This window comes from Aquitalea sp. FG25, assembly GCF_057809375.1.
The window spans coordinates 1-56,232 of record NZ_JBMDJV010000004.1; the positions used below are offsets into that span (position 1 = coordinate 1).

Consider the following 56,232-nt stretch of genomic DNA (forward strand, 5'->3'; position numbering starts at 1 on the left):
TGAGAAGCAATATTTCCAACGGCTCAAGAGTGTCTAGAGAAGCCGGGGCGATTCACTCGGTGCCAAGAAAGAGAAGCTTAATTGCATTAAGCAAGCTAGTCTTGCCTGCGCCGTTTCGCCCAGAAATGACAACGATGTTGCGAGACTCTGAGCAAGTATCGAAGTCGACCCTGCTGAGTCCCTGATACGCGAAGATGTCTTGAACTTCCAGGCTGAGAAATCTCATTACTTCGTACCACTCCCTTCCTTCGCCGCCGCTGCATCTAGGATGCTTGAGACGGAGCGAGAGAAGTTCACCTTGGCACCGTAAGCCGACAGGTTTTCAAAGTTTGGGGCCAGCGCCATCAGTTCAGTCATCAAGTCCGGAGATACGGAGTGGCGCAGCGATGCCAGGTGAAGGAGTTCGTCGTCCTGCGAGCTGTCTACCATGAGTCCCTCGTACGTAATGCAGCGGCCTAGATGTAAATAAAAGTTATCTTCGCATTTTGCGCGGCCGACGCAGGTTATAGACTCCACGCGAGCAGCTGATCCAGCACAGGGAAATTTTCACAACTGAGTCAATGAATTTTCACTTTTGCTGTCATCAGATAACTTTCAAAAACAAGCCACTTTGCCATATGTCAAAATCATACATAATCCCGCAAATCTAGAAAAGTGGGAAATATCTAGATATTCGTGGGATCCTACATGCTTACACATCAATATTCCGCGCAATCAACGCATTGCCTTCGATAAAGGCGCGGCGGGGTTCTACGTCGTCGCCCATCAGGGTGGTGAACACGTCGTCGGCTCCCATCACGTCCTCGATGCGTACCTTCAGTAGGCGGCGCACGTTCGGGTCCATGGTGGTTTCCCACAGTTGTTCCGGGTTCATCTCGCCCAGGCCTTTGTAGCGCTGGATGTTCATGCCCTTTTTCACTTCGGCCAGCAGCCAGTCCAGTGCCTGGCCAAATTCGCTGATCGGTTTCACCGTTTCGCCACGGCGGACGGTGGCGCCGTCACGCAGCAGGCCGCTGAGCAGATCGCCGGTTTTGGCCAGTTCGGCGTAGTCGCCGGTTTCCAGGAAGTCCTGGTCCAGTACCGTTACCAGCACGTTGCCGTGCAGTTTGCGGGTGATTTTGATCAGGTGGCCGTCGTTCTTTTCGTCGTGCAGCAGGTCCAGCGTGATGGCTTCCGCCGGTACCAGTGCGCGCAGGCGGGCGATGGTGTCGTTGGAGGCGTGTTCGCTTTCCAGTGACAGGCGGCCAGACTTGAGCATGGCTTCCAGCACCAGCGGGTCGATAACGCGGCTTTCGCGTTCGATGACGGCGCGGGCCAGCAGGAACTGGCGGGCTACTTCGGCCAGGGTGTCTCCGGCCAGGGCCGGGGCGTCGGCGCCGGGGATGAGTTCGGCTTTTTCCAGTGCCAGTTGCAGCAGGTACTGGTTAAGTTCGTAGTCGTCCTTCAGGTAGCGCTCTTGTTTGCCGTGCTTGGCCTTGTACAGCGGCGGCTGGGCAATGTAGATGTGGCCGCGTTCTACCAGTTCGTGCATTTGGCGGTAGAAGAAGGTCAGCAGCAGGGTGCGGATGTGCGCGCCGTCGACGTCGGCATCGGTCATGATGATGATGCGGTGGTAGCGCAGTTTGTCCGGGTTGTATTCGTCCTTGCCAATGCCGCAGCCCATGGCGGTAATCAGGGTGGCTACTTCCTGGCTTTGCAGCATTTTGTCGAAGCGGGCGCGTTCCACGTTGAGGATCTTGCCCTTCAGCGGCAGGATGGCCTGGAATTTGCGGTCGCGGCCTTGCTTGGCGGAGCCGCCGGCGGAGTCACCTTCGACTAGGTACAGTTCGCACAGCTTGGGGTCTTTTTCCTGGCAGTCGGCCAGTTTGCCGGGCAGGCCCAAGCCGTCCATGATGCCTTTGCGGCGGGTGATTTCGCGGGCTTTGCGCGCGGCTTCACGGGCGCGGGCGGCGTCTACAATCTTGCCGCAGATGGTTTTGGCGTCGTTGGGGTTTTCCAGCAAATAGCTTTTCAGCGCTTCGCTGATCACTTCGTTGACCACCGGGCCGATTTCGCCGGAAACCAGTTTGTCCTTGGTCTGGCTGGAGAACTTGGGGTCCGGCAGCTTGACGGACAGTACGCAGGTGAGGCCTTCGCGCATGTCGTCGCCGGTGGTGTCCACCTTGGCCTTTTTGGCTACTTCGTGTTCTTCGATGTACTGGTTGAGGGTACGGGTCATCACTTGACGCAGGGCGGTCATGTGGGTGCCGCCGTCACGCTGCGGGATGTTGTTGGTGAAGCACTGGACGCTTTCCTGGTAGGAGTCGTTCCATTGCATGGCCACTTCCACCGTCATGCCGTCTTTTTCGCCAATACCGTGAAACACCTTGGGGTGCAGCACGTTCTTGTTGCGGTTCATGTATTCGACGAAACCGGCCACACCGCCGGAGAAGGCGAAGTTTTCTTCCTTGCCGCTGCGCTTGTCCAGCAGGTTGATGCCCACGCCCTGGTTGAGGAAGGACAGTTCGCGGATGCGCTTGGCCAGGATGTCGAAGTGAAATTCCACCAGGCCGAAGGTTTCTTCGCTGGCACGGAAGGTTACTTCGGTACCACGGTGGTTGCTGTGGCCGGTAACGGTGAGCGGGGCCACGGCGTCGCCACGGCGGAATTCCATTTCGTGCACCTTGCCGTCACGCCAGATTTTCAGCTTCAGCCAGTCGGACAGCGCATTCACTACCGATACGCCCACGCCGTGCAGGCCGCCGGAGATCTTGTAGCTGTTGCTGTCGAATTTGCCGCCGGCGTGCAGGATGGTCATGATCACTTCGGCCGCCGAACGTCCTTCTTCCGGGTGGATGTCGGTGGGGATGCCCCGGCCATTGTCCGATACGGTGATGGAGTTGTCGGGGTTGATGATGACCTTGATGGTGTCGGCATGTCCGGCCAGGGCTTCGTCAATGGCGTTGTCCAGCACTTCAAACACCATGTGGTGCAGACCGGTGCCGTCCGAGGTATCGCCAATGTACATGCCGGGGCGTTTGCGTACTGCATCCAGACCCTTGAGGACTTTAATGCTATCCGCGCCGTATTCCTGTTCGCTCATCCGCTTCTTTCCTGCGCTGGGGGAGGGGGCGGCGGGGAAAACCCCCGTCCGCGCTGTACCTCCCTTTGCTGCTCATGCTCAAAATCTCGAAAACTGCTGCCGGTGGCAGCGGCTACTTCCGACTGTGTTGCTGTATCAGATGCGCATTGGCATCACGATGTACTTGAAGTTGCTGTAGTCGGGAATGGTGACCAGCGTGCTGCGGTTGGAGTCGCCAAACGCCATTTGCAGGGTGTCCGCCGGCAGGTTGGTCAGCACGTCCAGCAGGTAGTTGATGTTGAAGCCGATTTCCAGCTCGCCACCCTGGTAGGCGATTTCCAGTTCTTCTTCCGCTTCTTCCTGCTCGCTATTGGTACACAGGATGGACATCTTGCCCGGTGCCAGTACCAGCCGCACGCCACGGAATTTTTCGTTGGCCAGAATGGCGGCACGTTGCAGCGCATGCAGGAAGGTAAGGCGTTCGATCAGGAAGATCTTGTCGTTATCCAGCGGAATCACGCGGTTGTAGTCGGGGAACTTGCCGTCCACTACCTTGCTGATGATCACGGTGGAGCCAAAGCTGAAACGCACCTGGTTGGCCAGCACTTCGATATTGATTTCGTCGTCGCTGTCCTGCAGCAGCTTGTACAGCTCCAGGATGGTTTTGCGCGGCAGGATGACTTCGGCCTTGGGCAGGGTGGCTTCCACGTCGGCGCTGGCAAAGGCCAGGCGGTGGCCGTCGGTGGCAATCAGCTTTACCTGGTTGCCATCGGTTTGCATCAGCAGGCCGTTGAGGTAGTAACGGATGTCCTGCACGGCCATGGCAAATTGCACCTGGGAGATCAGGCGCTTGAGTTCGCGCTGGCTCAGGCTAAAGCTGGATTCGCTGGCGCTGCCTACCGACAGCAGCGGGAAGTCTTCTGCTGGCAGGGTTTGCAGGTTGAAGCGGCTTTTGCCGGCTTTCAGGGTCAGGCGGCCGTCCAGTTGTTCCAGCGTAACGGTGGTTTTGTCCGGGATGGCACGCAGGATGTCCTGCAGCTTCTTGGCCGAGGTGGTCAGGCGGAAGTCTTCGCCCGGCAGTTCGTCGGCGCTGGCGGTGGTGATCTGGATTTCCAGATCGGTGGCCAGGAAGCCTACCTGTCCGCCCTTCTTTTCAATCAGGACATTGGAAAGAATCGGCAGGGTGTGGCGGCGTTCAACAATACCAGTCACAGCCAGCAGGGGCTTGAGAAGGGCATCGCGTTCGGCTTGCAGGATCAGCATGTTTCGGGCTCCCGAATGTGTCCAGAGTCAGTTATCGGTTGAATCAACATATCAGTTACGCAGCATGGATAGCAGCGTATCGTAATCGTGCGCCATATCGGCGTCATTACTGCGCATTTCGGCAATGGTTTTGCAGGCATGCAGCACGGTGGTGTGGTCGCGGCCACCAAAGGCATCGCCGATATTGGGCAGGGAAAGCTGGGTTAGCTCCTTGGCCAGTGCCATCGCCACCTGGCGCGGCCGGGCAATATCACGGCTGCGCTTTTTGCTGTGCATGTCGGACAGCTTGATCTTGTAGTACTCGGCCACGGTTTTCTGGATGGCATCCACGGTAACCTGGCGGTTGCCAGCGGCCAGAATGTCCTTCAGCGCTTCTTTCACCAGGTCCAGCGAGATGCTTTGGTTGGTGAAGCGGGCGTAGGCCACCACGCGCTTGAGCGCGCCTTCCAGCTCGCGCACGTTGGAGCGCACGTTCTGGGCAATGAAGAAAGCCACCGGGTGATCCAGCTTGATGCTGTCGGCCTCGGCCTTTTTCATCAAAATAGCCACACGCATTTCCAGCTCTGGCGGCTGGATTTCCACCGTCAGGCCCCAGGAGAAGCGCGAGATCAATCGCTCTTCCATGCCTTCTATCTGCTTGGGGTAGGTGTCACAGGTCATGATGACCTGTTTGCCGCCTTCGATCAGCGCGTTGAAGGCGTAGAAGAATTCTTCCTGGGTGCGGTTTTTGCCGGCAAAAAACTGGATGTCGTCAATCAGCAGCAAATCCAGCGAGTGGTAGTAGCGCTTGAATTCGTCAAACGCCTTGTGCTGGTAGGCGCGCATGATGTCGGCCACATAGCGTTCCGCGTGGATGTAGCGGATTTTGGCTTGCGGGTTTTTCTGGAATACATGATTGCCGATGGCCTGAATCAAGTGGGTCTTACCCAGACCAACGCCACCATAGACAAACAGCGGGTTGTAGGCCTGGTCGCCCGGATTCTCGGCAATTTGCATGGCCGCTGCACGCGCCAGCTGGTTACCCTTACCCGTTACCAGGGTGTCAAAGGTAAACGAGGGGTTCAGCCGGGTGCTTTCGTGGCTGCCGCCAATGGCTTTTACTGCGGCCTGCTTGGCCTGGCTGGGAATACTGTTGGCTGCCGGGGCTGGCGCGGGTTTGCGCACGCCATTGCTAACGGCGGTGGGCACGGCCAGCGGCTTGTTGCTGGGGGCACCCAGACGCAGCTCGACCGGGGCTTCGCCCACCAGTTCTACCGCCAGTTCTTCAATGCGGCCAAGGAAACGGTCCTTGATGAACTGCATGATGAAGCGGTTGGGTGCAAACAGCGCAATGCCTTCATCGTTGGCTTCGGCCGCCAGCGGCTTGATCCAGGTATTGAACTGCTGTGAAGACAGTTCGGCCTCAAGGCGTGCGAGGCAGGCAGGCCAGAATTGATCCAGTTCGGTCATTAAGTACACGCAAGTAAAAGCAAAAACCCGCCGTTGACGATATGCGTTGCGGCGGGAGGAGCCATGGTTGTCACCCTGTGGGATGGCCGGACAGGCAGTGTCCGGCGCGGGTGCAGCCCTGGCATGTGTTCATGCATGGCAAGTGGCTTGCACCATCCCCCTGTCGCGCGTGCTGCCCTTGGGCGGGCGGCTTCGTTTAATAATTACGCAGGGGGTGGGGTGCGTTAAGTTTCGACATTCTAACGGTTTTTGGCAAAGTTATCCACAGGTGTACTAAAAATTTGCCATTGACAAACGGCGCATTTTCTTGTGAAATCACGCGTTTATTTCCGTTTCGAAACAGGAATTCTTTATCATGAAGCGTACTTACCAGCCTTCCAATACCCGCCGCAAGCGCACTCACGGCTTTCTCGTTCGCATGAAGTCTCGCGGTGGCCGCGCCGTTATCGCCGCCCGCCGTGCCAAGGGCCGCAAGCGTCTGGCCGTATAAGTCAGTAATGACTTATCGCTTTCGCCGTGTGCACCGGCTATTAAAAACGGATGAATTTTCATCCGTTTTTAGTTTGCGGCAAGCGCGCAGCACGGCTTTGTTTCAGGTATATGCCCGTCCTAACGATCTGGGCCACGCCCGGGTTGGCCTGGTGGTGGGCAAAAAGGTCCACAAGCGGGCCGTACGCCGTAATTACATCAAGCGTACCGTGCGCGAGTGGTTCCGCCTGAATCAGGCTACCTTGCCGGCACAGGACTACATTGTCCGTGCGAAACAGGCTTTTTCACGCGCTGACAGAGCAGAAGCTGTCATCGCCTTGTCTACACTCTTTGCTAAACTGGCACGATGTCGCGCCTCCTCATCCTCCTGATCCGTTTTTACCAACTGGCCATCAGCCCATGGCTGGCACCTCGGTGTCGCTATGTGCCTACCTGTTCCAGTTACGCGATCGAGGCGGTGAGAAAGCATGGCGCCTGCAAGGGCGGCTTTCTGGCGATGAAACGCATCGGGCGCTGTCACCCCTGGGGTGGCAGTGGTTATGACCCGGTTCCCTGAACTTTCCGGTATCGTAGAGATGGATTCCAAGCGACTCATAATCTTCATCGTTCTGTCCATGGGCATCCTCCTGCTGTGGCAGGAGTACTTTGCGCCCAAGCCTGCCCCGCAGCAGGTGGCACAGACACAAACGGCTTCGCAGCCGGACGCACCGGCAAGCCATACCGCCAGCGCCCAGCCTGTTGAGGCAGCCAAGCTCGCCGCCGGTCAGCGCATTCGCGTGACCACCGATGTGCTCAAGGCCGAAATCGATACCGTAGGTGGCGACCTGCGTCAGCTGGATTTGCTGAAGCACGACTCTGCCACGGATGCCAAAAAGCCGTTTGAGCTGCTCACCGACAAGAATGGTCGCGTGTACGTAGCCCAGACCGGCCTGGTAGCTGCCAGCAATCCGGCACTGCCCACCCACAAGGCGGTTTACACTGCCACGCAGTCCAGCTACACCCTGAACGGCGACAGCCTGCAGGTGAAGCTGACCGCCCCGGCCGCCAATGGCGTACAGGTGGTGAAAACCTACACCTTCAAGAAGGGCAGCTACGATATCGCGGTACGCTTCGATATCACCAACGGTGGCAGCACGCCGCTGGCGCCGACTGCCTATTACCGTCTGCTGCGTGATAGCCAGGCTCCGGAAGGTGAAGGCCGCTTTGCCCACACCTTTACCGGCCCGGCTGTTTACACCGCCGACAACAAGTTCCAGAAGGTTTCCTTCGAAGATCTGGCCAAGGGCAAGGGCGATTACACCAAGAATGCCACTGATGGCTGGGTGGGCATGCTGCAGCACTACTTCATGACCGCCTGGATCCTGAAGCCGCTGGATGCTGCCAGCGTGTGCAAGGATGACAAGTCCTGCCACTTCGAGCTGAAGGACAATAATGGCCTGTACTCTGCAGCTGCCACGGTTGACCTGAAAACCATCAATCCGGGCCAGACCGCTTCCATCACCGTGCCGCTGTATGCCGGCCCGGAAGACTACAGCGTGCTGACCAAGATTGCCGATGGTCTGGAATACTCCAAGGACTACGGCTGGGTGCACATTTTTGCCTCCCCGCTGTTCTGGCTGCTGACCAAGCTGCACGGTCTGGTACAGAACTGGGGCTGGGCCATCATTCTGCTGACCCTCACCGTTAAGGCCATCTTCTATCCGCTGACTGCCGCATCCTACCGTTCCATGGCCAAGATGAAGGCCCTGGCACCGCGTCTGGAACGCATGAAGGAACAATACGGCGACGACCGTATGAAGTTCCAGCAAGCCGTGATGGAGATGTACAAGAGCGAGAAGGTGAATCCGCTGGGTGGCTGTCTGCCCATGCTGATCCAGATTCCGGTGTTCATCGGCCTGTACTGGGCGCTGCTGGCTTCGGTTGAGCTGCGTCAGGCACCGTGGATCATGTGGTACACCGACTTGGCCCGTCCGGACCCGTTCTATGTCCTGCCGGTGATCATGGCGGCCACCATGTTCCTGCAAACCTTCCTGAACCCGCCGCCGACTGACCCGATGCAGGCGAAGATGATGAAGATCATGCCGGTAGCCTTCTCGGCCATGTTCTTCTTCTTCCCGGCTGGCCTGGTGCTGTACTACGCAGTCAACAATATCTTGTCGATTGCCCAGCAGTGGTACATCAACAAGAGCATTGAAAACAGCAAGAAAGTGGCACTGCAGTCCTGAAACGGACGGTAGTGTTTCAGAAAGCCCGGCCAGATAAAGGCCGGGCTTTTTTTGATACAGTGAATCACAGAACATGTTGAGCAAAGCAGCTGTTGCCATCCCGCAGCGGCTGTTTTGCCCAGCCTGTCAGCCGCAAGGAAAGCCCACATGCATACCGCCTACGCTCCCGTCACCATCTGTGCCATTGCCACCGCGCCCGGTCGTGGCGGCGTGGGCGTCATCCGCGTGTCCGGCCGCAATTTGTTACCCTTTGCCGCAGCGCTAAGCGGTGGCAAGCAGCCCAAGCCGCGTTACGCCACCTATACCGACTTCTACGCGGCCGATGGCCAGGCCATCGACAATGGCCTGTTGCTGTACTTTCCCGGCCCCAACAGCTTTACCGGCGAAGACGTGCTGGAACTGCAAGGCCACGGCGGGCCGGTAGTGCTCAATATGCTGCTGTCGCGTTGTTTGCAACTGGGCGCACGGCTGGCCGAGCCGGGCGAGTTTTCCAAGCGCGCCTTCCTCAACGACAAGATGGACCTGGCACAGGCCGAAAGCGTGGCCGACCTGATCGATGCTTCCAGCGAAACCGCCGCCCGCAGCGCGCTCAAGTCGCTGAAAGGCGCGTTCTCCAATGAAATCCACGTGCTGGTGGATGAGCTGATCACCCTGCGCATGCTGGTGGAAGCCACGCTGGATTTTCCGGAAGAAGAAATCGACTTTCTCAAGCAGGCCGATGCGCTGGGCAAGTTGCAAACCCTGCGCCAGCGCCTGCAACAGGTGCAGGCCACCGCACGGCAAGGTGCCATCCTGCGTGAAGGCATGCATGTGGTGCTGGTGGGGCAGCCCAATGTGGGCAAATCCAGCCTGATGAATGCACTGGCGGGCGATGATATCGCCATCGTCACTGATATCGCCGGTACCACCCGCGACACGGTGCGCGAGGAAATCGTCATCGACGGCGTGCCGGTGCACATCATCGACACCGCCGGCCTGCGCGATACCGACGACGTGGTGGAGAAAATCGGCATTGAACGCACCTGGCAGGCGGTGGAGCGCGCCGATGTGGCCTTGGTGCTGGTGGACAGCCGCGAAGGGGTGACCGCCGAGGTGGAAGCCATTCTGGAGCGCATTCCGCCGCAACTGCCGCGCCTGTTCATCTACAACAAGGCCGACCTGAGCGGCGAAACCATCGGCATGGCGGAGGAAGATGGCCGCAGCGTGCTGCGCCTGTCCGCCCGCACCCATGCCGGGGTGGAGCTGCTGAAAGCCCGCCTGCTGGAGCTGGTGGGCTACAGCGGAGCCAGCGAAGGCGTGTTCCTGGCGCGCGAGCGCCATCTGGACGCCATTCGCCGTGCCGCCGAGCACATGGAACTGGCGCATACCGACTGGGAAATGGTGGAGATCTTCGCCGAAGAGCTGCGATTGGCGCAGAACGCACTGTCGGAAATTACCGGTCAGTTCACCCCGGACGACCTGCTGGGGGTGATCTTCAGCCGCTTTTGCATTGGCAAGTAAATTCCCTTCCGAAGCAGTCCAGTAGCATCCGAAAAATACTCTGAAAGCCCCGCCAGTCGGGGCTTTTATCATCCAGAATCATCCGAGGAGTTCCGAGCGCAGCCAGGTTGTTTAGGCACACGTTTCGGTACACCGTGGAACTATTGGAAATTTTGTGTACCTAATTTTGCAGCCACTCTCTTTGAAAATGGCCGATATTGGGATACTTTTCCTTGATTGATAATGCATTAAATTAGTGTGTTACTCAGTAATGCTTTGATATTTAAAGATAATAATTTTATTTTTTGTGTACCGTATTGTGTACCTACTGGAGCAAAATGCCACGTCCTGCTACGCCTCTCAATGACACAAAAATCAAATCATTGAAGCCGAAACCCAACCGTTACCGGGTTACTGACTCAGATGGTTTGATGCTGGAAATATTGCCAAGTGGTTCCAAGGTATGGCGCTACCGGTACAGTCTGCATGGCGTGCGTCAGCCGGTACTGACTATTGGTCCTTACCCCGAGATTGGTCTGGCGGGGGCTCGCCGGAAACGGGATGAATGGGCGACGTTGATTGCAAATGGCGAATCACCAAGGCGGGCGCTGCAGGAAGCAAAGAACGAGCGCTTGAATACCGTAGCGGCATTTGCCGAAGAATGGATTGCACAGCAACTAGAGGGAAAGTCTGGCCATTACCAGACAACATTACGGCGAATTCTGGACAAGGACATCTTGCCCTGGCTGGGTGGCATGCCGCTGTCAGCGGTACGGCCTGGTGATGTGCTGGAGCTGTGCGACCGGGTCAAATCGCGTGGCTCTCCAAAGATGGCATTATTGACCCGTGGGGTATTGAAGCGGATGTACGACTTCGCCATTGCCCGACAGATGGTTGAAATCAATCCGGCAGCAGCGCTGGTTGCCCGCTTTATTGCTACCGAGGAGAGCCGGACGCGGGTTTTGTCTGCCAATGAAATTGGCACTGTGCTACAAGCGGTTTATACCTCGGACATTCGACGACCGTTGAAGCTGGCCTTGCATTTGTTGGCCATTACCATGGTACGAAAAACGGAGCTGACAGAGTCCAAATGGGAAGAGATCAATCTTGATGCGGGTGAGTGGGATATACCTGCTGAACGCATGAAGAAAGACCGGCCACACCGTGTGTACCTATCCAGCCAGGCCAAGGCATTGCTGACGGAGCTGCGCATGCATTCCGGTCGGTCCGCGTATTTGTTCCCGACCTCTCGCGGTACAGTTGATAAGCCAATTTCCAGCAGTACATTGAATCAGGCTATCCGTGCGCTCTCACTGGATGTGCAGCATTTTGTTTTACACGACTTCCGCCGCACCGCATCGACGCACTTACATGAGATGGGATACCCATCCGATGCTATCGAAAAGGCGCTGGCACACAAGATTGTCGGCATCCGTGGTGTGTATAACCGCGCAGAGTACGCCGAGCAGCGGCGCACGATCATGCAGGCATGGGGCGACTTTGTGCAGCTGCAGATTGATGGGCCAGGGTAAAACCGATCGGGCCGTTTTTGTTTGTGGAATAGGGCGCTCCGGTGCCCTTTATCATTTCGACCCCCGCTGTATTTGCCCCATAAACGCCCTATGGCGCGATGTCATTTCATTGGCGCTCTCTGCCTCGCCGTCATCCCGATCGCCACGCTCTAGTGGCCATAGTGCCCGCAATCCACCAAATACCCCCCAGCCCCCAGCGCGCGCAATCGAATCCCCGCCTCGCCTCCGGTCTTCATGTGCCTCAAATCATGCACCTGCATGATTCCCTGCAAAGCCCGCCCAGCCGGGCTTTGTCGTGGCCTTTTCCCCTCTGTCGAATCATGCGTTTTCATGCACTTTCATGCAGATTCATGCACCCGTTTCGGGTGATTTCCCGCTTTCCCTGCTGGACGTTCTCGGACACATCGCTTTATTGATCCGCTGCCGTCCTGTTACGTCCAGCTCAGTACGGCCCGATGACTCCACCCGGCTGAGCGGGTGATTTGTGCGTGATTTTCTGCCGCTTTTCGGGGGCTTGTTGTATGGCGCTTCCATACAACGGGCTTCGCGTTTCAAGCCGTTTTGTTTTCGAGATACTGCACCCGTTCCCCGACACATCCGGGTTACGCCGACGCCATCCAACCAACGACAACAGGACACACCATGCCGCCATCCCTCCTCCCAACCACGCCCACCCGTTTCTTGCGCTTGCCGGAAGTCATGGGTCTAACCGGGCTGTCGCGCTCGACGTTGTATGACGCCATCAAGCGCGGCAGTTTTCCGGCCTCTGTGCCGTTGGGCGGCAAGGGGGTGGCTTGGGTATCCACCGAAATCGAAAGCTGGATGGCCAGCCGCATCGCCGCCCGTCAACAATAAAACCAGAAAGTCACACTCATGCACCTTTCCAACTCAGTGATGAATACCACGCTGACCACACAACTGGCCGACGCCGAAGCCGCCATGGCCGACTACCTGCGCCACCGTAAAGACTGGCAAGCCAAAACTGCATTGCTCAATCAGCAAAGTGCGGCGGCAGATGCCGCAGAAACCAGCGCCAAAGGTTTCAAGGAACAGGCCCGCGCCCTGCTGCGCCAGGTGATGGGCAAGAACACCAAAGAACTGCAGGCACTGCGTGCCGAAGAACGGGCCGCTTACAGCCAGGCCGAAGACTTCCGCGACTTTCTGAAAGAACTGGAATTGGCCCGCGATGAAGCCGAAATCAACATGCTCGAAGCCGGAAGCAGCTACATCGGCAAACGTGACGCCGCACTGGCCACGCTGGCCGAAGGACGGATGGAAGAGGCGCTGAATCAGTTGGAGCCGCTGTTGGCCGCCATTGCCATGCAGGAGGAGGTATTGAACCGGGAAGGCCGCTTTGCCGAGTGGAAGCAGCGGGGCCATGAGTTTGCGATTGATGCCATCACGACCAAGTTATCGCTGCAGATCAAGCAGCGGATGAGCAGCTTCAAGCTGGATACCAGCCAGGAACCGGTCATGCACGCGCTGCCCTGGCAAGACGGCTTGCGAGAGGCCGCTGAATTCACCCCGATGGCTGCCCACAAGCGCCGGATTGAGATGGCCAAGCGTAAAGAGGAGCTGGACGCATGAGCAAATGGAATGCAGTAGACCTGGACGGTACCCTGGCCGAAGTGGGCCGTAACAATATGGGCGGTATTGGCAAGCCAGTGGACGCCATGCTGAACCGTGTCAAAGCCTGGCTGAATGAAGGCGATTACGAGGTACGGATTTTTACCGCCCGCGCTGCTGACCCGGCCCAGGTGAGCAAAGTCAAAGACTGGCTGGGCCGCAACGGGCTAGGTGGGCTGGCCGTCACCAACGTCAAGGACGCCGACATGGTGGAACTGTTGGATGACAAAGCGGTGCGGGTGGAGCGCAACACCGGCAAGGTGTGCGAGGGCTGCGCCAATGCCGAGCGCGGTGCTGCCGGTTTCAGCCACCGCCGCTTTACCCTGCGCGATGTTGAACAACACACCGACTGCTAAGGGAGGGCACCATGGCATTTCCTTGCCCGCTGTGTGGTGCATCGTCACGTGTTCGCACCAGCCGCATGCTGTCAGCGACTACCAAAGAGACCTACTACAACTGCACCAACGATGACTGCTGCCACCAGTACAAAACACTGGAAGGCGAGCCGCGCACGCTGGCCAAGCCGGTACACCCGGCAGAAGCCATCCCGGCCAACCAGGTGCGCCGCATGGTGCTGACCGAGAAACCGGCCATCACGGCAGTGACCCACTCGCCCGGCAAGCTGCGCCACACCTTGCTGTAAGCCACAGGCCCGGAGTCATCCGGGCCTTACCCTGGCCATCTGCTGGCCCTGCACATCTGAGTCACATCCCATGTCTACGCATATCCACTGTATTGACAAGCCGGAGCCACGGCCTAACAATGGCAGCGTGCTGTTCAATAGCGGCACCGGGTTTAGCAGCCCGAACACTAAGGCGGACAGCCGCCATTTGCGGCTATTTTTACGTCCGTTGCACACCATTGGTACGTCCTTTTCTATGGCGGGCCGTGGTGGGGAGCCTTCGGGCTGCCGGTTCCTTAGTGCCGGTCTGCTAACCCTGCCATGCGCCCGCCACCCTCGTTTAGCAGCGAGGTCGGGCATTACGCTCACTAAGGAGGCTTCCATGCCTAAGCTTTCCCGCGCCCTGTCGCGCCTGTTCCCTTCTTCTGCCGTACCCGTATCCGTCTTGCCCTCTGAGGCCGAAGCCCGCGCCTTGTCTGCGCTGCTGGTGGCACAAGGCCGTCGCGCTGTGTTTCATCGTACCGCTGCCGGTTTCGCCGTGGAGGTACTGGCATGAACACCCTGCACATTCTCAGCCAGGCCGTTCCCGCCACCCATCTGGCGCTGTCCACCATTCAAGGCGAACTCAGCCGCCTGCACACCCTGGCCAGCCAGCCTGAGCATGCCCCGCTGCGTGACTCCCTCAGCCAGCTGTCCAGCCTGTGCCAGACCATCGAACACACCATTGCCGAGGGCGTCCACACCCTGGCCCGCTCCGGTGACGGCCTGCAAGGGCTGCTCGATCTGCTGCACCACGCCGAGGACAAGCCATTGCCAGCCAATCAGCTGGCAGGGCTATTGACCCCGTTGCAGCAGCAAATCAGCCACGCCCGCGCCGACATCGGCCAACTCCTCTAAGGGGCAGATCATGAAACAGAAACCCACTCTCCCGAAATCCGGGCGAGCCGCCCCCGGCTTGTCTGCTGCCCGCACCCTGCACGACTGGGCCTTTCAATCCGGCCATCTGCGCGCCCTGGAACTGCTGGACACGGTCCTGACCTTCCGCGACCGCCAGGACCTCAGCAGCTACCAGCAAGTGCAGGCCGACGCCGCCGTGCTGGATGGCTTCTTTGCCACCCTGCGCCCGGCACTGGACGATGCCCTGCCCATGCTCACCCCGGAAGAACGTACCGCGCTGCTGGCCAACATCACCGAGCGCCTGCGCATCCGTGCCGCCGTGCTGATGCAGTACCGGCCACTGGCCAAGGGGACGCCATGAAACCGGCCAGTAACGGAGCATTGGGCGACTGGTTCGCCCGCCTCAAGACCGAGATTGATTTGCATGACCTGGCCGAGCGGCTGGGCCTGCGTCGCCAGGGTGGCAAGGGGAACTATCACAGCCCGCACCACCCGGACAGCAGCGCTTCGCTGTCGATCTTTGACGGTGGCCGTGGCTGGAAGGACTGGAGCGGCGACGCTGGCGGCAGCTGCATCGACCTGCTGCAGTATTGCCGCCCGGAACTAGACTCCCCGCTGGCGGCTGCCCGGCTGCTGGGGGACTGGTATGGACTGCCACAACCCGCCATGAAAAAGGAGAGTGCCGGCAGTGCTGGCCAGTCGGCCCCGGCGCGTAAATCCACGCTCGATTACATTGCCGAGCGTTGCCTGGCCAAGCCCGAGCCTGTCATTGATTACCTGCTGAATAGAGGGCTAGCGGAAACCGTTATCCGCCGCGCCATCCAGTGCCGGACACTGGGCTGGAATGACTGGATCAGCGCCAAAGTACCACCGGGCGAAGTCGGCCACGGTGGAGCAGCTGCCGCCTTTGTTGTGCGTGGCACGCTGTCGGCCAAAGTGGTGGCCGTGGATCTGCGTTATGTCGATCCGGCCCTCAATGGTGGGGTAAAGACGCAATGCCAGGGAGAGCGCGAGGGCCACGGTTGGACGGCTGACCCGGCGCGGCTGAAACGGGCCAGTACCGTGGTGATTGTAGAAAGCCCGGTCAATGCGCTGTCGGTGGATTCTGTGACCCACCACAGCGTGGCCAGTCTGGCGCTACGTGGCACCGGCAACGTGGACAGCATCGACTGGACGTTTCTGCGCGGCAAGCGGGTGCTGGTGGCGCTGGACCATACCGACGCGGTGAACCCGCACACCGGCCAGCGCCCTGGACTGGCTGCCGCCTGGCAGTTGTCGGAGAAACTGACCGCTGCCGACATTGGCCACCTGCTGGTGGACATGCAGGATTGGGAGGAAGGCGAAGACATTAACGATGTGCTGCACAAGCACGGCCCCCAGGAACTGACCGCCCGCCTGCGCAAGCTGGAGCCGTGGCTGGTTCCTGGCATGCCCGGTGGTGGCGAACGGCTGGAGGGCACCCGCCGCATCCAGCTGCCCGGCCATGACTTTGCGGTGTACTGGCGCTTCCGGGTGAAAGAGGATTTCACCCAGTACGTGGACGAGTTCAAAACCGATGATGACGGCAACCGTTCGGAAACGCTGGGCGACCTGTGTTCCTTCCGCGTGGCCGGGCTGTCACGCCTCAGAATACAGAGCCATCTGGCCACCATCAGCGGTACACCCGACCACCAGCCGGAAACCGTGTTTGGCGTCAGCGCCCAGCTGGCCCGGCATGGTGTGGTGTTGCACCGCGAAGTGGCCACCGATGACAAGCTGTATAACCTGGAGTGGTGGAAAAGCCGTTTCGGTGCCATCTGGAAACCGGCGCAATTCCAGCGCCTGGTGAACCTGATGGAGCGGGCTGCCGATCTGGGGGCGCGGGATGTGGTCAACTTTGTCGGGCTGGCGTGGAGGGCCGGAGAACTGGCCGCGCAGGAAGGACAGGACTGCTACTTTGTCGAACCACAGAAACAGTGCCTGTATTACAACCTGACCTTTCCACGCGGCAACCGCCATCAGGCCCGGTCGGTGATTCTGGCCTACCAAGACACCTTCAAATGCAATGCCGCCACCATCGCCCTGGTGTGGGGCTTGGGTAGCCACCTTAAAACTGTGCTGGGCTTCTATCCACACCTGCAGATGCAGGCCGAGAAAGGTTCGGGCAAATCGCGACTACTGGAAAGCCTGCAGAATACCCTGGCGTTTCAGGTGCTGTCCGGTCAGATGCTCAAGACCGACCACCGCCGCCGTGCTTCCGTGTCCTTCACTTCGCAGCCGGTGGGCTGGGACGAATTCAGCAAGCTGCCCAAGAACATCCTGGCCGACATCGACGCGCTGCTGCAGTCCACCTACCGCTTTGAATTCACTCGCGTGGGCGCATCCCTGACGCCTTATTTGATGTGCGCGCCGGTGCTGCTGGCCGGTGAAGAAGTGGATGTGCAAAGCCTGCAGTCAAAGCTGTGCCGCAGCAGCCTGTCGGTGGCCCGGCAGGGCAACATCATCCCGCACGATCTGGCGCAATTCCCGCTCTGGCCATGGCTGCAGTTTCTGGGGGAAACCCCACCGGCCCGGCTGCGTGACCTGCATCAGCACTATGTTGGCTACTGCCGTCAGCACTGCCGTGCCCCGGAAGGGGACGCCACCGCCAAGCGGATGATGGAGAACTATGCGGCCATTCTCACCAGTTGGGCGCTACTGTGCGAGTTTGCCGAAATTGACTTGCAGCAGGGCAATTTCATTGACGATCTGCTGGCCGAAATGAACAGCCACATTGTGGACACCGACGGCACCCGCCTGCCCTGGGTATGGATCATGGAAATCCTGCTGTCCGAGCTGGACGCGCACCGCTATGAACACCCCTACTGCTGGGACATCTTCAAAACCGCCGATGGCCACAGCGAAATGGCACTGTTCATCCGGCCCAACCATGTGATGGATCATCTATCCACCGCCACCCACCTGCGCGCCAAGTTCGACGCGCTGCCGGTCAAGACGGGCCGCATCTTCAAAAGCCAGCTGCTGCAAAGTAGTGCCGTGCTGGCGGATGACATCGAAAAAACCATTCATGGCCGCAGGCATGGCCACCTGACCGCCATCAGCCTGGCCAGCCTGGAAACGCTGGGCTTGTATGCCAGCCCGGATATGCAGCGCATCGGCTAAAGCGCCGATACCGGCACACACCCCCCCATCACGCACGACCCAACAGCCCGCCCAGCGCGGGCTGTGTGCTGTCTGGCCAGCGCCATCTAGCACAGCGCCAGCATGCTGCCTATCGGCGCTTTAGCCGATGCCCTGCATAAATCCACCGGCAGCCTGGCCAACACTGGGCGCTGTCCGATTTATGCCAACACGTCACCAAATTGTTGCCTGCTTTTGATCTGGAATATGACATAAGCACGCCACTTGTGAAAAACTGGAGGCCGGAAGGGAGGCTTTTGGCTGATCAGGGTCGGGAGTAAGTGAAAAAAACCCGTGGATTTGAGGTGTGACCGTTGCTAAGTGCTTGATTCTTTAGAAAACCATGCCCACGGTTTGCCCTCAAAATTCCACGGTTTCGGCTCAAAATCCACGGTTTGCCCACGGTTTGCCAAATTCGCTCTTTCGGCCTTTGCCTGTTCTTTCTTCTTCTTTCTTTATAAAAAACAAAGAGATAGAGATAGAAAGCAGTGAAAAAAGGCAGAAAGGGCAATCCACGGAATCGCAGCGGGCTGGAAAAAGTGATCCACGGTTTGCGGTGGGAAAAGCGTGGAAACCGTGGATGACACCATCCCTTCAAAGCATTGATTTTATTGAGTATTCAGAGATATCCACGGAATGGCAGAAAAACCCGTGGGCGAAACCGTGGGACTAAAACCCTTGCCTGGTAAGGCTTTGCGGGGGGCATCCACGGTTTGAGGGGATTTTTTGATGTGTGTGTCTGGCTGTAAGAAAGCCGATCAGGGGTGAGGGACTGCTTCCTGCCAGGAGTGGCCTCTCATCTGTCCACTCGGATTGCGGACATTGATTAGCCGTGCAATCGCTTTGGCATAATACAAGTTCGATGCATGCTTGCTCACCGGTGCCCTTTTTCGTAAATGAACTGTCGCACTATATACATAGACGGACCCATGAGCCCGTCTCTTAACTGTTAGAACCCACCACCGAGAGGAGTTGACGTGAGAACTGAGGCTTACCATTCTTTTGAATCAAAGCTCTTTTACTTTGATGACGACATCGACTTAATAGAAGTCATCCGGCTAGGTATATTGAATGGCGACCTCACCGACAACGCTTCTCAATTTGCCCTAAAAAACATAGATCCGGAAAAGCACCCTCACATAAAAAGACGAAAGAACTCTGATGGAAGTCGGGAGTTACTTGCCAATCACTTACGCCAAACCGTTTACTCTTCTTACGTTAAAGATATTTATGAGGAAGTAACTCAATACTTAAAAACAATATTAGAAAAGTCTGCCGAGAATGGATTTGATTCGGGCAGGCTCATAGGCGAACACTCAACAAAGTTTGATGCGAAAGTGATTCTTTCCGCAGGAACATGGCAGGACGTAGCACGCCTTATCACTGACTCTGTTTTTCAATCGCTGGAAGCAGAAAAAAGCACTCTTAAATTACTGGAAAAAGTATCAACAAAACTGGCTCTTGGCGTAGACGAAAATCTTATCAAAGCTGCTCTCCCATACCTTGAGGTACGCCACTTTCTTGTGCATGTGGATGGAAAAATCCCTGCTCAGTTCAAGAAGGATAATCCGCAAATACCTATCAAATCTGGGCACATTAAATTGAACTACAAGTTTGTCAGCGGGCTGCGGGATGCTGTAAAGAAGCTAGTTAAGGACTTTGACGACAAAGTCATTGCAGCAAATCTGTTAAAGCCTGAAGACATAAGGAACTAGCTCTATCACGGCGCTTAACTTCGCTCCCTTTGGTCGCTGGACGCTGTGCAATAAGGCCGCGAAGCGCCGGTTACTTCTGCATTCCTGAACGTCTGCTTCTCTAAGTCGGCAACTGTCGCTTAGGGTCGTAATCTGTCAGAGTGGCGAATCTGGCCGCTTACGGCCAGAAGCTGTCTTTCGACAGGCGAAGACGTAACTACTGATTTGCAAAGCATTCCGGACTCAGCCTTAGTAAATCGGTGAAGCTGGTCACTTCAAGATAAATAGCAAATTAAATGTCAAATGGATGTTTTATTTACAATGGAGGAAGGTATGGGAAAGTGGGTGGTAATGTTTGTTTTATCTACCGCTGCCATAGTTTTTTATTATGAATACAATTTCAATGATTTCATGCAAGAGATAGGGATCGTAAAAAAGAAATGCGGTGAAAGTTTTGTTGGGATGAATAGTGAATTTATACGGCGAAATCTAAATGCTAAACAAAATATTAATGGGATTATTATTCGAAACATTCCAGAAAATATGAAAAATGACATAGAAAAAAATTCACAGGGCGATATTGTTGAATACTTAAAAAGTAATGACTTCAATTGCAGAAAATATAATAATATTGATGTTAAATGTACCCTTCAAAGGCAAATAGAAATCGTGCCTGCACCTAGCTGCAAAAAAGGCACGAAAGTTATGTACTCAAAAGGGGAGTTTATTGTCGACGTTTTTGTTAAAAGTTTAGACGGCGTTGATGTGAAGTATAACTTCACAACCTCAAAATAGCTGGCGGGATTGCAATTAATACTGTATTTCACTCGTAATCCAAACGTCTGCTTCGGGTCGTTTTGAGACATTGACGGTCGGCTGCTATCGGCCAGAAGCTGCCCGTCTCCGTACCATCCCAATAGAAGTCATTCGCTCTAATGTTTCCTGGAGAGATGCCCAAGGCATCGATTTTCAATAGCCAGAATCTATACAAAGCGTATTGGTTTCATATGAATACATACTGCAGCTGTTTCTAGGTGAACTTATGGATGACCTTATCAAAATCAAACCTGCACATATTCTAGTTCTGCTGACTTCCATGTTTTTTGTGTGCACCGCTAATTCAGCAGATCTACACCGCCCCCCCACAGCTGTACTGAATTCACTAGCTGATCGCATCTACGTTTTGGGAGAAACGACCGCGAATGCTGCGGATATGATCGATGCTGAGGTAAAGGCTGCCGATGAAATCCGCCATTACATTGCAAGCGGTAAAACCGATGGACTTCTTTCAAAGGAAGCAGGCAATCATTCCCCTCTGATGGCTGCTGCCTACATGGGTTACCCTAATGTAGTAGCCGCACTGCTCACATCTGATCTTGTTAAAGCCCATATCAACGATGCCGACGAAATGGGTCTGACACCGTGGATCGCTGCCAATATGTCTATGAGGCAAAGCGCGTGGACATGTAATCCGTCAATATTCGACAATCCTTTCAAATTTATCCCAATGTTTGTAACTCAGCCTTATTACGCATTTAATCCGCTCACACCATATAAAAAGACCCGCGAAATCCTGGAAAAAGCAGGTGCAATTCAGGATTTGGGCAGAGCAAAAGATATTTGGCTCACAAATTGCAAAAGCCAGTCAGCAGACGCGAAATCGAAAGTGAAAGTCGCTACCGATTTACAGGAAACAGTTCAAGAGCTTGGTGTGGCTGACTTGACTGCCCAGTTAATCAAGCTTCAGAAGAAAGATGCTGAGGAGCAGAAAAAACAGTGATGAGCGTTGTTGGATGCGCTCGAATACCTGCTTTTCAGAAGACGTTTTTCTGCTTCGGGTTAATATTGTCCGTCAGATATCAAAAAAACCTAATAGCGCTGCATTGCAGTTGAGACACAATGATAACTGGCCGAAGTCAGCCAGGAACAGCCCTCTTGCGGTATTGGCCCAAAGCAATCTCGGAAAAAAAGGTTATGGTCATCCGCATGCGCGCTGATTCACACGGTCTTTCAGTTGACCGACCCCGCTAAAACAGTTTAGTTATTTCTTTCATTAGAAGTTGCTAGTGACAACAATCCTGTTGAATATTAAGGCGAGCAATGATGACTATGCGTGAGAGTGTTAAGTCCCTGCGGGCTTATTTTGTTTTTGTTGGTGGCGTTACTGCTTTACAAGGACTTGGCATGGCAAAATCTTCTAACTTCAACGTAATTATTTTGGCATTCTGCCTGGTTCAGTTTTCATTGGCGGCGGGCTATTTGTATATAGGATTAAAGCTAGATAAATTGCTGGCAACATCAATTAAACCCATCATTATCGTTCTGTCGGCAAGCGTGGCAGTGCTTGCGCTGATGTTCCTCATTGGCTTGATTGGTGGGTTTAATTTTAAATACGCTTTCCAGCTTGCGCTTGGCTCTGCGATTGCTTGGTATCTTTATAGAAATGCTAAAAGGCTTTGTGTTGAAGAGAAAAGTAGGCTAACTGCCTAGGCGGTTATATTGCATAACTGCTTGTTCCTGCGAACAAACGGTCAAATTTGCTATCTGCTGGTTGCTGAGCTTCGACGTTGAAGGTTGGCTTTCACAAGTCATGGTCGACCCCTTTGGCTCGTAAGCTATCACAGGGTAGACTTTGGCCGCTTACGGCCAGAAGCGGTCAGTTAAAATGCTCCTACAAAGCTGTCGTTAACTGGTAGATGTGCCGTATCAGCGTTATGTCCGTATAACTATTAGGTATTTAAAAAATGGGCCCAATGACTCAAGAGCTAATCAGCGTATTGGATGAACTCGCCTACGTACTCGAAAACGACGGAAATATCCACTGGGGTGGCTGGATACGAAAAGCAAAAGCGCGTCTCCTCAACTCAGATTATTCGGGTATCGAGTATCTGTTGTCTGCATATGGCGGCATGGGTTCATTGAACGATGTCATTCTTGGTCAAAGTTACAAAGATGGTGTCTTTAAACGGAAGCCTGGGTACGTTGAGTTGAATGAAAGGTTCACCGTGCTTAGTAGCAAAGCATGGGAATTAGCCAATGAGATTGAACGGGCGCAGCGTATAAACGGGACCTGACCAAGTTCATATAAACAAGTTAGAGAGCTTTCGTGAAAATGTGGAACAAGCAAGGGTGCGAGCGATGCAGAGAAGGAGTTTTGTCAGGCATGTACTCCCCCGAGGCGGCGGCACGGCAAGAAGTGGAGCTAATGCCGCCCGCCTATGTAACTACATCAACTGAGGCGCGCGCACAGTTACATCACTGTTCGGTTTGCGGCTCTTGGTGGGAGTTTAGAGAACGAGAAGCTCACGTAATCTCTGAAAATGAAGCGCGTGCAACGTTTTTCGATTATTTCAATTAGTGCGTACTCATAACCTGCCACCGAACAGTTCGCTCAAACTGATACTCTAAAATTGCATTCCAGCGGCAATTAGATCTACGTAGGCATTATGGAAACTCGCATCTTCGGAAATTTGCAGCAGAAAGGAATTGAAGTAGTTGAAAGAGATGCTCGTTACTTCATACGCTATGATGCTGGAGCACACCAGATAGCTTGGCGCGAGGACGAGATTTCGGCGAAAGAATACGCGATGCTAAATAGCGGTACGCCCGGTGAATATCAGTGCATCATTGCCTTGCAACGCAGGCTTCTTTTACACGGCATAGACCCATACCAACAAAACTGGGAACCGAGCGGTGCCTAACTCAAAAAGTTAATGGCTGCAATGGGTCGGAAGTTGCCATCCGAGCATCTAATTAATCTGTATTAGTTTTCCGTTTGTGCTTCGGTTGGAACTCTGATTTAAGTCTATGTACTTGACTAAAATGATGCGTAACTAGGGGGTGGGAGTGGTGGTAGGTACACGGATAGGTACACAATAAGATTTATTGAAACAGTAAAGCCTTTATTTATAAGGATTGCAGGGTGTTTCTCTACATTCTGCATCGAAGCCGCCGCCCGTTACCTGCGCAATCAACACCAAACAAGCCCCGCCACGCGGGGCTTGATGCTTTTTGCCGCAGTGTTCGCACAAAACTCCAACAATCGAGTACCGGACTTTGCGTTAGCGTACGGTTTTCTGTTTTGTACCCGTATTGATGGAACAAATCACTGTATATGCCTTCCCGGTATTTCTGCTGCTAATGCTGGTGGAAATTGGCTATGGCCTGGCTATTGGCCGCAATACCTATCGCCTGAGCGATGCACTGGCCAGCCTGAGCCAAGGCCTGCTCAGCCAGTTGGTGGCCAGCGTCAGCATGCTGTTTCAGATTGGACTGTATGCGCTGGCATGGCGACATCTGGCGTTGTTTCCCCATGCCGCGCTGTGGGCCACGCCCTGGGGCTGGCTGCTGGCCATCGTGATGTTCGACTTCTGTGATTACTGGCTGCACCGCGTGGGACATGAAAGTGCGGTGTTCTGGGCGGCGCATGCCGTGCATCACCAGAGCCAGCATTTCAATCTGTCCACCGCCTTGCGCCAGGAAAGCACGGTGGCGTTTCTGGGCTGGCCGTTTTACCTGCCCATGGCGCTGGCCGGGGTGCCACCGGCGCAATTTGCGCTGGCCGGGCTGATCGTGCTGCTGTATCAGTTCTGGATTCATACCGAGCATATCGGCAAGCTGGGCTGGTTCGACAAGGTGTTTTCTTCGCCGTCCAACCACCGGGTGCATCACGCAGTAAACGACCAGTATCTGGACAAGAACTACGGCGGCATGCTGATTATCTGGGACCGGCTGTTTGGCACTTTCATCGAAGAAGAGGAAGCGCCGGTGTACGGCACCCGCACACCGCTTAATAGCTGGAACCCACTGTGGGCCGTGGCCTCCGGTTATGCACCGCTGTGGCAGCTGGCACGGCGTGCACCACGCTGGCAAGACAAGCTGAAAGTATGGTTCAAGGCACCGGGCTGGCTGCCTGCCGGCGTGGTGGACCACAGTCCGGCGTTTGATCTGCAAGCAGCAAGGCAGCGTTATGACCCGCCGCTGACACGTGGTGCCATGCTGGTGGCGCTGGTGCAGTTTGTCTTGCAGACAGTCGCTGCAGCAGCCTTTCTGTGGCAGAGCGATACGCTGCCGCCCCTTTTGCTGTGGAGCTTTGTCTTGTTGCAGCTGGCTGGCCTGGTCGGACTGGGGCGGCTGTTGCAGCGCAAGTGTTCACCCCTGCGGTTGTTGCTATTGGATGCACTACTGCTACTGCTGGGTGTCGTGGTGTATTACGCTTAAATACGCTAGCTGTCGCTTTTATGCGGCAGTTTTGCATCTCGTATTTCCCGCTGACCGGGATGCCGCAGGCGCAATCACGGTCAGCGCGGCCGCCATTTTATCTGCATTGAAATTCATAAAACTCTTATGCAGGGTGCGCTGTGTGGATCCTCAAATCCGCCCATGTCGCCTGCAGAGGCCGTTCTGGCGGCAACTGACAAGCTGCTTTGCGTAATGGTGCGCTGCACGATAAGCGGGCTTCCACCAGTTATCTTCCCTGGCTGGCACAGATAATTCATTTTTGTTTACAGCACCTTGGTGTTAATGGTTAACCCTGCTTTACAAGCTGGCGGGCGAACCGTTAGTGTCATCGCACGAGGTGCTTTCCCATGCTCGGCGCTGCTCTTGCCTGTACTTTTGTCTGTCTGCCATCTGGCTGGCGGATGGTGCAGGGCGGGAGATGGTGATGCCGACGCCCTGCGCGTACCGGCTCTGGTTGAGCAGTGATCCTGCCCGGAGACCCTGCCGTCTTGACCTGATTGTCAGACGGTATATGGTAGGCAAATGTCGCAATTGTGTAAAAGTATTGCGCAAAATCAATAATCGTGTTTTTAATAGAATTCAAACGCTCGTTCGAAATTGCCTCGCACGGGCGTTCACTATCTTTACTTTTTGTTTTTGTCATTTCACTTTGCAGGAGATTCACACCATGCAGATCGCTATTCCGGCTGAAAAGCTGGCTGGTGAAAAACGCGTGGCCGCAACACCGGAAACGGTGAAAAAGCTGGTTGCCATGGGTCACACCGTGGTGGTCGAGCAGGGAGCCGGGCAGTTTGCCGCCGCTCCCGATGCGGCTTACGTTGATGTCGGGGCCAGCATTGCCCCCGACCGTGCTCAGGCGCTGGCCCAGGCCGATATCGTGCTGACCGTGCGTCCGCTGGACGAGGCGGGTATTGCCGAACTCAAAACCGGCGCGGTGCTGATCGGCCAGCTGGCCCCCTATCAGAACAGCACTTTCCCGCAGCTTGCGGCCAAGAAGGTTTCGGCCTTTGCCATGGAGCTGCTGCCGCGTACCACGCGCGCGCAGAGCATGGACGTGCTGTCCAGCCAAAACAACATTGCCGGTTACAAGGCGGTGCTGCTGGCTACCCATTACTACCCGCGCTTCATGCCCATGCTGATGACGGCTGCTGGCACGGTGAAACCGGCCAAGGTGCTGATCATGGGCGTTGGTGTGGCTGGTTTGCAGGCCATTGCCACTGCCAAGCGGCTGGGGGCGGTGGTGGAAGCCACCGACGTGCGTCCGTCTACCAAGGAGCAGGTGGAATCGCTGGGCGGCAAGTTTATCGAAGTGCCGATGACGGCTGAAGAAAAGGCCGCCAGCGACGGTGTGTACGCCAAGGAAATGTCGGACGACTACAAACGTCGTCAGGCCGAACTGGTGAGCAAGCACGCGCGCGCCGCCGACATCATCATCACTACCGCGCTGATTCCGGGCAAGAAGGCGCCGACGCTGATCAGCGCTGACATCGTGGCCGCCATGAAGCCGGGTTCGGTCATCATCGACATCGCCGCCGAAGCCGGTGGCAACTGTGAACGCACCCAGCCGGGTGAAGTGGTGGTGACCGACAACCACGTCACCGTGGTGGGCCAGTTCAACCTGCCGGGCGAACTGGCGGCGGATGCCTCCAGCCTGTATGCCAAGAACCTGCTGACTTTCCTGTCGCTGATGTTGAGCAAGGAAGGTTTCACCCTCAATCTGGAAGACGACCTGCTGGCGGCCACCCTGGTGACCCACGACGGCCAGGTGCGTTTCCCGGCGGCCAACTAAGGAGAACAAAGATGGTCGATCCCTTTATCGCCAGCCTTACCGTTTTCGTGCTGGCCGTGTTTGTCGGCTACCACGTGGTGTGGAACGTCACCCCGGCGCTGCATACCCCGCTGATGGCGGTGACCAATGCCATTTCCGGCATCATCATCGTCGGCGCCATGTTGCAGGTGGTGGATATCAACGGTTCCGAAATCACCCTCACCTCGGTGCTGGGTACCATCGGCATCTTCCTGGCCAGTATCAACATCTTCGGCGGCTTCATGGTCACCCAGCGCATGCTGGACATGTTCAAGAAGAAGAAAAAGTAAGGAAGAACCATGGCTAATATTTCTGCAGTACTTTATCTGGTGGCGGCCGTGCTGTTCATCCTGGCGCTCAAGGGGCTGTCCAGCCCGGTGACAGCGCTGCGCGGCAACAAGTTTGGCATCATCGGCATGGTTATTGCCGTGGGCACCACCTTCATGATCATGGACAAGCCGGTGCTGGGGCTGATTGCCGCTGCCATCGTGGCCGGTGCCGTGATTGGCGGCTGGAAGGCCAAGACGGTTGAAATGACCGGCATGCCGGAACTGGTGGCCGCCATGCACTCGCTGGTGGGCTTGTCTGCGGTGCTGATTGCCGTGGCTGCCATCTTCCATAGCGGTGTGGAACACACCCCGGTGCAAAAGGTGGAGCTGTTCATTGGCGCGTTTATCGGTGCCATCACCTTTACCGCCTCGGTGATTGCCTATGGCAAGCTTTCCGGCCGCTTTGGCTCCAAGGCTGTCAACTTCAGTGGTCAGCACCTGCTGAACCTGGTGCTGGCGCTGGCCATGGTGGGTTTTGGCGTGGCCTACTTCGTGACGGATAGCCATGCCGCCTTCCTGGCGATGGTGGCCATTGCGCTGGTGCTGGGCGTAACGCTGATCATCCCGATTGGCGGTGCCGACATGCCGGTGGTGGTGTCCATGCTCAACTCCTACTCCGGCTGGGCGGCGGCGGGTATCGGCTTTACGCTGAACAACCCGGTGCTGATTATTGCCGGTGCTTGCGTGGGTTCGTCCGGTGCCATTCTGTCTTACATCATGTGTAAGGCGATGAACCGTTCCATCGTGTCCGTGCTGCTGGGTGGCTTTGGTGCCGAGGCGGCTGCTGGTGGTTCTGCGGGTGACAGTGGTCCGAAAAACTACAAGTCCGGTTCGGCGGAAGATGCAGCCTTCCTGATGAGCAATGCTGACAGCGTGGTGATCGTGCCGGGTTATGGCCTGGCGGTATCGCGCGCCCAGCATGCCTTGCAGGAGTTTGCCGAGTTACTGCATGAGAAGGGCGTCACCGTGCGCTACGCCATCCACCCGGTGGCTGGCCGCATGCCGGGCCACATGAACGTGCTGCTGGCCGAAGCCGAAGTGCCGTACGAGCAGGTACTGGAGATGGAGGAGATCAACTCCGACTTCAACAATACCGACGTGGTGCTGGTGATTGGCGCCAATGACGTGGTGAACCCGGCGGCGCAGAAGGACAAGGCCAGCCCCATCTACGGCATGCCGATTCTGGAAGCGCACAAGGCGCGCACCGTGATTGTGGTGAAGCGTTCCATGAGCGTGGGCTATGCCGGCCTCGACAACGAGCTGTTCTACATGGACAAGACCATGATGGTGTTTGGCGATGCCAAGAAAGTGGTGGAAGACCTGGTGAAGGGCGTGGTGCACTAAGCCTGCAAGCGCACTTGTTGAGCAAGCAAACCCTGCCCTGGTGGCAGGGTTTTTTCATGGTGTTGTGCCAGCAGGTCAGCGGCTATAGCTTACCTTATGCATAGTTGACAACAGCCGCAGGGTTGAACTCAGGGCCGGTTCTGGCCTCTTAAATATTAGTATTGTTTAATTTTGGAGATGCTAATGCACTGGAAAACCACCGCCATCATTGTTGCCCTGCTGTCTGCCCCCGTGTTGGCCCAGCCCAATCTGATCGGCACCGACTGGCAGTTGGCGTCACCCAAGGTGGCTGAACCGCTGCCCACGCTGTCGTTTCAGGCCAAGGGCATCAGCGGCTTTGCCGGCTGCAACCGCTTTACCGGCCACAGCAATGCCGAAGGCAAGCTGGTGATTGCCACCACGCGCATGATGTGCCCCCCGGCCATGATGCAAACCGAGCAGGCCTATATCGGTTTTCTGTCGCAACCGTTCCGCATCCAGGCTGATGGCAAGGCACAGCAACTGGCACTGACGGATAAGGCAGGCAACGAATACCGCTTTGTGCGCAAACTGGACAAGGCCGCAGGCCAGAGCGCCGCTGCCACTGCTCCGGCACAGCGGCCGCAGTATCTGTATGTAAGTGCCGTGCGCAAGAACTGCAGTGCCGGCGCGGGGCAGATGCAATGCCTGCAAGTGCGCAGCAGTGAAAACCAGCCCTGGCAGCTGTTCTATGGCGAAATCGAAGGCTTCAAGCCGCAGCCCGATACCGCCTACTACCTGAAGCTGCGTTATGAAACGGTGCCAAACCCTCCGGCGGATGCCTCGGCGGTGCGTACCATTCTGGAGCGCGTGGTGTTCAGTGAAACCATCACCCGTTCGCGGCTGTAAGCGTGAACACGGCCCATGAAAAAAGCCCGCATCTGCGGGCTTTCTTTGTGGGTGGCAATGGCGTTCAATCACCCTTGGCCAGCGCCAGTTCCAGGCTGCGGTGGTAATGCTGCGCGGCCTGTTCTTCCTTGCCGGTGGCTTCAAACAGCCGGGCCAGCTCGGCATTGGCGCACAGTGTGGGCTCGATGGAGTTACTGGCTTCCAGATAGCTTTGCGCCTTGCCCCACAGTTGCTGGTTCATGGCCAGACGGCCCAGGGCCAGCAGCAGCATGTAGTCGCGCGGGCGGGTTTTCAGCCAGCCTTCGGCACTGCGCATCAGCTCCAGGCGTTTTTCCGGCGACAGGCGCTCGGCCAGCTGGCCCAGTTCGCGTGCCAGCTCCGGCGTGGCCTGATCTTCATCTGCCAGTGCTTCTGCCAGCAGGGTGGCGGCATAGTCGAAGTCTTCCAGTGCAATCAGACGGCTGACAATTTCGCTCACCAGCACCGGATTGCGGCGTTCTGCATCAGGAACACGGCGCAGCCAGTCGCGTACTTCGCGGCTGCCGACAAAGCCGGTCAGCTGCTGGCTGTAAGCGGCCAGACGATAACGACGCGCTTGTGAAGGCTCCAGTGCTTCGGCCTTGAGCAGCTTTTCCGTCAGTGCCAGTACAGCATCGGGCTGGCGTTGCAGCAGGCGGACTTTCAGTTCCAGGCGCAGGGCATTGGTGAGGTTGGGCGATAGGGCACGGGCACGCTCGATGGCGGCCAGGGCGCCCAGCGCATCCTTGGCTTCCAGCTTCAGCTCGGCATCCAGCATGTGGCGCGCCAGTTGCAGGCGTTCTGGCAGGGCATCCAGCTGTTGCAGATATTGGTCGCGCTTGTCCAGATCGCCGGTAGCACCGGCGGAGCGGGCGGCCAGCAGCAGGGCCAGCGCACGGTTTTCTGCCGCATACTCGTCCGCCATGGCCTTGAGTGCTTCGCGTTCGGCTTTCTGGAAGCGGCCTTCAAAAAAGGCAATGCCAGCTTCACGCAGGGCGTGGCGGGCGGCTTTCAGCTTTTTCTGACGCTGGAAACGCTTCACCTCGGCAGGCAGCCCGGCGGTGATGCTGATGACGCGCATCACGGCATAAGCCAGCACGATGAGCACCACAATGCCCAGCAGCAGCAGGTTGAACGACACTTCCATGCGCCACGGCGGCAGGAACAGGATGGCGTAGCCGGTATTCAGGGTGGAGGCCAGCCCCACCAGCACGGCCAGGGCAAACAGGCCGGTAATCCAGATGACGAATTTCACCGCTTAGTCTCCCTTGTTGCCCTGAGCGTCACGAACCGCCTTCAGGCTGGCGTTGAGGTCGGGCAGGGTGACGGACAGCGGGGCGGCCTTGAGTTCCTGCAAGGTGGCCAGCCACTGGCGGGTAGCCGGGGCTGCACTATCGAAATAGCGCTGCACGTAGTCCTGAGCGGCGCTGATATCGGCATTGAAGGTGTTGCCGTCGCGTTGCAATAGCGCCAGGCGTGCATCCAGCAGGCGCATTTTCAGGTTTTCACGCAGGAAGAAGGATTGTTCCGGCGACAGCAGCAAGGCTTCCGGTTTGTCCATGCGGCGGATGTGTACCAGCTCGCCCAGGCTCTGGCTGATGTCGGCCACCAGACGCTCCCAGAAGGGGGCGGTGTCCGCCACGCGCTTGGTGGTTTGCTTGTCTTGCAGGTGATGGGCATCCACCGCCAGTGGCATGCCGCTGCTGGACAGCATCAGCCGGTCCAGCTTGACGGTCAGGCCGACGCTGTCCAGAACCGGCAGGGCCTTGAGTTTTTCCAGATCGGTGGCCACTGCCTTTTTCACGGCAATCAGCTGCGGCTGGTCAAACTTGGACAGGCGGGCGTCTACCATTTGCAAGGCAGAGATGGCCGCCGTGACATTGCCGGCCAGTTGCAGCTGCTGGCTGGCAATGGCCAGGGTATGTTCCACCTCGGATAGCAGCCAGTCGGAGCGGTTTTTGGTCAGCTCCTGGTACATGCCGTTCAGGGTGTTGTACTGACCGGCGGATTCATTGACGCGGGTTTCCAGCACCGCCAGCTTGGCATCGGTGGCGCGGGCGGCGCTGAGAGCCTGCTCGGTCAGGCCGCGCAATTCCTTGGAGGCACCATTGCCTTCGGCCATGCGGCCCGCCAGTTCCTGGCGTGCGGCAGCCAGCTCCTGCTGGGTGCTGTACAGCTGATAGCCTGACAGGCCAAGGGCGGCCAGTGCCACCAGCAGGGCCAGGTTCAGCTGTTTTTTGCGGGCGGGACGGGGAGTGTCGACAGTCTGGGTTTCGCTCATGGGTGACGGCAGAACCATTCTCTGAGGCCGGCGACGAGCGCTTCGTCATCGGCCCGGGTTGTCACGATGCGTGTCGCGCCCAGTGCCTGCAATCGTTCGGCAATGCGCGGGTGCGGTACGCAATACAAAAGGCATTGTAACGTCACGGCCCTTGCCGGGCCAGCCAGTCTGAACAATTGCTCCACCATTTCGCTGGAAGTGATCACCATGGCGTCTGGAGGGGTGTTGTCCAGCAAAGTCCAATCCGGCGCGCCATCCACGCGCTGGTAGACCTCGGCCAGTGTCACATCGGCTCCGCGCGCGCGCAGGGTGTCGGCCAGCAAGGCGCGGCCGCCCAGGCCCCGCACGATCAGCCAGTGCTGACTAGTGACATCCGCCAGCTCGGGCTGGGCCAGCAGGGCTTCACTGTCGCTGCCGCTGGTGGGAAACAGAACCGCCTGTCCGCTCAGGCTGGCCAGACGGCGGGCGCTGGACTGGCCGACGCAGGCCAGGCGGGCGGTGAGGGGCGCTGCTTGCAGGTACGGCCAGGCGATGTCGATGGCGCTGGGGCTGACAAAAAACAGCCAGTCGGCGCGGGCAGCCTGCTGTGGTAAGCGTGCCAGCGCATCAGCTTGCGGCTGGATGTCCATCACCGGAAAGGGCTGCCCCTGCCAGCCGGCATCGGCCAGCAGAGTCAGCAAGCGGCCGCTTTGCGCGGCCGGTCTGGCCACCAGAATGCGGCGGCCAGACTGTGTCATGGCTGGTCTTTCAGTACGGCGTCGATCAGCGGCTTGGCACCGTCATCCAGCAGGCGCTTAGCTACGGCACGGCCCAGCGAGTCGGCATACTGGCGCGGTGCATTGGCGGTGGCAGTCAACATGATGGAGCCATCCGGATGGGCAACGAAACCGCCCAGGGTGAGAACGTCGTCAGTCAGGGTGGCAAAGGCACCCAGCGGTACCTGGCAGCTGCCGCCCAATTCACGTGCCAATGCGCGTTCGGCGCTGACACAGGCGTGGGTGTCCGGGTGATTCAAGGGTTGCAGCAGGGCCAGCATGTCGGCGCGGTCGGCGCGGATTTCAATGCCCAGCGCACCTTGCCCGGCGGCTGGCAGGCTTTCGGACGGGGCGAGTTCTGCGCGAATCCGGTCGTGTAGTTCCAAGCGCTTCAGGCCGGCGGCAGCCAGAATGATGGCGTCGTACTCGCCTTCGTCCAGCTTGCGCAGGCGGGTTTGCACATTGCCGCGCAGCGGTTTGATCACCAGTTGCGGGTAGCGGGCGCGCAGTTGTGATTCGCGGCGCAGGCTGGAGGTGCCCACCACGCTACCTGCCGGTAGCTCGGCCAGGCTGGCATAGTTGTTGGAAACAAAGGCATCGCGCGGGTCTTCGCGTTCGCAGATGGCGGCCAGGGCAAAGCCTTCCGGCAGCACCATGGGCACGTCCTTGATGGAGTGCACGGCGAGGTCGGCGCGGCCTTCGGCCAGGGCCACTTCCAGCTCTTTCACGAACAGGCCCTTGCCGCCGATCTTGGACAGGGTCTTGTCCAGAATCTGGTCGCCCTGGGTGGTCATGCCCAGAATTTCGACGGTGAGGTGCGGGTACAGTGCTTGCAGACGGGCCTGAATGTGTTCGGCCTGCCACATGGCCAGGCGACTTTCGCGGCTGGCAATGACGATCTTGTCCATGAATTGCGGTCCTGACGATGAATTTTCGCCCGATTCTAGCATGCAGTCATGGCTATGCCTGGAATGGGATCAAGGAAAAACCATTTGTCGGGGGCCGAAGCAGGCAAGGGTGAACCCGCGTTGCTGTTGTGCACAAAATGTGCGAAAAAAATCAGGAAAATTCGGTAATGAACACACTACAGCTGCAATGCTGCCTATGATGGTTGCTCGGCAGTTTGTTGAAGCCAGGCACTTGCCTGCCTTGAACGGGTTGCATTTCCATCAAAAACAGGTCGTCTGTGCGATTCCGGTACTTCACCCACCGCAAGCGGATAAGTCGGCCAGACGATTCTACAAAGGAAACAGGACATGACGGAACTGGACAAGGATCTTCCCCTACGTGCCGACCTGGCGCGGCTGGACCGCCTCTTGGGCGAAGTGTTGCATGCCCAGGAAGGGCCGCAGGTATATCAAGAGGTAAAGGCCATTGCCGCCCGCACCCCGGAGCAGCGGGCTTTGCCGCTGCCGGATACCTTGTCGCCCAAGGCCACCACCGCGCTGGTACGCGCCTGTGGCCTGTATGCGCAGTTGTTCAATATTGCGGAAGACTTGCACCACACCCGTCGTCGTCGCGCGCACCAGATTGCCGGTTCCCGCCCGCAGCAAGGCAGCCTGAACCGGGCGCTGGCACGGCTGAAAGAGGAGGGCGTCAGCTTTGCCCAGCTGTCTGACACGCTGCAGGACGCCTATGTCGGCGCCATCCTCACCGCCCACCCCACCGAAGTGCAGCGCCAGAGCGTGCTGGACGGCCACCGCGCGGTGCGCAAATTCCTCAGCCAGCTTGGCTCGCCCGATATCACGCCGGAAGAAGAAACCGAACTGGATGGCAAGCTCAAGCGGGTGATTCTGTCCATGTGGCAGACCTCGGAAATCCGCCATTTCAAGCTGTCGGTGGAAGACGAAATCAAGAACGGCGTGGCTTACCACCCGATGACCTTCTTCTCCGCCCTGCCACGGCTTTACGACCGGCTGGGCAAGGAAGTGGAGTCCGCCTGGGGACAAAGCCCGGTACTGCCGCCCTTCATTCGCGTGGGCAGCTGGATTGGTGGCGACCGTGACGGCAACCCCAACGTCAACGCCACCGTGTTGCGCCATGCCTTTACCCTGCAGGCCACCCAGGCATTTGAGCACTATTTGTCCGAGCTGGCGTCGCTGTACCGCGAGCTGTCGCTGTCCGAGCGCCATGTGACGGTCAGCCCGGCTTTGCAAGCCCTGTCCGACCAGACCCCGGACAACAAGGAAAGCCGCGAGCAGGAACCCTATCGCCGTGCACTGGCCACCATTGAGGCCCGTTTGCTGGGCAAGGCCGCCGAGTTGGGCCTGGCGGTGCGTGGCCGCTGGCCCGCCGCAGAGGCGTACCGCGATACCGCCGCCTTCCAGGCCGACCTGGCCACCGTGGCGGACTCGCTGATTGCCCATGGCAGCGACTTGCTGGCCGATGGCCGTCTGGCACGCCTGCGCCGCGCGGTGGAAGTGTTTGGCTTCTTCCTGATGCCGGTGGACCTGCGCCAGTTTGCCGGCATGCACGAAGCCGTGGTGAGCGAGCTGTTTTCCAGTGCCGGACTGGAACATTACCCGGCGCTGGACGAGGCCGCGCGCATTCGCGTCTTGCTGCGCGAACTGGCCACCCCGCGCCTGCTGTACTCACCGTATCAGCAGTACAGCGCCGATACCGAAAAAGAGCTGGCCATCTTCCGCGAAGCCGCGCTGATCCAGCAGCAGTTCGGTACCGAGGCCATCAGCCAGAGCATCATTTCCAACTGCGCCTCGGTCAGCGACATCCTGGCGCTGGCGCTGATCCTGAAAGAAACCGGCCTGATCCGGCTGGAAAACGGCCTGCCGGTGTCCACCATCAATGTGGTGCCGCTGTTCGAAACCATTGCCGACCTGGTGGCCGCCACCGACATCATGGACACGCTGTTTGCCCTGCCGTGGTACCAGTTGCTGCTGAAGAGCCGTGGCATGCTGCAGGAAGTGATGTTGGGTTACTCCGACAGCAACAAGGACGGCGGTTATCTCACCAGCCAGTGGGAGCTGTACAAGGCCGAACAGCGGCTGGTGCAGAGCTTTGACAAGGCCGGGGTCAAGCTGCGTCTGTTCCATGGCCGTGGCGGTTCGGTGGGTCGCGGCGGCGGCCCGTCGTTTGAAGCCATCATGGCGCAGCCGGCGGGCAGCGTGGCCGGGCGTATCCGCATTACCGAGCAGGGCGAGGTGATTGCCTCCAAGTATTCCGACCCCGACATCGGCACCCGCAATCTGGAAGCGCTGGTGGCTGCCACGCTGGAAGCCAGTCTCACCACCCACCCCAGCTGCGAGGCAGATGGCGCGGTGTTCGACGCACTGTCCGAAGCCGCCTTCAAGGCCTATCGCCAACTGGTGGAAACCGAAGGCTTTATGCAGTACTTCCTGGAAGCCACGCCGATCAACGCCATTGCCAAGCTCAACATCGGCAGCCGCCCGGCTTCGCGCAAGAGTCTGGCATCCATCAAGGATTTGCGTGCCATTCCCTGGGTGTTCTCCTGGTCGCAATCGCGGGTGATGCTGCCGGGCTGGTTCGGTTTTGGTTCTGCTGTGGCGGGCTTTATTGCTCACCATGGCGACGAAGGCCTGGCCCGCCTGCAAGGGCTGTACCGCACTTCGCCGTTCTTCCAGGTGATTCTGTCCAATATGGAACAGGTACTGGCCAAGGCCGACCTGGGCATTGCGCGCCGCTTTGCCGCACTGGTGGAAGACCGTGCGCTGGCCGACAAGCTGTTTGGCCAGATTGAAGCGGAATGGCAGAAGACGCACGATGCCTTCTTTGCCATCAGCGGCCAGACCAGCCTGCTGGAGCAGAACCCCACCCTGCATCGCAGCCTGGAAACCCGCCTGCCGTATCTGGATGCGCTCAATCTGCTGCAGGCCGACCTGCTGCAGCGTCTGCGTGCCAACCCGGATGATGCCGAGGCGCTGTACGCCATTCACCTCACCATCAATGGCACCTCGGCTGGTTTGCGTAACAGCGGCTGATTTGCTGTCGCTGCCAGCTTGAGAAAAACCGTCACCTTTGGGTGGCGGTTTTTTGTTGCCTACAGATGGCCAGGCTGGCCGGGCCAGGGCATAGCGATGCAGGAAATTGCGTTCAGTCAGTTGCAATACCTCGCTGCCATGGCCGGACAAGATGGCCTTGGCCGAATACCGGGCGGTGTGCAGCAGGTGTTCCGTGGTGACGGTGGGCGGCATGGCCAGTTCGTACTACTTCACCTTCACAAATCAGCCGCATCCGGTATTGCGGATGAATCAGCCCGTTGTGGCCGGGTTTTTCCCGTGCGGCCCGCCAGCGTAGCGATTTGCGCGGCAGTGTCTGGCACGCCTGCAGGAAGTTGTCATCATGCCGCTCAGATAGGCGCGGCAGCAATTGTTGCAAGGTAGTGCGGATATCGCCCACCGGCCCCAGTTTGACGGGGTGTCGGCCACCAGCCGAAGTTGCTGTTTTGCATCCTTGCCCCTGCCACAGTGCTTGTCCCCGCCTGTTTTCCGGCGTTGTCTGCCGAAGAATTATTTGTTTTGCGTCATTTTTTCCCTTGGGATAGCGAAATTTCCTTTTCCCGCACAGCCCTCCTTCAGCCCCTTGTTTTTGCCCGTTGATGAGAACCATTCTCCATCCAGCCACGCCGGGTCGGACGCCGACCTGATCGGTGGCCCCTTTGCTTTAGACCGCTGCAGGAGTTTGTGATGACCCACTCTGTCGATTCCCCCTCTCCCGATTTGGCCGGCAGTAGCCGCCGGCATTTTCTCAAACAGTTGGCGGCGGCATCGGGCAGCTTGCCATTGGGCCAGGCCCTTGCTGGTGGCACGGCAGCGGCCCTGCTGCTGCAAGCGCCGGAAGCCGCCGCTATGGCAACAGGCCCGGTGATCAATACCGTCTATGGCTATGCAAGCTTTGGCCCGGACGAAGCGGCTTTTGTCGAAACCATGCTCAACATCATGTGTCCGGCCGACAGCCATACGCCAAACGGTGTGGACTGCGGGCTGGCCATTTACATCGACCGTCAGTTGGCCGGCAGTTTCGGCCAGGGTGCACGCCGCTATGTGCAAGGGCCATTTTTGCAAGGTGCTGCCGAGTGCGGCCCGCAGCTGCCCTTGACGCCGGAACAGTATTTCAAGGCGGGTGTAGCAGAGGCTGATCGTGCAGCCCAGCGGCTTTATGGCAAGTTGTTTGATGTCCTGACACCTCAGCAGGGCGATGCCTTCCTGCAGCAGCTGGCAGCAGGCCAGGTAAAGGGCGAGCAGCTTGACCTGGCTGCATGGTTCAACTCCCTGGTGTATCCGCTGTTTTGCGAAGCCTGCTTTGCCGACCCGCTCTATGGCGGCAATGTGGGCATGGTGTTCTGGAAAATGATTGGCTACCCCGGCCTGCCAGCCACCCATGCCCTGGACGTGGTGCAGTATCGCGGCAAGCCCTATCCCGGCGCGGCCACCCCCAAATCCATTGCCGACTTCAGCTAGGGACATGCCATGAAAACACGTGCAAGCAAAACCGTAGTGATTGTGGGCGGTGGACTGACCGCCGGGCTGATTGCCCGTCAGCTGACTGCCAAGGGGGTGGACGTGCTGGTGCTGGAGCGCGGCGGCGATCACAGCAAGGGGCCGGAATCCAGCCTGCCCAACCAGCGGGATGAACTGCGCTGGGCGGTGCGTCAGGGGCTGATTCAGGACTGGTCGCGTGAAACCTACACCCTGCGCCATCAGCATAACCAGACTGCCTTGCCGGTGCGCTGGATGGAGTCCTTCCTGCCCGGGCAGGGGCTGGGTGGGGCCGGTAATCACTGGAACGGCCATCTGTGGCGCTGGGCCGAGTACGACCCGCAACTACGCAGCCACTATGTCCAGCGTTACGGCAAACAGGCGATTCCGGCCGACATGCCCTTGCAGGACTGGGGGGTGACGTATGCCCAGCTGGAGCCTTACCACGATTTGTTCGAAAAACTGTTCGGAGTCTCCGGCCAGGCGGGCAATATCGGCGGCAAGAAGCTGCCGGGCGGCAACCCCTTCGAAGCACCGCGCAGCGGGCCCTATCCGCAGGCGGCCTTGCAGGTGCTGGAGTCCGGGCTGGTGTTCAAACAAGCTTGCGACCACTTGGGTTATCACGCTTTTCCCCAGGCCGCAGCCAACTCATCCGGGGCCTATACCAACCCGGATGGGCAAAAGCTGGGGCAATGTCAGTATTGCGGCCATTGCGAGCGCTTTATCTGCGAGGCCAATGCCAAGGGCTCGCAGCAGGTATTGCTCTACCCCATGCTGCGCCAGCGCAAAAGCTTTGAGGTGCGGCTCAATACCCAGGTACTGGGCCTGCGCTACGATGCCGCCGGCAAGCGTGCCACCGCCGTGCATTGCCTGGATTTGCTGACCGGCGAGGAGTACGAGCAGCCTGCCGAGGTGATCGTGCTGGCGGCCTTCACCATGAGCAATACCCAGCTGTTGCTGCACAGCAAGATCGGCCAGCCTTACGACCCGGTCAGCAATACCGGCGTGGTGGGCAAGAACTTTTGCTATCAGGTGAATGCCGGGGTGGATTTGTTCTTCAAGGACAAATGGTTCAATCCCTTCCTGGCCAGCGGCAGTACCCAGATGGTGATTGACGACTTCAACAATGACAATTTCGACCACAGCGGTCTGGGCTTTCTCGGCGGTGCCACCATTCAGGCCTACCAGTTCAGCGGCCGCCCCATCAAGGGACGACGGGTGCCGGATGGCACGCCGCGCTGGGGTAGCGCGTGGAAGCAGGCCAATGCCGACTGGTATGCCCACTCCATGTCGCTGGGCATCGAGGGCAGCTGCTACCCGCACCGGGGCAACTACCTCAGCCTGGACCCGACCTATCGCGATGCCTATGGCCGGCCGCTGATCCGCATGACCTTCGACTGGCGCGACAACGAGCAGAAAATGGCCCGTTTTGTCAGCGGCAAGATGATGGACATTGCCCAGCATTGCGGTGCCGACAAGGTGGGCAGCCTGCAGGGCCTGGTCACCCCGTTTGACAGCCGCATCTATCAGACCACCCACATCGTGGGCGGCACCATCATGGGTGAAACACCGCATGACAGTGTGGTGTCACCTCATCTGCAACATTGGGATGCCCACAACCTGTTCGTGGTGGGTGCCTCGGTTTATCCGCATAACGCCGGTTACAACCCCACCGGCCCGCTGGGTGCCCTGGCCTTGCGGCTGGGGGATGACCTGCTGCGCTATCTGCAAGCGCCCGGCCGCCTGTAATGCATTCGGGCCGCCCGTATGGTGCGGCCTTGTCCACCCCAAAGGAGATTCCCATGCGTACCCTGCTGTTAGCTGCTGCCGTGCTGCCCTTGTCGGCATTGGCAGCCAACCCTGCCACGCCACCTGCCGTGTTTGCCCAGTGTGCTGCCTGTCACAGCGTCAATGGCAGCAATGGTGTCGGCCCCAGTTTGAAAGGGGTGCTCGGGCGCAAAGTTGGCAGTTATCCGGGCTTCCGTTACAGCCGGGCGATGAAAACCCTGGGCAAGAGCTGGGACAAGTCCCTGCTGTCTGCCTATCTGGCCAATCCGCAGCAAACCATACCGGGTAATGTCATGCCTTTTGCCGGTCTGCCGGATGCGGCTCAGCGCACGGCCATTGTCAATTATCTGGCGACACTGAAATAAACCGGCGGAGCGTCAGGGGTGATCTGTTGCGATCAGCTAACGATCGTGCAGCAAAATTACGCTAAGTGAAGGATTTACCCGCAATCTCCAGTGGTGATGTGCTGCGGTACATAACAGCGGTGGGCGGTGGCGGCAAGGTCGTCACCGTCCAGTCCAAGGGCCAGCAGGCAGCGGTGCTGATTTTCCCAACTATTGGCAGTTTCCCTGGGAAACCCCCTGCACCTGAACGGAGCTGCCATGTCCACCGCCTTTCCTTGTCTGCTCTCCCCTTTGCGCATTGGCAAGCTGAGCTTGCGCAACCGCATTGTTTCCACTGGCCACGATACCGTGTTGCCGGTTGATTGCCAGGTTAGTCCTGCGCTGGTGGCTTACCATGCCGCGCGGGCGCGTGGCGGAGTCGGCCTGATCGTGCTGCAGGTGTCTGGCGTGCATGAGAGCGCGCGTTATACCTCGCATGCCCTGATGGCAACCGACGATAGCTGTATTGCCGGCTATCGTGCGCTGGCTGATGCCGTGCATGCGCAAGGCACGGTGATGTTTGCCCAGCTGTTTCATCCGGGACGGGAAATCATGGAAACCGCCGATGGCATGCAGGCGGTGGCTTATTCGGCATCGGCAGTGCCCAGCGAGCGCTTCCACGTGATGCCCAGAGCACTGGATACGGTGGAAATTGCCGACATCGTGGCCGGATATGCCGCTGCAGCCCGCCGCATTCGTGAAGCAGGGATCGATGGGGTGGAAATTGTGGCCAGCCATGGCTATCTGCCGGCGCAGTTCCTCAATCCTCGACTGAATCTGCGCGAGGATGAATATGGCGGCGATAGTGCTGGCCGCCTGCGCTTTCTGTGCGAAGTCATTGCGGCTATCCGCGCCACAGTGGACAGCGATTGCGTGGTGGGGCTGCGCATATCTGCCGGTGAGCGTGACAGCGAAGGACTACAGGAAGAAGAAGCCCTGGCCGCCTGCGTGGCGGTGCAGGATCAACTTGACTACATCAGCCTGGTTGCCGGTACCTCGGCCAGCCTGGGCGGCGCGGTGCATATTGCCCCGCCCATGGCGTTTCCGGCGGCGTATCTGGCTGAGCAGGCCACCCGCTTCCGGCGCAGCCTGTCCATTCCGCTGATGCTGGCCGGACGCATCAACCAGCCGCAGGAGGCAGAGCAGTTGTTGGCGCAGGGCATTGTTGATGCCTGTGGCATGACCCGTGCCTTGATCTGCGACCCGGAACTGCCTCGCAAGGTGGAACAAAACCAGCCGGACGCCATCCGTGCCTGTATTGCCTGCAATCAGGCCTGTATTGGCCGTTTTCATCGTGGCCTGCCCATTTCCTGTATCCAGAACCCCATATCCGGGAGAGAGTTGCAATTCGGCATTCTGACGCCGACGCAAGCACCACGTCGGGTGATGGTGGTGGGTGGCGGGCCTGCCGGCATGCAGGTGGCCGTGATTGCTGCACGTCGTGGTCATCAGGTGAGCTTGTACGAAGCAGGGCCACACTTGGGCGGGCAGATACAGTTAGCCCAGTTACTGCCGGGCCGGGCCGAATTTGGCGGTCTGCTGACCAACCTGCAGTACGAACTGCGTCAGACCGGGGTAGAGGTGGTGCTGCATGCCGCAGTAGATAGAAAACGGGTTGAACAACAAGAGCCTGATGTACTTATCCTGGCCTGCGGTGCAAGGCCAGCACCGCCTCGGCTGGAAATTGGCGGCGACATGCCGGTACTGGATGGCTGGGATGTGTTGCAGGGGGCGCATGTGGGCAGCCGGGTGTTGGTCAGTGACTGGCGGGCCGACTGGGTGGGGCCGGGGCTGGCCATCCACTTGGCAGAGCGCGGGCACCGGGTAAGCCTGGCCGTCAACGGCTGCCACATGGGGCAGGCCTTGCAAATGTATGTGCGTGACCAGCTTGCAGCCAGGCTGCATCGCCTGCAGGTGGACATCATCCCCTATGCCCGCTTGTATGGTGTGGATGACAGTACGGTGTATCTGCAACATACCGCCAGTGAGGAGGCCATGCTGTGCGAAGACATCGACAGCGTCGTACTCTGCCATCCGCTGCAGCCGGTGGACGGACTGCGCCAGCAGCTGGCAGGCCTGCCGCTGGCGGTGCATGCCATTGGTGACTGTCAGACGTCGCGTACCGCAGAAGAGGCCATTTACGAGGCCACCCGGCTGGGTTGGGAATTGTAGACACGGTGCTTGCCCCGCCGTGTGGCGGTGCCCGCACTGGCTTAGTGTGTCTGGTGGATGGCGTGCTCCATGCGCCGGTCGGGTACCAGCCACCACAGCGCCATCAGTGCATAGACCGTGGCCGCCAGGGTTGTGGAATAAAACGACAGCGCAATGCCGCTTAGATAGAGCAGTGGGGATAAGCGGCCCTTGATATCACGCCCCAAGGCCTGGCTGAGCACCTCGCGATTGCCCGGTACGCACAGCAAGGTGCGCTGCATCAGGTACCAGGCCAGCGCGGCCATCAGCAGCACCACGCCGTACAGTGCCACCGGCAGCGCCGCCATGTGGTTCTCGCCCATCCAGCCGGTGACAAAGGGCAGCAAGGACAGCCAGAACAGCAGGTGCAGATTGGCCCACAGCACGCGGCCGTCCACCTGGCGCACCACATGATAGAAATGGTGGTGGTTGTTCCAGTAAATGCCCACGTAGACAAAGCTGAGCACATAGCTGAGAAACACCGGCCATAGTGCCGCCAGTGCCGTCAGGCTGGTGTCGTGTGGAATTTTTAACTCCAGCACCATCACCGTGATGATGATGGCGATCACGCCGTCACTAAAGGCTTCCAGCCGGTTTTTGCCCATGTCAGGCTCCGTGAGGGGTTAGCGGGGAAAGTGGGCTTGTACCGTCTGGTCTGCGGGCTGGTAAGGCAGGCGGATCATGGTGTGGTACAGGCCATCGGCTTCGGTTACCTGCAAGGAGGCTTCGGCATCAAAAAACAGCGCCAGCCGCTCGCGCAGATTATCCAGCGCCATGCGGTTGCCCTGATGGGGCGCATCCTGGCTGCCTGACAGCGGGTTGCTGACACTTAGCAGCAACTGCCCACCCTTGATCTGCGCCCGCACCCGGATTTCCCCGCCATGACCACAGCGTTCCACGCCGTGGTGCACCGCGTTCTCCACCAGCGGCTGCAGCAGCAGTGGCGGCAGGCTGGCATCCAGCGCGGCTTCAATATTCCAGCTTACGCGCAGGCGTTCTCCCAGCCGTTCATTCTCGATGGCCAGGTACATGCGGGCCAGCTCTATTTCCCGTTCCAGCGTTGAGGTCCGGCTGGGGTCGGCCATCTGCGCCCGAAACAGGTCGGCCAGGTTCTCCAGCACCATTTCCGCTTTCTCCGGCCGCGAGCGGATCAGGGCGATTGCTGCATTCAGGCTGTTGAACAGAAAGTGGGGGCGGATGCGTGCCTGCAGGGCGGCCAGCCGCGCCTCCCCCAGTGCTGGCGACAGCGCCCGCTGGCGCAGGCTGAAATAATGCAGCAGCAGCAAGGCCAGCATCCCGGACAATAGCGGACGGTCCAGCCGGGGTGGCTCCAGCGGATTGAGCAGCCGGTCCTGCACCACCACACACAGCATGCTGATGATGGCGACCAGTATGCTGGCGTAGCGTTGGCCAGCCAGCCAGGGTGACAGCAGCCCCAGCAGCCCAAGGCTGAGCAGCATGGATGGCTCCGCCCAACTGGCGCGGCCCAGAATGCGCAGCAGCAAGCTATCGCCATCGTTCTGGAACAAGGCTGAACACAGCAGCAACAGGTTGAGCGATAGCAGGATGCGCAGCATCACGCCCAGATTGCGGAAATCCGGGATGGCAAAAACGCTGCGTGGCTGACGGTGCTGGTACATGGGCAGGATAATCAGGATGGTGTCCTGCATCATAGCAAGCGGGCTGGCTACCCCGCGAGCATAAGCAGCGTGGATCAGGCCCGCGATAATTGCGGCACGCGACGCGGACGCACCGCCCACAGGCTGGCCGCCACCATCAACCCACCGCCCAGCCAGCTGGCGGGCGGCAGTGATTCCCCCAGCCACAGCACGGCAAAGGCGGCGCCGAATACCGGCTCACTACCGGTCAGCAGGGCAACCCGAGTAGCGCTGCTGTGGCGCAGCGCGTAATTCATGGCAAAGAAGGCAAACAGGGTGCAGAACAGCACCAGATAAAGGACATTGCCCCAGAAACTGGGCTGGCTGGGCAGCGTGGGCAGACCACCTTGCATGGCGGCCAGCAGCAGGCAGCCCAGGCAGATCACCAGGCTTTGCAAGCCGGTCAGCGCCAGCGTGGCGACCGGTTTGGCGTGGGTCAGGCGGCGGGTCAGACTGGTAACCAGGGCGCGCAATACGGCGGCCAGCAACATCAGCAGATCGCCGCCATTCAGTTGTAAATGTGCTGCGCCACTTAGCAGCCAGGCCCCAAACAGCGATAGGGCCGCCGCCAGCAGCGCATCGGTTTCGGGCTTTTTCCCCAGCAGCAGCCATTCGGCAAACGGTGTCAGCACCAGGCACAGGCTGATCAAAAACGCCGCATTGGCCGCGCTGGTGTGGGCCACGCCATAGGTTTCGCACAGAAAGATGCCCAGCAGGCCCAGCCCCAGCGGCAGGGCCGCCAGCACGGTGGCACGCCGGGTGGCGGCATCGGCCAGCGCACGCTGGGCCGGCAGCAGCAGGATGAAGGTCAGGCCAAAGCGCAGCGCCAGCAAGCCTAGCACTGGATAAAACAGCAAAGCCTGCTTGGCCAGGCCATAGCTGCTGCCCCACACCATGGCCACCAGTAACAGGACCAGGTCAGGCAGGAAGGGATAGCGCTGATGCAGAGGGTGTGGTGCGGACATGGCAGACTTTCACGGCAAGGAAATGTCCTGATTATCATTGCGATGTTTCTGATTGATAATCATGGCTTGCAGAACAGGAATTTTGCGCCATGGGAACAAATAAGCTGATTGCCCTGCTGCCAGACATGGCGGCATTCGTACAAGTGGTGGAGCGTGGCAGCTTTTCGGCCGCTGCGCGGCAGCTGGGCATGACGCCATCAGCGCTCAGCCGGCAGGTAGCCCGGCTGGAAGCGGCGCTGGGCGTGCGCCTGCTGGAGCGCACCACCCGCCAGCTGCGGCTGACCGAAGTGGGCCACGCCACGCTGCAGCGCTGCCGCAGCATGCTGGATGCCGCCGATGAAGCGGTACAGTTGGCGCAACAGCAGCACAGCCAGCCACAGGGCCGGGTACGTATCAGCATGCCCAAGGCCTTTGGCCGCTTTGTGGTGGCCCCCTTGCTGCCAGCCTTTCTCGCGGCCTATCCCCAGGTGGACGTGGAACTGTTCATCAGTGACCGTGATGTCGATCCGCTGGCCGATGGGCTGGATCTCACCGTGCGGGTGACTGACAATCCGCCGCCTGGCATGGCCGGACGCCCGCTGATGCCGATACGCCAGTTGCTGTGTGCCTCGCCGCACTACCTGGCGGCACATGGGCAGCCTGCCCATCCGCGTGATCTGGCGCAACATCTGTGCCTGTACCTGGCCGAGCATGAGGGCGACAAGCGCTGGCAGCTGCGCCGTGGCAGTGAACAACTGACGGTGGCGGTCAGTGGCCGCTATGCCACCAATCACAGCGAGTTGCGCCTGCAGGGCGTGCTGGCCCATCTGGGAATTGCGCCGCTGCCGCAATTTACTGCCCAGGCGGCGCTGGATGCCGGGCAGATTGTCACCGTGCTGGACGACTGGGAATTCACCACCGCCTACCGTGGCCTGGCCTGGCTGCTGTATCCATCCAATCGCCATCTGCCGCTCAAGGTGCGGGTGCTGATTGACTATCTGGCCGAACATCTGACCGCAAGCAGGCTGCCATGACACGGTAATGCCACAGCCGGGGCAAACCCGGCTCGCCCTGCGGGGAGGCTTTCCCTATAATTGTCGCTGCTGCCTTGGGGTAGCCCAAAACAATCACCGCAGGGAATCATCGAGATGCAAGAAAGCCATGCCTGGTCCGGTCGCTTCAGCGAACCGGTTTCCGAACTCGTCAAGAAATACACCGCCTCCATCGACTTCGATAAACGCCTGGCCGAATTCGACATCGAAGGCTCGCTGGCCCACGCCGCCATGCTGAACAAGGCTGGCGTGCTGTCCGACGACGATGTGGCGGCAATCCGACGTGGCATGGCTGAAATTCTGGAAGACATCCGTGCTGGCCGGCTGGAGTGGAGTGTGGATCTGGAAGACGTCCACATGAATGTGGAACGTCGCCTCACCGACAAGATTGGCGATGCCGGCAAGCGCCTGCACACCGGCCGTTCGCGCAACGACCAGGTGGCCACCGACATCCGCCTGTGGCTGCGTGCGCAGATCGACGCCATTGTCGGCTTCATTGCCGAACTGCAAACCAGCCTGCTGGAACTGGCCGAGCAACACGCTGACACCGTGATGCCGGGCTTTACCCATCTGCAAGTGGCCCAGCCGGTCACCTTTGGCCACCACATGCTGGCCTATGTGGAAATGCTGGCGCGTGACGCCGAACGCATGACCGACTGCCGCAAGCGCGTTAACCGCCTGCCGCTGGGCGCAGCCGCACTGGCCGGCACCACCTTCCCCATCGACCGTCACTACACCGCGCAACTGCTGGGTTTTGACGATGTGTGCCACAACTCGCTGGACGCCGTGTCCGACCGTGACTTCGCCATCGAATTCACCGCTGCTGCCAGCCTGGTGATGGTGCATCTGAGCCGTCTGTCCGAAGAGCTGATCCTGTGGATGAGCCCGCGCGTGGGCTTTATCGACATCGCCGACCGCTTCTGCACCGGCAGCTCCATCATGCCGCAGAAGAAAAACCCGGACGTGCCAGAACTGGTACGCGGCAAATCCGGCCGCGTGGTGGGCCACCTGATTGCGCTGGTCACCCTGATGAAGGCGCAGCCGCTGGCCTACAACAAGGACAATCAGGAAGACAAGGAACCCTTGTTCGACACCGTGGACACCCTGATCGACACCCTGCGCATCTACGCCGACATGATGCGTGGCGTCACCGTGAAGCCGGAAGCCATGCGCGCTGCCGTGCTGCAGGGCTTTGCCACTGCCACCGACCTGGCCGACTACCTGGTGAAGAAGGGCCTGCCCTTCCGCGACAGCCACGAAGTGGTGGCCCTGAGTGTGCGTTATGCCGAAGGTCGTGGCGTCGATCTGGCCGATCTGTCGCTGACCGAGCTGCAACAGTTCAGCCAGCTGATCGAGCAGGACATCTACCAGGTACTGACACCGGAAGGCAGCCTGGCCCAGCGCAACCACGTGGGCGGCACCGCACCCCAGCAGGTACGCGCCCAGATTGCCCGCCACAAGGCAAGACTGGCAAGTTGATCAGTTAATACAGTTTCAAACCAAACCGCCGCTCTCGGCGGTTTTTTATTGGCCTACAGTGGGACCTGAAATGGCTTGCCACTGGAGATGCCGTGCAATTACCTTCCCTCGAACCGATGGGGCGCACCCAGCGCATACTGCTTACCATGCTGCCCGGACTGGCCTTGTTTCTGCTCGGTGGCCTGTTGATGCTGTACCAGTTTTACTCGGGCATCCAGTCTGCACTGGGGAGCCAGTTGGTGTACAAGCTGGAAAAAATCGAGCAGATACTGGATCAGGCACAGAAAGTGGGTGAGGGCATATTGCAGCAACCCAGCCTGGACTGTCATAGCATCTACCCGGAAATGCGCCGTCAGGTTACCGCCCAGTCTTACGTCCGTTCGATGCGCTTGATCGATCACGATAGCCGGGTGTATTGCGATTCGGTGATTGGCTGGCATGATCCGCTCTATTCGCAGGAGTACCCGCGCGAGCAGCGGCTGCAATTATGGCGCGGTAACCGGTTATCGCCCTGGCATCCCTTGCTGATATTGTGGCTGGAAGCAAAGCGTCGCGATGTCAGCGGCATCCAGGTGGTGGTGGATAGTGATTATCTCAAAGACCGGCTGGCGCATTTGGACCAACATACCTGGTTTTACCTGCAGATTGGCGAGCGCTGGCTGGATGAAGAAGGCGGGGTGACGTCACCGCCGGAACTCCCCTACTGGCAGCAACGCAGTCTGCAATCGGCACGTTATCCGCTGGCCATCGTGATGGATTACTCCATGGCCAACTTGTTGCTGCAACGACTGGGCGAAGAGCCCGATCAGCTCATTTTGCTGCTCCTGTTCAGCGCTACCTTCAGTTGGGGCTTTCATCGCCTGCTGCTGCGTAGTGGTGCCCCCAGCCGTGAGTTGCAGCGGGCAGTGCGCCAGCAGGAATTCATTCCCTACCTGCAACCCCTGGTGGACACGCAGCAACTGCAGTGGTGCGGGGTGGAGGTGCTGATGCGCTGGCAGCATCCGGTCGATGGCTTGGTACTGCCTGATTTGTTCATCCCCTTTGCCGAAAGCACCGGCCATATCGTGGCCATGACCCGTTCGCTGATGCAGCAGACGGCGGAGCAGTTAAAAGACTGTCCCTTTCCACCCGGTTTTCAGGTCAGCATCAACGTGAGTGCCACCCATATAGAGGCCGGTAGCCTGCCGGGCGATTGTATGGCCTTTTTATCGGCTTTTACGCCGGGCAGCATCTTGCTCACGCTTGAGCTGACCGAGCGTGAGCTGATCAAAACCGGCCCGCAAACCGATGCCCAGCTACAGCAATTGCATGATCTGGGGGTGCGCATCGCCATTGATGATTTTGGCACCGGCCATTCCAGCTTGTCCTATTTGCAGAAGCTGGATGTGGACGAACTGAAAATCGACCGCAGTTTTGTTGCTGGTATCGGCAGCGATAGTCTGTCGGCCGATATCCTGGACAGCATTCTGCAGCTGGCTGCCAAGCTGGGCCTGGCCGTGGTAGCCGAAGGGGTGGAGACCCTGCAGCAGGAGGACTATCTATGCCGGCACGGTGCCCACCTGCTGCAGGGCTACCGCTATGCCAGGCCCATGTCGATTTCTGACTTTCTGTCGCATCCCGAATGGCATAATGTCTCCTTGCAGTCAGTCAAGACCATGACGGATGCCCATTCCTGAAGAGACTAATTTCCCATGAAAAACGCAGTCATCGGCATTGCCGGTGTCACCGTCCCCGGTGCACTGGATTGCCTGGCAAAAATGCACCATTTGTCAGCCAGCCTGTGTGGCGGCGATCACCATCATCCGCGCTTCGTGCTGGATCAGCCTGACTTTGGCGTGGTGCATGCTGCCCAGTTGCAGGAGCGCTGGGATATTGTCGAGGACTCCATTGTCGGCTCCTTGCAGCGACTGGCGGCAGCCGGTGCCCAGGTGGCGGTGATTCCGGCTAACACCGTGCATTGCTGTATTGATGGCATTCGCCAGCGTGCGCCCTTGCCGGTCATCAGCATGCTGGATGTCGTTGCGGCACAATGCCAGCAGCGCGGCCTGCGCCGGGTTGGGGTGCTGGGCACGCGCTGGACCATGCAGTCGCACCTTTACCGTACGCCGCTGGCGGCGGTAGGGCTGGAAGAGTGCATTCCCGACGAAGCGGGTCAGGCCATTGTGCAGCGGGTGATTTTTGAGGAGCTGGTTCCCAATGGCAGCGTAAGTAGCGATAGCCTGCAGCAATTATTACAGGTGGTAGCAAATTTGCGGGCGGCAGGCTGCGATGGGGTGGCGCTGGCCTGCACCGAGTTGCCACTGGTACTGAATGAGGCCAATTGCGGCATGGCGGCGGTCGATACCACGGCAGTGCTGGCCGCCGCTGCCATGGAGGCGGTGTTGCGTTAATTGCCAGGCACAGATGGCTGCTTGTTGCTGGTCGGGCAGGTTTTGCTGGCGGTTTGCTACGGGTCAAGGGCGGATAGGTGCTAGCATTTGCGCTTTGACCGAAAAATATGTTAGTAACTAAACATGATTTTCGGAATCGAATCCCTATGAGCCGCTCTCCCCGTCATGACAAGATTCTGCAGCTGGTCCGCGAAAACGGCTTCATGCCGATAGAGGAGCTGGCCAGACTGCTCGATGTAACGCCGCAAACCATCCGGCGCGATATCAATCAGCTGTGCGAAGACAATTTGCTGCGCCGTTACCATGGAGGTGCTGCCCTGGGCAGTAGCGTGGAGAACGAGGATTACTTTGCGCGCAAAGGAAAATTCCAGAGCGAAAAGGCACATATTGCCGACATGATTGCTGGCAGCATTCCCGACCATGCATCGCTGTTCATGAGTATCGGCACGACCATCGAGGCGGTGGCGCAGGCGCTGACCATTACCCACAAGGGTTTACGGGTTATCACCAACAATATCCATGTGGCTTCCATCATGTCGGCCAATCCGGATTTCACTGTGATGATCACCTCCGGCGTGGTACGTGCCAGCGACGGAGGTATTACCGGGGTGGCGACGCTGGATTTCATCAACCAGTTCAAGGTGGATTACGCCATCATCGGGGTGTCCGGCATTGAAACCGATGGTTCGCTGCTGGATTTCGACTACCGCGAAGTACGGGTGGCACAGGCGATGATGGCCAACGCCCGTCACCGCTATCTGGCTGCCGATCACAGCAAATTTGGCCGCAATGCCCTGGTGCGCATGGGCCATATCAGCGAATTCCACACCGTGTTCACCGATGCCGAGCCGCCGGAGTCGCTGGCCAAGCTGCTGGAAGAACACAATGTGCGACTGATTCTGGCCGACGCAGTCTGAGACTGCTGGCAGGCCCTGCCGCGCATCATGTAAAACGCCCGCATTGCGGGCGTTTTGCTGTCTGCGTCTCCCTCTGCGGCCAAGCATGCACTCATCCGGCGAAGGGATAGGCCTCGATACGGTTACGCCCCTTGTGCTTGGCCTGGTACAGCATGTCATCGGCCTGCTGCACCAGTTCGATAGTATCGCTGGCCGTGGCCAGCGAGCTGATGCCCGCGCTGAAGGTCTGGCGGAAAGTGCGCTGATTGCCCGGTTGCTCGATGAGCACAAAAGACTGACGCAAGGCCTCCATGATGCGGGCGGTATCCGCCTGGCTGGTGCCAGGCAGCACAATGGCAAACTCTTCACCACCGTAACGGCTGATCAGGTCGGATCGGCGTAGTCGCTCCTTCAGAAAACGGGCCAGGTTCACCAACACTTCGTCGCCCGCCGGGTGGCCGTAGGTATCGTTGATGGTCTTGAAGTGGTCCAGGTCCAGCATGACCAGTGACAGTGCGCGCTGGTCGCGTTTGGCCCGCAGTACTTCGTATTCCAGCTGGGCATACAGATGGGAGTGATTGAGCAGGCCGGTCAGGCTGTCATTGATGATGTAGGAGCGCAGCTTGCGGTAGCGCCGTGCGCGGTTGATGACGGTAACCACCAGCTCTTCCGGTGCCACCGGTTTGGTCAGAAAGCCGTCAATACCCAATGTCAGCGTATCCAGCTGGATGGACTGACGTTTTTCCACCGACAGGAACAAGATGGGGATGCCGTCCAGCAGCCGCTGCTGACGGATGATCTGCGCCAGCTCCATGCCGTTGCAGTCCGGCATGTACATATCCATCAGGATCAGGTCCGGGCGGAACTGCACAATGCTGTCCAGCACGCCAGCCGGCTCGGTCAGCCGCAGGGTGTCTACGCCATGGTGCTGCAGTACGTTGGCATAGAGGTCGGCCAGCGACACCATATCTTCCACGATCATCACCCGCAGCGGGTCGTTTCTTTCACCCAGATCGCCAAAGTTCAGGTTATCGATCAGTTCGTGTGCCAATAATGGCCAACCCAGAAAACCATCCGCCCCAGCGCGTACGGCTTTCAGTCGGGCTTCAAAATCGTGGCGCGGCGAGCAGAACAACAGTGGACAGAGTCCACAGATGGTTTCCGCCAGGGTAAAGATGGGGTCGGCAGGGCTGAACTCGGTATAGGCCAGCACCGCAACCGGTGTAGCTTCAGTCAGGGCCTTTGGAGGCTTGATACATGCTACGCACAATGAAGCCGAAACAGGACAGCTGCTCAGCCAGGTTGGCAGCAGCGTCGCTATCCGGCATCCACAGGTAAATCATGTGCGGGCCGGCTTGGGCCAGGCCGGCGTTCAACTGATCCGGTTGTTGCTGGCGGTCTTCCATCATGGCCAACTGGCTGACAATACCCAGGTGATGACGCAGTTCATCGTAGCGTTCCGGCTCGCTGGGCATGTTGTCGTTTTGCAGCAGCCATTGTTGCAGCAACTCGCGCAGGGTCACGCATTCGGTCTGCAGCTGCACTGCCTGGCTGTCATCGACATGGCGCTCCAGATTGCACACCAGTGAAAGCAAGTGGGTGGCCAGCGAGCGATCCCAGCGGGTAACCAGCATGTGGCCGACCCGGTCGATTTCACGGGCGGCATGTTCTCTTGCCGAAAAGTGAGCATTGCTTGCCAGCTTCATAGTGGTTATCCGGTTTCTGCAGACATGCACATGGTCTGGTATGACAGCATGGCGCTGCAGCAGTGCTGCGTGAACATGAATGAGACGCAGGTATCGCAAAGGAGCGCAGGGCCCGAATGCGAAATGTTATAATTTGGGCTTGATGAATCAGTTGGCGCGCAAATGAACGTATTTTACGAAGAAAGCGGATCCTTCAAGGTGGGCACGATTGTTTCCCGTGCTGATGCCAGCTTGCAGGTCGATACGCAACACGGTAAGCGGGCCAAGATCAAAACAAGCAATGTTTTTCTCGAGTTTAGCTCGACTCTGGCAGATTTTCTGCCTGCTGCAGAAAAAATGGCTGATGAGATTGATCTGGACTTCCTGTGGGAGTGCAGTCCGGAAGATGAGTTCGAGCACGATGTGCTGGCAGCCGATTATTGGGGCCATACCCCATCGGCGCTGGAAAGTGCCGCCATCATCCTGCGCGTGTTTGGTGCGCCGATGTATTTCTACAAAAAAGGCAAAGGTCGTTACAAGAAAGCACCGGAAGAGGCTCTCAAGGCTGCGCTGGCCGGTATCGAACGCAAGAAGCGCGAACAGGAACAGATTGATGGCTGGGTAGCCGAGCTGAAAGCCGGTACCCTGCCGGAAGCCATTCGCAGCCAGCTGATGCTGTTGCTGTGGAAGCCAGACAAAAACACGCTGGAATTCAAGGCCTTCGACCAGGCATCACGCGAGCTGAACCAGCCGCCGCTGAAACTGGCGCAGGCGGTGGGTGGCATCAGCTCGGTGCCGGACTACCTGATGGCCGGTTTCCAGATGGAATACTTCCCCAAGGGCAGTGGTTTTGGCAAATATGCACCGCCGCAGCTGACGGAAGAACTGCCGCTGGCCGATGTAGCCGCGTTTTCCATCGACGATGCCAATACCACCGAAATCGACGATGCGCTGTCCGTGGTTGATCTGCCGGATGGCAACAAGCGCGTGGGCATCCACATTGCCGCCCCCACCCTGGGCGTGCCGGTGGATTCCGACATCGAAAAACTGGTATGGGGCCGCTTGTCCACCGTGTACTTCCCGGGCGGCAAGATCACCATGTTGCCGGACGACGTGGTGCAGGCCTTCACCTTGCAAGAAGGCCAGGACTGTCCGGCGCTCAGCCTGTATGTGGATGTGACGCCGGATTTCGAGCCGGTGGCCTACGAAAGCCGTATCGAGCGGGTGCGCATTGCCGCCAACCTGCGCCATGCCGAGCTGGAACAACAGTTCAACGAAGACACCCTGCTGAATGATCCGGGCATCGACTACCCCTTCAAGGGCGAACTGACCTGGCTGTGGCACTTTGCCAATGCGCTGGAAAAGCGCCGTGGCAAGTACGACCCCACCCGTCCTGTGCAGATGGATTACAACTTTGATGTCGTCGATGGCAAGGTGCTGATCACCCTGCGCAAGCGCGGTGCGCCGATGGACAAGCTGGTGTCGGAACTGATGATTCTGGCCAATAGCGAATGGGGCCGCATGCTGGCCGAAGCGGATATCCCGGCCATGTATCGCGCGCAGAGCATGGGCAAGGTGCGCATGACCACCCGTCCCGAGCCACATATCGGCCTGGGCGTGGCGCAATATGCCTGGGCCACCTCGCCGCTGCGTCGGGCCACCGACTTCGTCAACCAGCGCCAGCTTACCGCCATGATCCGTGGCGAGAAGCCGCAGTTTGAGCAGGGCAATGCCATGCTGTTTGCCCTGCTGCGCGATTTTGACACCACTTATTCCGCCTACCTGGGCTTCCAGGACAAGCTGGAGTACTTCTGGTGCCTGCGCTGGTTTACGCAGGAGGGGGTCAGCAACGTTACCGCTACGGTGATCAAGGAAGATCTGGTACGTATCGATGGCCTGCCGTTACGGGTGCGCATTCCCGGCCTGCCAGAGCTGGCACGTGGCGATCGCATCCAGCTGAGCGTGATCCGCATTGACGAGCTGATGGCCGAAATCGAGTTCCGCTTTGTCGGCGTGGTTGGCCATGTCGAGGCGGCCAGCGAGGAAGAAGAAGGCTGAGTATTGCCTGGCATGGGTTGAAAGCAAAAGGCTGCCTGCGGGCAGCCTTTCAGGCTGCTGACAAAGTGATTTGATGCGATTGCACCGGACCCGGCAAAGCCGGGCCTTTCGATGACGTGACTGATTCCGCAGCCTTCCCGTCTATTCCCTATCCCCCCGCCCTTTCCTTGAAAGGGAGCCTCGCTTTCTGTTCAGAAAGCGAGAGGGAGCTTGTCAATAATCTGAAAAGGCTGCCTGTGGGCAGCCTTTTTTTGTCGTTTCTCCGGTAAATCAGAACATGTCGTCAATGCCGTTGCAGGCTTCTTTCAGATCGCTGATCGCACCGGTCAGTGCATCACGCTCGATACCCAGTTTATCCACCACACTCCAGGGCAGGGTGGTGAGCATATCGCTTTCGTTCATATCATGGTTGAAGCCTGCCACCAGATAAGCCGACAGACCAATCACGATGGCAAAGCGCGATACATCACCCAGCAGATCGTGCTGATCGCGGATGGCTTGCTGGATGTCGTCGGGGAAGTTCCAGCGCCGTGCCAGCTCGGCTCCTACCTCGGTCAGGTCCACCCCCAGCAGCATGCGCTCGGTGGCCACCCGGTCGGCCCCGCCCGCCACGATTTTGTCGATCTGCACTGCTTGTTCCGGCAGGGCGACATGCAGCACCAGCTCGCCGATATTCGACAGCAGGCCGCAGGTATACCCTAGCTGTGCGTCCAGTTTGGCCAGCCGGGATAGCCGCTTGGCGGTATTGGCCATGGCAAAGCTGCGTTGCCAAAAGCTTTTCATGTCAAAGCCGGGTATGCCTGCCGTGGCACCGGTAATGCCGGAGGCAATCACCAGAATGCGCAGATTATCAAAGCCCAGCAGTATCACGGCATCATCCAGCGAACCCACGCGACGACTGCCGCCAAAGCGGGCGGTATTGGCCAGGCGCAGCACGCGTGCGGTCAGTACCTGGTCATGGCCAACTTTATTGCTGATTTCATCGATATTGATATCGGTCTTGTGAAAGCTCTCTATCAGTTCCTGCACTACCTTGGGCACCATAGGCAGTCGCCCCGATGCCTGCTCGAAAATATCCGCCACTTGCATGTCTTATCCCCTTTGTCATTGTCCTGCTTATTGAGCTTAGGTGAAGTGGGGCAGAAAAAAAGTTAAAAATACCGACAGGTAATCAGCGTTCAGGCAAGGGGACAACCTTGTGCCGCTTCTAGCAAGGCAAACCAGTGCTGGCGCTCCAGTTGCAGCTGGCAGGCCGCCGCCGCAGCCTGCAGTGAGGCGAGCTGGCGCGAGCCGGTAATGGGAATGGGACGCGCCGGATGGTGCAACAGCCAGGCCAGCGCAACCGTGGCCGGGCTGACAGCCAGTTCGGCGGCAATGCGCAGCAAGGTGGCATGCAGCAGTGGCGCGGCTTCGGCCTGCAGCAGCCGCCCACCAGCCAGTGGCGACCACACCATGGGGCGGATGCCGGCCTGCAGGCATTGGTCGAAGCTGCCGTCGAACAGCGGCGCGGTATGCAGCAGCGAGGCTTCCACCTGATTGGTGAGCAAGGCAGTGCGCGATGAGAGCAAGGCAAACTGACTGGGGCTGAAGTTGGATACACCAAAATGCCGCACCTTGCCACTTTGCTTGAGGCTGGCAAAGGTGTCTGCCACTTCGTCCGGGTCCAGTAGCGGGTCCGGGCGGTGAATCAGCAGCAAGTCCAGATAGTCCGTACCCAGGTTCTGCAAGGAAGCATCCACCGAAGCCAGGATGTGGGCGCGGCTGCTGTCGTAATGCTTTACCTGCCAGCCACGGCTGGCATCTGCCGGCTTGATGCCGCATTTGCTCACCAGCTGGATATGCTCGCGCTGGCCAGGGTTAGCCTTCAGCCACTGGCCGAACAGCGCCTCGCAGCGAAAGCCGCCGTACAGATCGGCATGGTCAAAAGTGGTGATGCCGAGGCTGATGGCGTGCTCCACCCAGGCGGCTAGTTGGCTGGTGGTAAAGCCCCAGTCGTGCAGCCGCCACAGGCCGGCGGCTACCGGAGAAAAAACTGGCCCTCCGGGGGCCAGTTGTGTTGCGTGCAAAGGACTCATCAGGCAATCCGTTGTTCTGTGGTGGGGTCAAACAGCACGGCTT

56 protein-coding genes (1 of these 56 only partly in view) are annotated in these 56,232 nt (G+C 58.5%); 37 read left to right on the forward strand and 19 right to left on the reverse strand.

Annotation, left to right across the window (positions count from 1 at the left end; all coding sequences use genetic code 11):
* Positions 1–52: 52 nt before the first annotated feature.
* The 5 genes from ACODR9_RS04860 to dnaA all read right to left on the reverse strand — a co-directional run bounded on the left by ACODR9_RS04860 (position 53) and on the right by dnaA (position 5,773).
* Positions 53–226 (reverse strand): AAA family ATPase, encoded by a 174-nt coding sequence (locus tag ACODR9_RS04860; RefSeq protein ID WP_488807918.1) that lies wholly within the window; start codon positions 224–226, stop codon positions 53–55.
* A complete protein-coding gene (locus ACODR9_RS04865) occupies positions 226–429 on the reverse strand; it encodes a hypothetical protein (protein WP_488807919.1) in 204 nt (67 codons plus the stop codon). Before ACODR9_RS04865 ends, ACODR9_RS04860 begins: the two co-directional genes overlap by 1 nt.
* Before the next feature lie 262 nt (positions 430–691).
* Positions 692–3,082: a DNA topoisomerase (ATP-hydrolyzing) subunit B gene (gene gyrB / locus ACODR9_RS04870; RefSeq protein ID WP_488807920.1), complete on the reverse strand. Its 2,391-nt coding sequence runs from the start codon at positions 3,080–3,082 to the stop codon at positions 692–694.
* 135 nt (positions 3,083–3,217) lie between these two features.
* Complete coding sequence (gene dnaN, locus ACODR9_RS04875) at positions 3,218–4,324, reverse strand: DNA polymerase III subunit beta (protein ID WP_488807921.1); 1,107 nt, start codon at positions 4,322–4,324, stop codon at positions 3,218–3,220.
* Between the two features lie 51 nt (positions 4,325–4,375).
* Positions 4,376–5,773: a chromosomal replication initiator protein DnaA gene (gene dnaA, locus ACODR9_RS04880; protein ID WP_488807922.1), complete on the reverse strand. Its 1,398-nt coding sequence runs from the start codon at positions 5,771–5,773 to the stop codon at positions 4,376–4,378.
* Positions 5,774–6,128: 355 nt separating this feature from the next.
* On the opposite strand from dnaA, the gene rpmH reads away from it, so the two are divergent.
* From rpmH to ACODR9_RS04990, 22 genes are all read left to right on the forward strand, one after another.
* Positions 6,129–6,263: a 50S ribosomal protein L34 gene (rpmH, locus tag ACODR9_RS04885; protein ID WP_103523664.1), complete on the forward strand. Its 135-nt coding sequence runs from the start codon at positions 6,129–6,131 to the stop codon at positions 6,261–6,263.
* A 7-nt stretch (positions 6,264–6,270) separates the two neighbouring features.
* A complete protein-coding gene (gene rnpA / locus ACODR9_RS04890; protein ID WP_488807923.1) occupies positions 6,271–6,633 on the forward strand; it encodes a ribonuclease P protein component in 363 nt (120 codons plus the stop codon).
* Positions 6,609–6,818, forward strand: a complete 210-nt coding sequence (gene yidD, locus ACODR9_RS04895) for a membrane protein insertion efficiency factor YidD (protein WP_045848138.1) — start codon at positions 6,609–6,611, stop codon at positions 6,816–6,818. Before rnpA ends, yidD begins: the two co-directional genes overlap by 25 nt.
* A gap of 19 nt (positions 6,819–6,837) precedes the next feature.
* A complete protein-coding gene (yidC, locus tag ACODR9_RS04900; protein ID WP_488807926.1) occupies positions 6,838–8,487 on the forward strand; it encodes a membrane protein insertase YidC in 1,650 nt (549 codons plus the stop codon).
* 147 nt (positions 8,488–8,634) lie between these two features.
* Positions 8,635–9,987, forward strand: a complete 1,353-nt coding sequence (mnmE, locus tag ACODR9_RS04905) for a tRNA uridine-5-carboxymethylaminomethyl(34) synthesis GTPase MnmE (protein WP_488807927.1) — start codon at positions 8,635–8,637, stop codon at positions 9,985–9,987.
* A 317-nt stretch (positions 9,988–10,304) separates the two neighbouring features.
* The gene (locus ACODR9_RS04910) at positions 10,305–11,498 is read left to right on the forward strand and encodes a tyrosine-type recombinase/integrase (protein WP_488807928.1); all 1,194 of its coding nucleotides are present in this window, start codon (positions 10,305–10,307) and stop codon (positions 11,496–11,498) included.
* Between the two features lie 642 nt (positions 11,499–12,140).
* A complete protein-coding gene (locus ACODR9_RS04915; RefSeq protein WP_178971994.1) occupies positions 12,141–12,353 on the forward strand; it encodes a helix-turn-helix transcriptional regulator in 213 nt (70 codons plus the stop codon).
* A gap of 18 nt (positions 12,354–12,371) precedes the next feature.
* Entirely contained in the window at positions 12,372–13,085 is a 714-nt protein-coding gene (locus tag ACODR9_RS04920; RefSeq protein ID WP_488807929.1) for a hypothetical protein, read from the forward strand.
* Positions 13,082–13,480 carry a hypothetical protein gene (locus ACODR9_RS04925; protein WP_488807930.1) on the forward strand — a complete coding sequence of 133 codons (399 nt, stop codon included), beginning with the start codon at positions 13,082–13,084 and terminating at the stop codon, positions 13,478–13,480. Before ACODR9_RS04920 ends, ACODR9_RS04925 begins: the two co-directional genes overlap by 4 nt.
* 11 nt (positions 13,481–13,491) lie before the next feature.
* On the forward strand, positions 13,492–13,767 hold the full coding sequence (locus ACODR9_RS04930; protein WP_488807931.1) for an Ogr/Delta-like zinc finger protein: 276 nt from the start codon (positions 13,492–13,494) through the stop codon (positions 13,765–13,767).
* Positions 13,768–14,128: 361 nt separating this feature from the next.
* Positions 14,129–14,302: a hypothetical protein gene (locus ACODR9_RS04935; protein WP_488807933.1), complete on the forward strand. Its 174-nt coding sequence runs from the start codon at positions 14,129–14,131 to the stop codon at positions 14,300–14,302.
* A complete protein-coding gene (locus ACODR9_RS04940; RefSeq protein ID WP_488807935.1) occupies positions 14,299–14,643 on the forward strand; it encodes a DUF1484 family protein in 345 nt (114 codons plus the stop codon). Before ACODR9_RS04935 ends, ACODR9_RS04940 begins: the two co-directional genes overlap by 4 nt.
* A gap of 10 nt (positions 14,644–14,653) precedes the next feature.
* Positions 14,654–15,004 carry a hypothetical protein gene (locus ACODR9_RS04945; RefSeq protein WP_488807936.1) on the forward strand — a complete coding sequence of 117 codons (351 nt, stop codon included), beginning with the start codon at positions 14,654–14,656 and terminating at the stop codon, positions 15,002–15,004.
* Complete coding sequence (locus ACODR9_RS04950) at positions 15,001–17,784, forward strand: toprim domain-containing protein (protein WP_488807937.1); 2,784 nt, start codon at positions 15,001–15,003, stop codon at positions 17,782–17,784. The genes ACODR9_RS04945 and ACODR9_RS04950 overlap by 4 nt, the downstream gene beginning before the upstream one ends.
* Positions 17,785–18,145: 361 nt before the next feature.
* Positions 18,146–18,475 (forward strand): hypothetical protein, encoded by a 330-nt coding sequence (locus tag ACODR9_RS04955; RefSeq protein ID WP_488807939.1) that lies wholly within the window; start codon positions 18,146–18,148, stop codon positions 18,473–18,475.
* A gap of 304 nt (positions 18,476–18,779) precedes the next feature.
* Positions 18,780–19,517, forward strand: a complete 738-nt coding sequence (locus tag ACODR9_RS04960; RefSeq protein ID WP_488807940.1) for a hypothetical protein — start codon at positions 18,780–18,782, stop codon at positions 19,515–19,517.
* A 282-nt stretch (positions 19,518–19,799) separates the two neighbouring features.
* Positions 19,800–20,291, forward strand: a complete 492-nt coding sequence (locus ACODR9_RS04965; protein ID WP_488807941.1) for a hypothetical protein — start codon at positions 19,800–19,802, stop codon at positions 20,289–20,291.
* A gap of 247 nt (positions 20,292–20,538) precedes the next feature.
* Entirely contained in the window at positions 20,539–21,276 is a 738-nt protein-coding gene (locus ACODR9_RS04970) for a hypothetical protein (RefSeq protein ID WP_488807943.1), read from the forward strand.
* A 323-nt stretch (positions 21,277–21,599) separates the two neighbouring features.
* Positions 21,600–21,986, forward strand: a complete 387-nt coding sequence (locus ACODR9_RS04975; RefSeq protein WP_488807944.1) for a hypothetical protein — start codon at positions 21,600–21,602, stop codon at positions 21,984–21,986.
* Between the two features lie 263 nt (positions 21,987–22,249).
* The gene (locus tag ACODR9_RS04980; RefSeq protein ID WP_488807945.1) at positions 22,250–22,570 is read left to right on the forward strand and encodes a DUF6966 domain-containing protein; all 321 of its coding nucleotides are present in this window, start codon (positions 22,250–22,252) and stop codon (positions 22,568–22,570) included.
* A gap of 372 nt (positions 22,571–22,942) precedes the next feature.
* Positions 22,943–23,197: a hypothetical protein gene (locus tag ACODR9_RS04985; protein WP_488807946.1), complete on the forward strand. Its 255-nt coding sequence runs from the start codon at positions 22,943–22,945 to the stop codon at positions 23,195–23,197.
* 394 nt (positions 23,198–23,591) lie between these two features.
* Positions 23,592–24,716: a sterol desaturase family protein gene (locus ACODR9_RS04990; protein ID WP_488807947.1), complete on the forward strand. Its 1,125-nt coding sequence runs from the start codon at positions 23,592–23,594 to the stop codon at positions 24,714–24,716.
* 346 nt (positions 24,717–25,062) lie between these two features.
* Here the strand turns inward: ACODR9_RS04990 and ACODR9_RS04995 are convergent, their stop codons facing one another.
* Positions 25,063–25,380, reverse strand: a complete 318-nt coding sequence (locus ACODR9_RS04995) for a hypothetical protein (protein WP_488807949.1) — start codon at positions 25,378–25,380, stop codon at positions 25,063–25,065.
* 24 nt (positions 25,381–25,404) lie between these two features.
* Between ACODR9_RS04995 and ACODR9_RS05000 the strand changes: the two genes are divergently transcribed.
* The 4 genes from ACODR9_RS05000 to ACODR9_RS05015 all read left to right on the forward strand — a co-directional run bounded on the left by ACODR9_RS05000 (position 25,405) and on the right by ACODR9_RS05015 (position 29,084).
* Positions 25,405–26,526, forward strand: a complete 1,122-nt coding sequence (locus tag ACODR9_RS05000) for a Re/Si-specific NAD(P)(+) transhydrogenase subunit alpha (protein ID WP_488807950.1) — start codon at positions 25,405–25,407, stop codon at positions 26,524–26,526.
* 11 nt (positions 26,527–26,537) lie between these two features.
* The gene (locus tag ACODR9_RS05005; protein ID WP_045848133.1) at positions 26,538–26,834 is read left to right on the forward strand and encodes a proton-translocating transhydrogenase family protein; all 297 of its coding nucleotides are present in this window, start codon (positions 26,538–26,540) and stop codon (positions 26,832–26,834) included.
* A 9-nt stretch (positions 26,835–26,843) separates the two neighbouring features.
* Positions 26,844–28,217, forward strand: a complete 1,374-nt coding sequence (locus ACODR9_RS05010) for an NAD(P)(+) transhydrogenase (Re/Si-specific) subunit beta (protein ID WP_488807951.1) — start codon at positions 26,844–26,846, stop codon at positions 28,215–28,217.
* A 183-nt stretch (positions 28,218–28,400) separates the two neighbouring features.
* Entirely contained in the window at positions 28,401–29,084 is a 684-nt protein-coding gene (locus ACODR9_RS05015; RefSeq protein WP_488807952.1) for a DUF4377 domain-containing protein, read from the forward strand.
* 64 nt (positions 29,085–29,148) lie between these two features.
* Here the strand turns inward: ACODR9_RS05015 and ACODR9_RS05020 are convergent, their stop codons facing one another.
* Genes ACODR9_RS05020 through hemC form a run of 4 tightly spaced genes read right to left on the reverse strand, consistent with a single transcriptional unit; the run spans position 29,149 to position 33,046 of the window.
* Positions 29,149–30,357 carry a heme biosynthesis HemY N-terminal domain-containing protein gene (locus tag ACODR9_RS05020; protein ID WP_488807953.1) on the reverse strand — a complete coding sequence of 403 codons (1,209 nt, stop codon included), beginning with the start codon at positions 30,355–30,357 and terminating at the stop codon, positions 29,149–29,151.
* Between the two features lie 3 nt (positions 30,358–30,360).
* Complete coding sequence (locus ACODR9_RS05025; protein ID WP_488807954.1) at positions 30,361–31,383, reverse strand: uroporphyrinogen-III C-methyltransferase; 1,023 nt, start codon at positions 31,381–31,383, stop codon at positions 30,361–30,363.
* Positions 31,380–32,120: a uroporphyrinogen-III synthase gene (locus ACODR9_RS05030; protein WP_488807955.1), complete on the reverse strand. Its 741-nt coding sequence runs from the start codon at positions 32,118–32,120 to the stop codon at positions 31,380–31,382. Before ACODR9_RS05030 ends, ACODR9_RS05025 begins: the two co-directional genes overlap by 4 nt.
* Positions 32,117–33,046 (reverse strand): hydroxymethylbilane synthase, encoded by a 930-nt coding sequence (hemC, locus tag ACODR9_RS05035; RefSeq protein WP_488807957.1) that lies wholly within the window; start codon positions 33,044–33,046, stop codon positions 32,117–32,119. Before hemC ends, ACODR9_RS05030 begins: the two co-directional genes overlap by 4 nt.
* Before the next feature lie 348 nt (positions 33,047–33,394).
* Between hemC and ppc the strand changes: the two genes are divergently transcribed.
* Positions 33,395–36,094: a phosphoenolpyruvate carboxylase gene (gene ppc / locus ACODR9_RS05040; protein ID WP_488807958.1), complete on the forward strand. Its 2,700-nt coding sequence runs from the start codon at positions 33,395–33,397 to the stop codon at positions 36,092–36,094.
* A 112-nt stretch (positions 36,095–36,206) separates the two neighbouring features.
* Here the strand turns inward: ppc and ACODR9_RS05045 are convergent, their stop codons facing one another.
* Positions 36,207–36,722: a hypothetical protein gene (locus tag ACODR9_RS05045; RefSeq protein ID WP_488807959.1), complete on the reverse strand. Its 516-nt coding sequence runs from the start codon at positions 36,720–36,722 to the stop codon at positions 36,207–36,209.
* Between the two features lie 77 nt (positions 36,723–36,799).
* Between ACODR9_RS05045 and ACODR9_RS05050 the strand changes: the two genes are divergently transcribed.
* The 4 genes from ACODR9_RS05050 to ACODR9_RS05065 all read left to right on the forward strand — a co-directional run bounded on the left by ACODR9_RS05050 (position 36,800) and on the right by ACODR9_RS05065 (position 41,934).
* Positions 36,800–37,573, forward strand: a complete 774-nt coding sequence (locus ACODR9_RS05050) for a gluconate 2-dehydrogenase subunit 3 family protein (RefSeq protein ID WP_488807960.1) — start codon at positions 36,800–36,802, stop codon at positions 37,571–37,573.
* A gap of 9 nt (positions 37,574–37,582) precedes the next feature.
* Complete coding sequence (locus ACODR9_RS05055; protein ID WP_488807961.1) at positions 37,583–39,340, forward strand: GMC family oxidoreductase; 1,758 nt, start codon at positions 37,583–37,585, stop codon at positions 39,338–39,340.
* A gap of 53 nt (positions 39,341–39,393) precedes the next feature.
* Positions 39,394–39,744, forward strand: a complete 351-nt coding sequence (locus tag ACODR9_RS05060; protein ID WP_488807962.1) for a c-type cytochrome — start codon at positions 39,394–39,396, stop codon at positions 39,742–39,744.
* Between the two features lie 237 nt (positions 39,745–39,981).
* Positions 39,982–41,934 (forward strand): oxidoreductase, encoded by a 1,953-nt coding sequence (locus ACODR9_RS05065; RefSeq protein ID WP_488807964.1) that lies wholly within the window; start codon positions 39,982–39,984, stop codon positions 41,932–41,934.
* A 41-nt stretch (positions 41,935–41,975) separates the two neighbouring features.
* On the opposite strand, the gene ACODR9_RS05070 is transcribed toward ACODR9_RS05065, so the two are convergent.
* The 3 genes from ACODR9_RS05070 to ACODR9_RS05080 are packed head-to-tail and all read right to left on the reverse strand — an operon-like array spanning position 41,976 to position 44,575.
* Positions 41,976–42,557 (reverse strand): TMEM175 family protein, encoded by a 582-nt coding sequence (locus tag ACODR9_RS05070; protein WP_488807966.1) that lies wholly within the window; start codon positions 42,555–42,557, stop codon positions 41,976–41,978.
* A gap of 18 nt (positions 42,558–42,575) precedes the next feature.
* Entirely contained in the window at positions 42,576–43,625 is a 1,050-nt protein-coding gene (locus ACODR9_RS05075; protein WP_488807967.1) for a sensor histidine kinase, read from the reverse strand.
* 41 nt (positions 43,626–43,666) lie between these two features.
* Positions 43,667–44,575, reverse strand: coding sequence for a DMT family transporter (locus tag ACODR9_RS05080; protein ID WP_488807968.1), 909 nt, complete (start codon positions 44,573–44,575; stop codon positions 43,667–43,669).
* 89 nt (positions 44,576–44,664) lie between these two features.
* Between ACODR9_RS05080 and ACODR9_RS05085 the strand changes: the two genes are divergently transcribed.
* From ACODR9_RS05085 to ACODR9_RS05105, 5 genes are all read left to right on the forward strand, one after another.
* Positions 44,665–45,588: a LysR family transcriptional regulator gene (locus ACODR9_RS05085; RefSeq protein ID WP_488807970.1), complete on the forward strand. Its 924-nt coding sequence runs from the start codon at positions 44,665–44,667 to the stop codon at positions 45,586–45,588.
* Between the two features lie 114 nt (positions 45,589–45,702).
* On the forward strand, positions 45,703–47,085 hold the full coding sequence (gene argH / locus ACODR9_RS05090) for an argininosuccinate lyase (protein ID WP_488807971.1): 1,383 nt from the start codon (positions 45,703–45,705) through the stop codon (positions 47,083–47,085).
* Positions 47,086–47,177: 92 nt separating this feature from the next.
* Entirely contained in the window at positions 47,178–48,761 is a 1,584-nt protein-coding gene (locus ACODR9_RS05095; RefSeq protein ID WP_488807972.1) for an EAL domain-containing protein, read from the forward strand.
* A 15-nt stretch (positions 48,762–48,776) separates the two neighbouring features.
* Entirely contained in the window at positions 48,777–49,475 is a 699-nt protein-coding gene (locus ACODR9_RS05100) for an aspartate/glutamate racemase family protein (protein WP_488807973.1), read from the forward strand.
* A gap of 146 nt (positions 49,476–49,621) precedes the next feature.
* Positions 49,622–50,392, forward strand: a complete 771-nt coding sequence (locus tag ACODR9_RS05105) for a DeoR/GlpR family DNA-binding transcription regulator (RefSeq protein WP_089082985.1) — start codon at positions 49,622–49,624, stop codon at positions 50,390–50,392.
* A gap of 91 nt (positions 50,393–50,483) precedes the next feature.
* Here ACODR9_RS05105 and ACODR9_RS05110 read toward each other — a convergent pair whose 3' ends face one another.
* On the reverse strand, positions 50,484–51,584 hold the full coding sequence (locus ACODR9_RS05110) for a GGDEF domain-containing protein (protein WP_488807974.1): 1,101 nt from the start codon (positions 51,582–51,584) through the stop codon (positions 50,484–50,486).
* A gap of 16 nt (positions 51,585–51,600) precedes the next feature.
* On the reverse strand, positions 51,601–52,077 hold the full coding sequence (locus tag ACODR9_RS05115) for a hypothetical protein (RefSeq protein WP_488807976.1): 477 nt from the start codon (positions 52,075–52,077) through the stop codon (positions 51,601–51,603).
* Between the two features lie 162 nt (positions 52,078–52,239).
* On the opposite strand from ACODR9_RS05115, the gene ACODR9_RS05120 reads away from it, so the two are divergent.
* Positions 52,240–54,114, forward strand: a complete 1,875-nt coding sequence (locus ACODR9_RS05120) for a ribonuclease catalytic domain-containing protein (RefSeq protein WP_488807977.1) — start codon at positions 52,240–52,242, stop codon at positions 54,112–54,114.
* Between the two features lie 270 nt (positions 54,115–54,384).
* On the opposite strand, the gene ACODR9_RS05125 is transcribed toward ACODR9_RS05120, so the two are convergent.
* From ACODR9_RS05125 to ACODR9_RS05135, 3 genes are all read right to left on the reverse strand, one after another.
* Positions 54,385–55,203 (reverse strand): HDOD domain-containing protein, encoded by an 819-nt coding sequence (locus ACODR9_RS05125; RefSeq protein ID WP_488807979.1) that lies wholly within the window; start codon positions 55,201–55,203, stop codon positions 54,385–54,387.
* Between the two features lie 89 nt (positions 55,204–55,292).
* Positions 55,293–56,189 (reverse strand): aldo/keto reductase, encoded by an 897-nt coding sequence (locus ACODR9_RS05130; protein ID WP_488807980.1) that lies wholly within the window; start codon positions 56,187–56,189, stop codon positions 55,293–55,295.
* Positions 56,189–56,232 carry the 3' end of an ABC transporter ATP-binding protein gene (locus tag ACODR9_RS05135; RefSeq protein WP_488807981.1) on the reverse strand. It continues 1,066 nt past the right edge of the window, so 44 of the gene's 1,110 nt are visible here — the last part of the coding sequence; its start codon lies off the right edge, out of view — the gene reads right to left on this strand; the stop codon is at positions 56,189–56,191. Before ACODR9_RS05135 ends, ACODR9_RS05130 begins: the two co-directional genes overlap by 1 nt.

Excerpts from the sequence above, each read along its gene's own strand:
- ACODR9_RS04860 (WP_488807918.1), bottom strand. The coding sequence starts at position 226 with ATGAGATTTCTCAGCCTGGAAGTTCAAGACATCTTCGCGTATCAGGGA.
- ACODR9_RS04865 (WP_488807919.1), bottom strand. The coding sequence starts at position 429 with ATGGTAGACAGCTCGCAGGACGACGAACTCCTTCACCTGGCATCGCTG.
- gyrB (WP_488807920.1), bottom strand. The coding sequence starts at position 3,082 with ATGAGCGAACAGGAATACGGCGCGGATAGCATTAAAGTCCTCAAGGGT.
- dnaN (WP_488807921.1), bottom strand. The coding sequence starts at position 4,324 with ATGCTGATCCTGCAAGCCGAACGCGATGCCCTTCTCAAGCCCCTGCTG.
- dnaA (WP_488807922.1), bottom strand. The coding sequence starts at position 5,773 with ATGACCGAACTGGATCAATTCTGGCCTGCCTGCCTCGCACGCCTTGAG.
- rpmH (WP_103523664.1), top strand. The coding sequence starts at position 6,129 with ATGAAGCGTACTTACCAGCCTTCCAATACCCGCCGCAAGCGCACTCAC.
- rnpA (WP_488807923.1), top strand. The coding sequence starts at position 6,271 with ATGACTTATCGCTTTCGCCGTGTGCACCGGCTATTAAAAACGGATGAA.
- yidD (WP_045848138.1), top strand. The coding sequence starts at position 6,609 with ATGTCGCGCCTCCTCATCCTCCTGATCCGTTTTTACCAACTGGCCATC.
- yidC (WP_488807926.1), top strand. The coding sequence starts at position 6,838 with ATGGATTCCAAGCGACTCATAATCTTCATCGTTCTGTCCATGGGCATC.
- mnmE (WP_488807927.1), top strand. The coding sequence starts at position 8,635 with ATGCATACCGCCTACGCTCCCGTCACCATCTGTGCCATTGCCACCGCG.
- ACODR9_RS04910 (WP_488807928.1), top strand. The coding sequence starts at position 10,305 with ATGCCACGTCCTGCTACGCCTCTCAATGACACAAAAATCAAATCATTG.
- ACODR9_RS04915 (WP_178971994.1), top strand. The coding sequence starts at position 12,141 with ATGCCGCCATCCCTCCTCCCAACCACGCCCACCCGTTTCTTGCGCTTG.
- ACODR9_RS04920 (WP_488807929.1), top strand. The coding sequence starts at position 12,372 with ATGCACCTTTCCAACTCAGTGATGAATACCACGCTGACCACACAACTG.
- ACODR9_RS04925 (WP_488807930.1), top strand. The coding sequence starts at position 13,082 with ATGAGCAAATGGAATGCAGTAGACCTGGACGGTACCCTGGCCGAAGTG.
- ACODR9_RS04930 (WP_488807931.1), top strand. The coding sequence starts at position 13,492 with ATGGCATTTCCTTGCCCGCTGTGTGGTGCATCGTCACGTGTTCGCACC.
- ACODR9_RS04935 (WP_488807933.1), top strand. The coding sequence starts at position 14,129 with ATGCCTAAGCTTTCCCGCGCCCTGTCGCGCCTGTTCCCTTCTTCTGCC.
- ACODR9_RS04940 (WP_488807935.1), top strand. The coding sequence starts at position 14,299 with ATGAACACCCTGCACATTCTCAGCCAGGCCGTTCCCGCCACCCATCTG.
- ACODR9_RS04945 (WP_488807936.1), top strand. The coding sequence starts at position 14,654 with ATGAAACAGAAACCCACTCTCCCGAAATCCGGGCGAGCCGCCCCCGGC.
- ACODR9_RS04950 (WP_488807937.1), top strand. The coding sequence starts at position 15,001 with ATGAAACCGGCCAGTAACGGAGCATTGGGCGACTGGTTCGCCCGCCTC.
- ACODR9_RS04955 (WP_488807939.1), top strand. The coding sequence starts at position 18,146 with ATGCCCACGGTTTGCCCTCAAAATTCCACGGTTTCGGCTCAAAATCCA.
- ACODR9_RS04965 (WP_488807941.1), top strand. The coding sequence starts at position 19,800 with ATGGATGTTTTATTTACAATGGAGGAAGGTATGGGAAAGTGGGTGGTA.
- ACODR9_RS04970 (WP_488807943.1), top strand. The coding sequence starts at position 20,539 with ATGGATGACCTTATCAAAATCAAACCTGCACATATTCTAGTTCTGCTG.
- ACODR9_RS04975 (WP_488807944.1), top strand. The coding sequence starts at position 21,600 with ATGACTATGCGTGAGAGTGTTAAGTCCCTGCGGGCTTATTTTGTTTTT.
- ACODR9_RS04980 (WP_488807945.1), top strand. The coding sequence starts at position 22,250 with ATGACTCAAGAGCTAATCAGCGTATTGGATGAACTCGCCTACGTACTC.
- ACODR9_RS04985 (WP_488807946.1), top strand. The coding sequence starts at position 22,943 with ATGGAAACTCGCATCTTCGGAAATTTGCAGCAGAAAGGAATTGAAGTA.
- ACODR9_RS04990 (WP_488807947.1), top strand. The coding sequence starts at position 23,592 with ATGGAACAAATCACTGTATATGCCTTCCCGGTATTTCTGCTGCTAATG.
- ACODR9_RS04995 (WP_488807949.1), bottom strand. The coding sequence starts at position 25,380 with ATGACAAAAACAAAAAGTAAAGATAGTGAACGCCCGTGCGAGGCAATT.
- ACODR9_RS05000 (WP_488807950.1), top strand. The coding sequence starts at position 25,405 with ATGCAGATCGCTATTCCGGCTGAAAAGCTGGCTGGTGAAAAACGCGTG.
- ACODR9_RS05005 (WP_045848133.1), top strand. The coding sequence starts at position 26,538 with ATGGTCGATCCCTTTATCGCCAGCCTTACCGTTTTCGTGCTGGCCGTG.
- ACODR9_RS05010 (WP_488807951.1), top strand. The coding sequence starts at position 26,844 with ATGGCTAATATTTCTGCAGTACTTTATCTGGTGGCGGCCGTGCTGTTC.
- ACODR9_RS05015 (WP_488807952.1), top strand. The coding sequence starts at position 28,401 with ATGCACTGGAAAACCACCGCCATCATTGTTGCCCTGCTGTCTGCCCCC.
- ACODR9_RS05025 (WP_488807954.1), bottom strand. The coding sequence starts at position 31,383 with ATGAGCGAAACCCAGACTGTCGACACTCCCCGTCCCGCCCGCAAAAAA.
- ACODR9_RS05030 (WP_488807955.1), bottom strand. The coding sequence starts at position 32,120 with ATGACACAGTCTGGCCGCCGCATTCTGGTGGCCAGACCGGCCGCGCAA.
- hemC (WP_488807957.1), bottom strand. The coding sequence starts at position 33,046 with ATGGACAAGATCGTCATTGCCAGCCGCGAAAGTCGCCTGGCCATGTGG.
- ppc (WP_488807958.1), top strand. The coding sequence starts at position 33,395 with ATGACGGAACTGGACAAGGATCTTCCCCTACGTGCCGACCTGGCGCGG.
- ACODR9_RS05045 (WP_488807959.1), bottom strand. The coding sequence starts at position 36,722 with ATGGTTCTCATCAACGGGCAAAAACAAGGGGCTGAAGGAGGGCTGTGC.
- ACODR9_RS05050 (WP_488807960.1), top strand. The coding sequence starts at position 36,800 with ATGACCCACTCTGTCGATTCCCCCTCTCCCGATTTGGCCGGCAGTAGC.
- ACODR9_RS05055 (WP_488807961.1), top strand. The coding sequence starts at position 37,583 with ATGAAAACACGTGCAAGCAAAACCGTAGTGATTGTGGGCGGTGGACTG.
- ACODR9_RS05060 (WP_488807962.1), top strand. The coding sequence starts at position 39,394 with ATGCGTACCCTGCTGTTAGCTGCTGCCGTGCTGCCCTTGTCGGCATTG.
- ACODR9_RS05065 (WP_488807964.1), top strand. The coding sequence starts at position 39,982 with ATGTCCACCGCCTTTCCTTGTCTGCTCTCCCCTTTGCGCATTGGCAAG.
- ACODR9_RS05070 (WP_488807966.1), bottom strand. The coding sequence starts at position 42,557 with ATGGGCAAAAACCGGCTGGAAGCCTTTAGTGACGGCGTGATCGCCATC.
- ACODR9_RS05075 (WP_488807967.1), bottom strand. The coding sequence starts at position 43,625 with ATGATGCAGGACACCATCCTGATTATCCTGCCCATGTACCAGCACCGT.
- ACODR9_RS05080 (WP_488807968.1), bottom strand. The coding sequence starts at position 44,575 with ATGTCCGCACCACACCCTCTGCATCAGCGCTATCCCTTCCTGCCTGAC.
- ACODR9_RS05085 (WP_488807970.1), top strand. The coding sequence starts at position 44,665 with ATGGGAACAAATAAGCTGATTGCCCTGCTGCCAGACATGGCGGCATTC.
- argH (WP_488807971.1), top strand. The coding sequence starts at position 45,703 with ATGCAAGAAAGCCATGCCTGGTCCGGTCGCTTCAGCGAACCGGTTTCC.
- ACODR9_RS05100 (WP_488807973.1), top strand. The coding sequence starts at position 48,777 with ATGAAAAACGCAGTCATCGGCATTGCCGGTGTCACCGTCCCCGGTGCA.
- ACODR9_RS05105 (WP_089082985.1), top strand. The coding sequence starts at position 49,622 with ATGAGCCGCTCTCCCCGTCATGACAAGATTCTGCAGCTGGTCCGCGAA.
- ACODR9_RS05115 (WP_488807976.1), bottom strand. The coding sequence starts at position 52,077 with ATGAAGCTGGCAAGCAATGCTCACTTTTCGGCAAGAGAACATGCCGCC.
- ACODR9_RS05120 (WP_488807977.1), top strand. The coding sequence starts at position 52,240 with ATGAACGTATTTTACGAAGAAAGCGGATCCTTCAAGGTGGGCACGATT.
- ACODR9_RS05125 (WP_488807979.1), bottom strand. The coding sequence starts at position 55,203 with ATGCAAGTGGCGGATATTTTCGAGCAGGCATCGGGGCGACTGCCTATG.
- ACODR9_RS05130 (WP_488807980.1), bottom strand. The coding sequence starts at position 56,189 with ATGAGTCCTTTGCACGCAACACAACTGGCCCCCGGAGGGCCAGTTTTT.